The organism is Pseudomonas cedrina subsp. cedrina, assembly GCF_001983175.1.
Lineage (GTDB): Bacteria > Pseudomonadota > Gammaproteobacteria > Pseudomonadales > Pseudomonadaceae > Aquipseudomonas > Aquipseudomonas cedrina.
The window spans coordinates 1-57,671 of record NZ_MNPW01000003.1; the positions used below are offsets into that span (position 1 = coordinate 1).

Genomic DNA, 57,671 nt, shown 5'->3' on the forward strand with positions numbered 1-57,671 from the left:
CTCCAGCGACGGCGGTACAAATCGGCGATTTGTTCGGCACTGATGGAGTCGGGCAAGTTGCTCCAGAACAACAACGTAGTGTCGCCAGAGTCGGTGGGGGTTTGCAGACTCAGTTCGACACGCCGCCACTGGCGTCCACCTTTTAATTCGATGGTCTGCTCACGCACGTGACCTGCCGCGACGGCAATAGGCTCCTGCCAGTCGCTTTCCTTAAGCAGGCGTGGATGTTTGCTCTGTTCGCGAATGATGAACGAGGCTCCAGACTCTTCGCAGGTCTCCATGACCGGGAGCGTGCAATAGAGTCGATCAGCCATCCACAGCTGCCCCGCACAGGCTTTTTCCAGCAACGGCAGAACGCCGACTCGCTCACTGGCGTAGGCATCTTCACAGGGCTGAAGATCGACGACCTGATCCAGGTCGGGGTCGTAAACCACTACCGAAAAACCAGGCCGGGCGGCCCCCCGCTCACGGCGCAAAGCGCCCAAGCGTTTTTCGCTGGAAGGCAGGTGATTGCCGTCGACGACCCGCAGTTGCCAGCCAGGCAAAATGGCTGAGTGCCCCAGTTCTTTTATCGTTGGTGCCAAGCGCTCTGCGCTGCCGGTGACCAGGGCGCGCAGCAGCGCAGGCTCTGTGCGGCTGACCTTGTCATACAGCGCCGCCAAGCTGACGGGGAGATCCTCCATCTGCCGTGCAGCAGCATATAACGATGGTCGCAAGCCCAATGAAACAAGGGACATCAGTTCAACGATGGTTGAGAACAGAAGCTCACGCGGATATTGCCGCTGACGATGTTCTTCGAACACCTGATCGACCCATTCGCCAGGAACGACCTGCTCCAGTATCACTTTGGTCATGACACTGGCCGGTGCTTTTTTCTCAAACCGCGCTAGAACTTCTGCCCACATCGCTTTCGTCACCCTGACTGGAGTTTTGGGGGATTTTATCAAAGACCTTGAAAGGGCTGGCCGTAAGGGCGGAACCCTAAGCCGCCGTTACCACAGCAACGGATATGTACTCGGTCAAACCCCAAAAAACGGTCGGCTCGAAGGCCGCCAAGCAAGCTCCTCGCCACACACCGTTGAAAGTTGTGTAGATACCCATGCCGCGATGACGGAGTGTCAGCCATACATCTGTTGACTGAACCACCGCCATCGCAGGCAAGCCAGCTCCCACAGGTTGGAATGTGTCGGGCCCTGAATCAGTGGGCGAACAACGAATTGCCCTTCTGCCCCGCCAATTTTTCAGGCTTGATCAGGAACCGCGCCAGCGCCGGCAGCAGCCACAGCGCGCCGAACATGTTCCACAGCAGCATGAAGGTCAGCATCAGGCCCATGTCGGCCTGGAACTTGATGGCCGAGAAGATCCAGGTGCACACGCCGATCGCCAGGCACAAACCGGTGAACAGCACCGCCTTGCCGGTGGACTTGAGCGTCTGGTAGTACGCCTCTTGCAGCGGCAGGCCGGCGCGCAGGAAACTTTCCAGGCGGCTGTAGATGTAGATGCCGTAATCCACGCCGATCCCCACGCCCAAGGCCACCACCGGCAAGGTGGCGACCTTGACGCCGATGCCCATGAACGCCATCAGCGCGTTACCCAACACCGAGGTCAGCACCAGCGGCAGCACGATGCACAAGGTCGCCGCCCAGGAACGGAAGGTGATCATGCACATGGTCGCCACGCACAGGTAGACCAGGATCAGGATGGTCAGCTCGGACTCCTTGATCACCTCGTTGGTGGCCGCTTCGATCCCGGCGTTACCGGCTGCCAGGATGAACTCCAGGCCGTCCTTGTTGTTTTCCTTGGCGAAGTCCTGCACCGCATGCACCGCACGGTCGAGGGTTTCGGCCTTGTGGTCGTTGAGGAACACCAGTACCGGCGCCAGGGAACAGGTGTTGTTGTACAAGCCATCGGCACGGGCGATGGAGTTGTTCAGCACATCGGGGTTACGTGACAGGGTTTCCCATTTCAGGTTGCCCTCGTTCATGCCCTTGATCATCTGCTTGGACACGGTCACCAGCGAGATCGCCGACTGCACGCCCTCGGTGTTCTGCATTTTCCACATCAACTGGTCGATGGGCGCCATGGCTTCATAGCGCGAGCAGCCTTCGGCCTTGGTCTTGACCATCACCACCAGCACGTCGGAGCTGGTGGAGTAGTTGCTGATGATGAAGTTGTTGTCTTTGTTGTAGCGCGAGTCCGGGCGCAGTTCCGGCGCGCCCTGGTCAAGGTCACCGATCTTCAGGTTCTGGCTGTACCAGAGGCCGCCACCGAAGGCGACCAGCGCCAGCAGGATCGAGACCGGTGCGACCTTGGCGCTGGCGAATTTGGACAGCAGGCGCCAGAACGGATGCTCGCGGTGCGCGTCTTTCTTGCTGATGGCAATGGCACGCTGGCTGATGCCGACATAGGAAATCGCCACCGGCAGCAGGATCAGGTTGGTGAACACAATCACCGCCACACCGATGGACGCACCGATGGCCAGCTCGCGGATCACGCCGATGTCGATGATCAGCAGCGTGATAAAGCCCACGGCGTCGGCCAGGATCGCGATCATCCCCGGCAGGAACAGCTGCCGGAACGTGCGTCGCGCCGCCGTCAGCGCATTGTCGGCCTCACTGGATTGCAGCGCGATACCGTTGATCTTCTGCACACCGTGGGAAATACCGATGGCGAAAATCAGGAACGGCACCAGCATCGAATAGGGATCGAGGCCAAAACCGAAGAAGTGCATCAGCCCCAGTTGCCAGACCACCGCCACCAGCGTGGTGCTCAACACGGCGATGGTGCTGCGCAGGCAGTGGGTGAACCACAGCAGCAACACCAGGGTGATGACGAATGCGATACCGAAGAACAGCACCACCATCACCAGGCCGTCGATCAGGTCGCCTACCTTTTTGGCAAAACCGACGATGTGGATTTTGACGTTGGGGTTCTGCGCTTCGAACTTGTCGCGAATCTTGTCTTCGAGTTCATGGGAGAACTTGCGATAGTCCAGGGCCAGCAGCTTGCCCTGGTCCTGCGGGTCCGGGTAAGACTCCAGCAGCGGGATATCGACGATGCTCGATTTGAAATCGTTGGCCACCAGGCGCCCGACCTGGCCGGACTTGAGCACGTTGTTGCGCAGTTGATCGAGGCTTTGCGGCGAGCCGTTGTAGCTCTGTGGGATGACTTCGCCACCGGCAAAGCCTTCTTCGGTCACTTCGGTCCAGCGCACGCTGGGACTCCACAGCGATTTGAGGCCCGAGCGGTCAACGCCGGAGATGTAGAACACCTCGTCGTTGATCTGCCTTAGGGTTTCCATGTATGACTGGGTGAAAATGTCGCCGTCTTTGGCTTCCACCGAGATGCGCACAGTGTTGCCCAGGTTCGCCAAATCGTTGCGGTGCTCCATCATCTTTTCGATGAAGGGGTGCTTGAGGGGGATCATCTTTTCAAAGCTGGTGGACGGGCGAATCAAGGTCGCCTGCCAGAACAGGAAAATACTCACCAGCAGGCAGATGACGATCACCGCCGGGCGGTTGTTGAAGATCAGGCGCTCAAGAAAGGTCGCTTTATCGTTGTGATGACTGCTCATTCTTTGCCCGCCTTCTTATTGTTTTGTCGGTTCGGCGCCAGCAGCTGTCGCGACGCGAACGCCGCCCTGCCCGACCAGAATCAAGTTGCCATTGCCCGCCGCTGTGACCGCCGAGAGTGAGATACGGTCCGGGCGATTGAACACGCTGAAGGTCTGGCCGTCGTCATGGCTGACCACCACGCTGCCGCCATTGCCGACGACGACAATGGCGCCATCCTCCAGCAAGGTCGCGCCGGACAGACCAAATTCCAGCGCTCCCCGCGCCGCGTTCAATTCGACCTGTTCCCAGGTGCCGCCGAAATCCGTGGAGCGGTACAGGTTGCCGCGCAAACCGTAGGCCAGCAGGGTCTGCGGTTGAGCGGTGCCGATCACGCCGAACAGCGAGCCCTCGTAGGGGCCTTCGAGTTTTTCCCAGGTCTGGCCGTCATCGCTGGAACGGAACATGCTGCCCTGCTCGCCGACGATAAACAGGCCGGCGTCCTTGATGTGGGCGATGGCGTTGAGGTGATACTGGTCTTCGTTGTCGAGGCGGTCGCTGACGTCTGCCCAGGTTTTGCCGCCGTCGGTGGTTTCGATCAATGCACCGTAGGCGCCGACAGCCAGGCCGTGGCTGGCGTCGTTGAACCACACATCGAGCAACGGGGCTTCGCGCTTGAGGTCCTGGTATTGCTGGGTCCAGGTGGCGCCGCCGTCGACGCTTGCGAGAATTTGCGCATCGTGGCCCACCGCCCAGCCCTGCTTGTCATCGACAAAAAAGACCGCCGTGAGCAGTTGCCGGGTGGGGACTTTGGCTTGGGTCCAGGTGTTGCCCTGGTCATCGGAAAAGAGGATGTGCCCGCGGTCGCCGACGGCCACCAGGCGCTTGCCGGCATGCACCACGTCGATCATCAGGCCTTTGACGGCCTTGGGCGATTCAATCGCAAACGCAGGCGTTGCGGTGGTATCGCTGGCTGCCAGTACCGGTGTCGACAACGCGCCACCGATCAGCAGCGAGAGCGCTGTGGCCAGCAACGCAACCTTGCGTGCGGCGCGCGGGCGGCAAACAACCCAACCCATGACAGGCTCACTCATAGACCTTTCTCCCATTTATTATTGTTATCGCTGCCTTCCGCGGCCTTGAAACCTGCAATCTAGAGCGCCCGGAGGAAGCAGCGGCCATCCTATCGGGCTTTCGAATCGTCTGACAATCGGCGCTACGTTATCTTTTGTTAACTGGCGGCGTTTGGCCATAGGCTGAATGTAGCTGTATTCGCCGGGGTGATCATTGATCGTGATATGAATTTTTATTCCATCTATTGAGTTTTGGGAATTTTTATTCCATTAATACGCCTTCTGAACAACAATAATTCAAAAGGACCCTGGCGATGCGTGAACTCGGAATCGGCTTGATTGGCACGGGCTTCATGGGGCGTGCCCATGCGTTGGCGTTCAATAATGCGCGCACGGTGTTTGAACTGCCTGTGCACCTCAAACTGGCCGCCCTGGCCGATGCCGATACCGCACGCGCCCAGCACTGCGCCACGGCGTGGGGCTTTGCCAGGGCCCATGGCGACTGGCAAGCGCTGATCGATGACCCCGATGTGGACGTGGTAGCGATCACCACGCCCAATCATTTGCATTACCCCATGGCCATGGCGGCGATTGCAGCGGGTAAGGCGGTGTATTGCGAGAAACCATTGGCCGTGACTCTGGAACAAGCCGACGCGATGCGCCGCGCCGCCAGTGCGGCCGGCGTGGTGACGCGGGTGGGCTACAACTATCAGCACAATCCGATGATCGTCTGGGCGCGGCAGATGATCGCCAACGGCGACTTGGGCGAGATCATCAGCTTCCAGGGCGAGAACGGCGAAGATTTCATGGCCGATCCAAAAACACCGTGGGCCTGGCGCTGTGACGCGGAGCATGCCGGCGGCACCCTGGCCGACCTGGGCAGCCACTTGTTGGCGATGGCGCGTTACTTGGTGGGCGATATCCAAAGCGTGTGCGCCGATACCCAGACCGTATTCAAACTCCGTCCCGCCAGCGCCGACAGCCATGATCTGCGCGCAATCACCGTTGACGATCAGGTGCATGCACTGCTGCGTTTCGCCAATGGCGCCCGAGGCACCATCAGCAGCAGTTGGGTCAAGCACGGCTATAAAAACCACTTAAGTTTCGAGATCAGCGGCACCCAAGGCACCCTGGCCTTCGATCAGGAGCGCTTGAATGAACTGCGCCTGTATCGCGCCGGCCAATCCGGTTTCCAACGCCTACTGGCCGGCCCCGCCCTGCCTGGATACGCGGCGTTCAGCCCGGCGCCGGGGCATCAGTTGGGCTACAACGAGTTGAAGACGCTGGAGGTGCAGGAGTTGATCATGGCCTGCGCCGGCCAGGGTGCGGATGGCAGTGATTTCGACGCGGCGTGGGAAGTGGAGCGGCTGGCGGCGGCGATTCGCCTGGCGGCCCGTGAAGAACGCTGGGTAAACGTGAACGCGGTCTAAAAAACACCCGCATACCCTTTGGGAGCTGGCTTGCCTGCGATGGCGGTGTCTCAGTCGATAGATGCAGTGACTGGCACACCGTCATCGCGGGCAAGCCCGGCTCCCACAGGATTAGCCGTGAGGGCTTAACGCAAAGCCCGGCGCAGCACTTTGCCCACGGTGGTCTTGGGCAATTCAGTGGTCCGAAACTCCACATACCGAGGCACCTTGTACCCCGTGAGGTAGACCCGGCAATGGGCGAGGAGCTGCTCCTGGGTCAGGTTCGGGTCCTTGCGCACCACAATGATTTTCACCCGTTCCCCCGTCACACCGTCTTCCACACCAATGGCCGCCACTTCCGCGACCCCTGGGTGCAACGCCACCACGTCCTCGATTTCATTGGGGTACACGTTGAAGCCCGAAACCAGGATCATGTCCTTCTTGCGGTCCACCAGGCGGATGTAGCCGCGCTCATCCATCACGCCGATATCACCGGTCGACAACCACCCGTCGGCGTCCAGCACCTCGGCCGTGGCCTCCGGACGTTTCCAGTAACCCTGCATCACTTGGGGGCCGCGCACTTGCAGTTCGCCCTGTTCACCGATGTCGGCCAGTTCGCCGTCTTCGCGCATGAACCGCACCCAGGTCGACGGTAATGGCACGCCGATACTGCCGGTGAATTCCATCTCACGCATGCGGGCAATATTAATCGGACTGATGCTCACCACCGGCGAGCACTCGGTCAGGCCGTAACCTTCGATGATCGGCAACCCGGTGACCTCCTTCCAGCGCTTGGCGATCGCCGTGTGCGTGGCCATGCCGCCGGCGATCACCATGCGCAGGTCGGAAAAGTCCCGCGCGCAAAACTCCTTGTTTTCCAGCAAGCCATTGAACAGCGTGTTGACCCCGGCAATGCCGTTGAAGCGTTCCTTGCGCAGGATCATCTGCACCCGCTTCACGTCCCGAGGGTTGGCGATCAGGATGTTGCGCCCGCCCAGGCACATGAACATCAGGCAGTTCACCGTCAGGGAAAAGATGTGGTACAGCGGCAGCAGGGTGACGTTGGTTTCCTGCTTGTCCTGGTCCAGTTGGTCGCCGACCCAGGCCTTGGCTTGCAACAGGTTGGCGATGATATTGCGGTGGCTGAGCATCACGCCCTTGGCATCGCCGGTGGTGCCGCCGGTGTATTGCAGGAAGGCCAGGTCGTCGCGGTGCAGGTCCACCGGGAAATGGGTGAGCCCGCGCCCCAGCTTCAATGCCTGGTTGAACCGCACCGATCCCTGCAAATTGAACGCTGGCACCTGCTTTTGCACAGTGCGCAGGATGAAGTTCATCGCCGCCCCCTTGAAGGTGCCCAGCAAGTCGCCGATGGCGGCGACCACCACGCGTTTGACGCTGCTGCCGGCGATGACTTTTTCCAGGGTATGGGCGAAATTTTCGAAGATCACCACGGTTTGCGCGCCGCTGTCCTTGAGCAGATGCTTGAGCTCGTGGGCGGTGTACAACGGGTTGACGTTGACCACCACCGCGCCGGCCAGGATCGTGCCCAGCAGGCAGATCGGGTACTGCAAGCAGTTGGGCATCATCAGCGCCACGCGATCGCCTTTCTGCACGCCCTGGGCCTGCAGCCAGGCGGCGAATGCAATGCCCTGCACCTGCCAGTCGGCATAGGTCATTTCGGTGCCGATGCTGACATACGCCACGCGCTCGTGGAATTTTTCCAGATGTTCGAGGAATACCTCGCGCAACGAGGGGTAGTCTTCGATAGCCGCATCGATATCCGCCGGGACGCCGGGCAAGTAAGCGTTCAGCCAGATCCGTTCGGTGTGTTCCAGGCTTACAGCGTTCATGGCAGTTTCCTTGTTGTTGTTTTTGGCAAAACTACTTTTCGACGATGGCGGTAATGCCCAGCCCGCCCGCCGCGCAGATGGAAATCAGGCCGCGGCCGCCGCCGTTTTCGTGAAGGGTCTTGGCCAGCGTCGCCAATTGCCGGCCACCCGTGGCGGCGAAGGGATGGCCGCAGCCGAGTGAGCCACCGTTGACGTTCATCTTCGCCCGGTCGATGGCGCCCAGCGGCGCATCCAGGCCCAGGCGCGCGCGGCAGTAATCGGCGTCTTCCCAGGCCTTGAGGGTGCATAACACCTGGGCGGCAAAAGCTTCGTGGATTTCGAAGAAGTCGAAGTCCTCCAAGCCCAGGCCTTCGCGCTGGAGCATGCGTGGCACCGCGTAGGCCGGGGCCATCAATAAGCCTTCCGTGCCGTCGACAAAATTCACCGCCGCCGTCTCGCCGGTGCGCAGATAAGCCAGCACCGGCCAGCCATTGGCGGCAGCCCATTCTTCGCTGGCCAGCAACACCACCGAGGCGCCATCGGTCAGCGGCGTGGAGTTGCCCGCGGTGAGCGTGCCGTCCTGTCGGTCGTAGGCCGGCGCCAGGCCGGCGAGTTTCGCCAGGCTGGCGTCGGCACGCAGGTTGTTGTCCTTCGCCAGGCCGCGATGGGGGCTGATCAAGTCGTCGAAGAAGCCACGCTTGTAAGCCGCCTCCAGGCGCTGATGGCTGGTGAGCGTCAGCTCATCCTGGGCCAGGCGCTTGATCTGCCAGCGCTTGGCCATTGCTTCGCAGTGCTCGCCCATGGACAAACCGGTGCGCGGCTCGCCATTGCGCGGCAGCAGCGGCTTGAACAACATCGAGGGTCGGGCTTTAAGCAGCGCCTTGAGCTTGTCGCCCATGCCCTTGGCGCGGTTGGCCGCGAGCAAGGTGTGACGCAAGGACTCGTTAATGCCGATGGGTGCGTCGGAGGTGGTGTCGGCACCGCCGGCAATGCCCACCTCGATCTGCCCGAGGGCGATCTTGTTGGCCACCAGCAACGCCGCTTCCAGGCCGGTGCCGCAGGCTTGCTGCACGTCGTAGGCCGGTGTGTCGGGGGACAGCGTGGTCGAGAGTAACGACTCACGCGCCAGGTTGAAGTCCCGCGAATGCTTGATCACCGCGCCGGCGGCGAACTCACCCAGGCGTTGGCCGTGCAGGTTGTAACGATCGACCAGGCCCTGCAGGGCGGCGACCAGTAGGTCCTGGTTGCTGTCGTGGGCATAAACCGTATTGGAGCGCGCAAACGGGATGCGGTTGCCGCCGATAATCGCCACGCGGCGAACCTGCACCGGGTTGAAGCTGTATTCAGTCATTTAAGGCTCTCATTCCAAATAAACAACCCACGCATATGGGGTTTGTCGCCCGCGAAATTGCGCACTTCGAATTCACGGCGTGGGCCTGTCACCGGCAGGTTCCACAGCGCCACCTGGCCGGGCAGAAAAATCGGCAGCTTGAAGTCGCAATGGGCCTCGGCCTGGTCCAGCCCGCCGGGCGGTTGCTGCGCCGCCAGCGCGCGGCCCAGGGTCCACATGCCGTGGGCGATGGCGCGGCGAAAGCCGAAGAGCTTCGCGCCGATCACCGACGTGTGGATCGGGTTGAAATCGCCCGATACCTTGGCAAAGCGCCGGCCCAGGTCGGCGGGCAGCACCCAGCGTTGGGTGCGCAGCAAGCCTTCCTCCGGCAACGGCAGCGCGTCGTCCCACGGCTCGCCAATCGGGCCCTTGACGTCACGGCGCAGGTACAGAGTGTCGCTCTCCCACACCAGGCAGCCGTTGCCGTAGGCGCGAGTGGCGATGCTCAGCGCCTGGCCTTTGGGATGGGCGACCCAGCGCTCGCAATACACTTCCAGGCGCAACGCCTGGCCTACGTTCAGGCGCTGGTGCTGACGAATGCGATTGGCCAGGTGCACCATGCCGCTGGCCGGGTACGGGAAACTCGGGCGGGTCAACAGCATCAAGTGCAACGGGAATGCCAACACATGGGGGTACGACAACGGCACGCCCTGCTCGCGGCGAAAACCACAAGCACGCGCATACGCGGCGATGCCGGTGGCGGACAGTTCCACCGCCGAGCGCACCAGGCGCGCCCTGGGCAGAACAGGCGCACCGTCGAGCTTGGGCTTGCGCAAGGCCCGCACGCCGTCCAGCAACAAGCGGGTGCGCGAGGGCGGCGAGTCGATAATCTGCGTCACGTAGTCCATGGCTCAGGCTCCCAGCAGGCTTTGGCCGCACACGCGTACGACTTGGCCGTTGACCCCGCCAGATGCCGGGTGCGCCAGCCAGGCAATGGTCTCGGCCACGTCGATCGGCTGCCCGCCCTGGGACAGCGAATTCATGCGCCGCCCCGCTTCGCGAATCATCAGCGGGATTTTTGCAGTCATCTGGGTTTCGATGAACCCCGGCGCCACTGCATTCACGGTGACATGCTGCGCTGCCGCACGCGGTGCCAGGCTCTGCACCAGGCCGATCACGCCGGCCTTGGACGTCGCGTAATTGCTTTGCCCCAGGTTGCCGGCAATGCCGGAGATCGACGACACGCAGACGATGCGTCCGCCGGGGTTGAGCCCCTGGCTCTCAAGCAATGCATCGCTCAACTGCAACGGCGCCTCGAGGTTGACCGCCAGCACACTGCGCCAAGCGGCCTCGGTCATTTTGGCGATGGTCTTGTCGCGGGTAATCCCGGCGTTGTGCACCAGCACATCGAAAGCACCGTGTTCGCTGACATGGGCTTGCAGCCGTGTGACGGCATCCGCCGCGGTGATATCCAAAGGCAGCGCCGAACCACCGAGACTGTCCGCCGCCTGTTGCAGCGCGGCCTCGGTCTGGGGCACATCCACGCAAACCACGTGGGCGCCGTCGCGCGCCAGCACTTGGGCGATCGCCAGGCCAATGCCTCGGGACGCGCCGGTGACCAGGGCGCGGCGGCCGGCAAAAGGCTTGTCCCAATTGACGCTGACATGGCCGTCCACCGGTTTTTCAAGGCGCACCACTTGCCCCGACACATAGGCCGAACGGCGCGACAGGAAGAAGCGCAAGCTGCTGTCCAGTGCGTCTTCGGCGCCAGGTGCCACGTAGATCAACTGCACGGTAATCGCCCGGCGCAGTTCCTTGGCCAGCGAACGCACCAAACCCTCGAGGGCGCGCTGGGCGATGGCCTGGGGCAAACCCTCGCAATGTTCCGGCGCGGTGCCAAGTACCACCACCCGGCCATGTTGGCCGAGGCGCCTGGCATTGGCGTGGAAGAACCCGTAAAGCTCGTCCAGTTGTTGCGGACCGGCCACGGCGCTGGCGTCGAATACCGCACCTTGCACCTTGACCGTGGACGGCGCCGTGAGCGTGGCCGGGGTAGCGGTAACCGTGTCGGTGGCCGCGAAAATCCGCTGCACCTCGGCGGCCAGGCGCCCTGCCCCGGCGACGATGACCGGGTTGGCCAGGCCTTGTTGGCCGCTGCGATGGCGTTGCAGGGGCAAGGGCTGCGGCAAACCGACGGCCTGGGCCAGGCGACGGCCCCAGGGGGAATTGACGAACGAAAGGTAGCTGTCACTCATAAGGCACTCACACAAATTCTGACCGTGTAAACCCGATCCACTGTGGGAGCTGGCTTGCCTGCGATGGCGTCACCTCGGTTGAACTGACAGACCGAGGTGCCTGTATCGCAGGCAAGCCAGCTCCCATACTGACCGCGTTCATTCAATGCGACTCAGCTGACCGGTGCGTTTTCGCCTTGGGTCGTGCGGCGTTTCGCCGTCGGTTCCAACGCCTGCTTACGCTGCTGCAACGCCTCCAGCAGGCCGAAGTCCTGCGGGAAGTCATCCACCTGGATCGCGTGATCGGCATATTCCACATAGCGCGCCAGCAAGGCTTCTTCGTCGTCGCTGATCAGGTCCAGCGCCCGCGCCTTGACGCGCCAGGTGATGAAGGCGGTGGCGGAGATCGGCAGCGGTTCGATCAGGCCTTGCTTGACGGCAGGCTTGAGTCGGGCGTCGATCAGCTCGACCTGCGGCAACAGGCGCAGGCCCAGTTCGCCGTAGGCCAATTTGTCGATTTCCGGGCGAGGAATGTAGGAGTTGGCCAGCAAGCGGTCGCGGGTTTCGCCCGGTACCTGCACCACATCGGCCACCTGGGCCAGCAGGCGGTCCGAAGGTTTGCGCAGCGGGATACCGAACGGGAAGGTCAACGCCTTCAGCACTGCGGCAGCAGGCTTGGACGGGTAGTTATCGAGCACTTCGGCCAAGGCTTCATGGGCGCGCAGCAACGCATCCTGGGCCGACCAATGCACCAGCGGCAGATCGGCCTGGGGCCGGCCGTCGTCCTCAAAACGCTTGAGCACGCAGGACAGGATGTACAGCTGCGAAAGAATATCTCCCAGGCGCCCGGTGATACTTTCCTTGCGCTTGAGAGCCCCGCCCAACACGCCCATGGAAACGTCCGAAATCAGGGCCAACACCACCGACAGGCGATTGGCCTGACGGTAGTAGGACGCCAACGCCGGCTCGGTTTTGGCCGGTACGGAAATCAGCCGCCCACCGGTCAGCGAATGCACCGCTGCGCGTACGGTGTTGGCCAGCACAAAGCTCACATGGCCGAACAGGGCGCTGTCGAAGTCTTCCAGCGCCTTGCGCCGGTCAGGGTTGCGCGCCGCTTCCATCTCGCGCAACACATAGGGATGGCAGCGGATCAGCCCTTGGCCAAAGATGATCAGGCAGCGCGTCATGATGTTCGCGCCTTCCACCGTAATGGCGATGGGGCTTTGCTGGTAGGCCCGGGCCAGGAAGTTGTTGGGGCCCATGCAAATGCCCTTGCCGGCGACGATGTCCATGCCGTCATTGACGATGATCCGCGCGCGCTCGGTGACATGGTATTTGGCGATGGCCGAGATCACCGACGGCTTCTCACCCGCATCCAGGGAGGCCACCGAAACTTTGCGCACCGCATCGCAGGCATACAGGTGCCCGGCCATCCGCGCCAGGGGCGCCTGCACGCCTTCGAATTTGCCGATGGGCAGGCCGAACTGCTTGCGCATCGCGGCATAGGCGGTGGTGCCGCGCACCGCGACCTTGGCCAGACCAACGTTGGACGACGGCAGGGAAATCGCGCGCCCGGCGGCCAGGCATTCCATCAGCATGCGCCAGCCGTTGCCGACTTGCTCACGGCCGCCGATCACCCATTCCAGCGGGATGAACACATCCTTGCCGGTGGTAGGACCGTTCTGGAACACGGCATTGAGGGGCCAATGACGCCGCCCGCTGTTAACGCCGGGGTGGGACGTGGGGATCAACGCGCAGGTGATGCCCAGCGAACCCGGCTGGCCGAGCAGCCCGTCCGGGTCTTCTGCGCGAAATGCCAAGCCGAGCACCGTGGCGATCGGGCCGAGGGTGATGTAGCGCTTGTCCCAGGTCACACGAAAACCCAGCACTTGCTCACCTTCGTGCAGGCCTTTGCAGACAATGCCCAGGTCCGGGATCGCCCCCGCATCGGAGCCGGCATAGGGGCTGGTCAGCGCAAAACAGGGAATGTCTTCACCCCGCGCCAGACGCGGCAGGTAGTAATTGCGCTGGGCATCGGTGCCGTAATGCAACAGCAGCTCGGCCGGCCCCAGGGAGTTGGGCACCATCACCGAAATCGCCGCCGCCGAACAGCGCGTCGACAGCTTCATCACCACCTGCGAGTGCGCATAATGGGAGAAACCTTTGCCGCCGTACTGCTTGGGAATGATCATGCCCAGGAAGCCCGCGTCCTTGGTGTACTGCCAGCCTTCGGGCGACATGTCCTGCCAGACCTGGGTGGTTTCCCAGTCGTTGGCGATGTCGCACAGGGTTTCCACTTCGTTGTCGAGGAAGGCTTGCTCTTCGGCGCTCAGGCTGGCCGGTGCGGCTTGCAACAAGCGCTGCCAATCGGGCTTGCCGCTGAACAGCTCGGCGTCCCACCACACGGTGCCGGACTCGATGGCGGCACGCTCGGTGTCGGACATCGCCGGCATGATTGTGCGAAACAGGTCCAAGGCCTTGCGGGTGAGCAAGGTGCGGCGCAGGGGTTTGAGGGTCATCAGCAACGCCGGCAACACCACCAGCACCGCCGCGACGCCAGTGCCGAACCCGGCCACTGCATTGAACAGGTATCCCGCCGCCAGCCAGAGCACGCCAGCGCCCAACCACATGGCGGCAGCCGCTTGTCGATAGGCCAGGGCGATCGCTGCTGCGAAACCCACTATTAACCAGATAACCATGGAAATACCTCTACTCGATTCAGGGTACGGCTACGTGCGCCAGGTCGGATGACATGCGGCGTAACGCCACACTACAAAATTCGAAAACTATATTCAAATTTTGTTTTGAAATTATTATTTAATCCTTGAGCGAAAAAAAAGGCGGCTGAGCGGGCCGCCTGGTCAATCAGTACCTTGGAGGGGTGGTTATCCTGAAAAGTCAGAAGGCGTAAGTGGCCGAAAGGCTGACGACGTCACCGGACGCATTGACCTTGCCGTCAAGGTTCGCAGCGCCAAGGCGGTCGACGTTGCGGGTCTTCAACTTCACCTGCTGAACGAATTGGTGGGAATACGCAACATCCAGTGTCAGGCCCTCGACTGCCTTCACCTCGTACCCGGCGCCAAGGGACAGGAACGTGCGATCCCCATCCGGTATTCGCGGGTCACGGGTCGAATTGCGCGTGGGCGTCTGGTCAATGGCCAGGCCTGCACGCAAGGTCAGTTCATCGGTCGCACGGAAGTCGCCGCCGAGGGCGTACATCCAGGTGTCTTTGTAGTTGTAGGGAATAGAGACGATCGTGACGTCGCCGGACGTGAGCGTCAGGTCTTTGAACGACGACCACTGCGTCCAGACCACACTTGCGCCCAGGGTTAAACGATCATTGAACCGGTGCACCCAGTCCAGGCCAGCAGTGGCGGGAATATCCAGCCGGGTGCTGGCTCGGGCACCGTCCGGAAACAGTTCGAGCCCCGGATAAGCCGTGCCGACCAGCGTACCGCTACCGCCGAACGGGCTCGGTTGGGTCATGAGGTTGTAGGAAAATTGATCGGCATGGATGTTGTACTTGCCGGTCATCCTGTTCTTGATCCTGGCGTGGTAGTTCAAGCCCACGGTGTCTTTGTCCGTGGGTTTCCAGGCGACGCCGGTAAACCAGCCTGCCGAGATATTGTCGACCTTGACGCGCATCAGCGCGCCCCCGACATCAGACGGAAAAGGAATGCCGCCCAATTCGGAATCGGACACCGCCGCCGCCGACAACAAGTCGATGTTCTGGCTGACGAAGCCTTTGCTGTGCTGGACGATCATGCCGCCCCCGATGGAAAACCGCTCGTTGACCTTGAACGACAAGGACCCTGTCAGCCCTACGGTTTCAATTTTGGTGTCCACTGCAAAGCCGCGCAGTTTCGAGTCTTCATCCCAGGTTGAACGCATGCCCTGGGGCACAACCTGGCTCAGGCCAAAGGCGAATCGATCGCCCAGGGGCATCACCATGAAGCCCGTCGGCAGCCAGGCCGTGAACCCGCCTTGTCCGCCATCATTGGTGTTGACAGTGGTTGCCGAGCCGTCGGGAAAGCCATCGCTGTCCAGCGGCGTAGTGGAGATGGGGTTGCCTGCATAGTCAGAGGCGTCGCCTTTGTACTTGATCCTGATGCGTGCGTAGTCAACCGTGAACTGCGCGATGTTGCGATCAACGAAGGCCATGGCGGCCGGGTTGTTATACGCCGAACTGGGATCGTTCCTGAACAGCGAACCGCCCGCGAACGCCCTCCCCCAACCGGGTGCGCCATAAGTCGGCGTGGAGAAACCGCCGGCCTGCACAGGCAAGGCAATCAGCAACTCGCCGATCAATGCCAGCCCCAGCAGAACCCGTACCTGTCGCTTTTTATCATTCATACGGCACTCCTTACTGCGATAGCCCTCAGCCTGCGCAACCGGCGCCTCGCTTGAGGCGCCGGTCTTTTAACGGGCGATCAGCCCTGTGTGCTCAAGCCAGCGTCAAGGCACAATGGTGAATGCAGGCGTCGGCTTGACGCTCAGGCTCACCACGGTGCAGTTGCCCGCCAGGGATTGATTGGACGCGGTCAGCACGCCACCGCTGTAGCTGGAGGTGATGGTCGAAGCACCACACTTCGAGGCCGGGTACAGGATTGACCCGGCGATGGTGTAACCGACGTTGGACACAGAACCCTGGGTGGTCCCGGTCGCCGTCAATGTCCACGGCAGCCCGGTAATCTTGGGCAAGCTGCAAAGACCACCACCGGTGACGGCAACGCCGGTGATCTTCGCAACACCCGCGGCGTCGACATTGCCGGTGAAGGTCGCCCTACAGTTAACGGCAGCCTGGTAGGAAGACGGCGATTTCACCGAGATCGTGCCAGGAGCGGTGAAGTTGGTGTTTACAGGAGTGATGCTATAGGCATTGGCCATGGAAGCGGCACCCATGCAAACTGCCAGGGCAGACAACGATACGAGGGTCTTGAAGTTCATCTTTATTATTCCTCATCTATAAAGGCGAGTGACTCGCCGGGGGTAATGGCCGTGATCAAAAAGCCCTGCGCAAACAACAGGCCCTTTGGTCCAGCCAAATCATCAACTCACTGATCGGCACATAAAAAGAATCTCAGCTGAATACTTTAATGTGGGCGCGCTCGGCAACGCCATCCAAGTAAGACTTGATGACAAACGACAGGCCCACAGCGATCCATTTAATATGAGCGGCTGACTTGCCAGAGGCGTGTTCAATCATTGCTCTTCCCTGGAAACTTATATCAATTAGGTAGAACAACTTTCTTGCATCTGAACACAAGCCGAAATAGGAATAATCTGAGCGATTAGTAGTACCAAACCACGCAAATAACATGCGCAATTGGTATATTCCCATGAGCGTAGGAAGTTTGCCCAACAGCGATAACTTCGCACCTTGGACAAGTAGGAGATATGAACGGGTTGCGTGAGCATCCCGTTAAGAAGGAGCGCAGAGGATAAAGCGCCAAGATGCGCTTGGCGCTTTATCCTTAATGCTGGGGTACTGACTTAGAACGCATAGGTAGCCGAAACAGAGACAACATCGCCTGAAGATTCGGACCTCGACAAACCAAATTAAAATTATTTTTTGAAATTTTTATTTAATCGCTAGGCAAAAAATACGCACGACGGGTTTCGCCGGGTCTACCTATCTGCAGGAAGATCGGAACGGGTCGCTGTGACGACCCGCCGATGCGAGGCTCGCTGGCTCAAAACTCGTAAGTGGCGGACAGGCTGACCACATCACCCCGGGCCTCTGACTTGCCATCAAGCGTGGCGCCGCCTAGACGATTGACGTTTTCAGTTCTCAGCTTCACGGTTTCCACGAACTGGTGCGAATATGCGCCGTCGACGCTTAGCCCGGGAACCGCGCGGATTTTGTATCCGAAGCCCAAGGAAACAAATGTGCGATCGCCATCGGGGATGCGCGGGTCGCGGGTGGCGTCCGGCGTGGGCGTCTGATCAAAAGAAACCCCCGTGCGCACGGTCAAGTCATCGGTGAGTTTGTAATCGGTGCCGAGCGAGTACTGCCAGGCATCCTTGTAGCGGTAGGGAATCGATACGATGGTGGAACCCTCTGATTTGAGGGTCAGCGCCTTGAACGACGACCAGTCTGTCCAGGTAGCACTGAAGCCGACGCCCCAGCGCTCAGAGAACTGGTGTACCCAATCGAAAGACGCGGTGGCGGGAATATCCAGTCGCGTTGAGGCATTGGCGCCGTCAGGATAAAGATGAAGGCCTGGGTACGCCAACTCCACCAGGGTTTTGCCATCGACCACGGGCGTCGTCATGATCAGCCGAGATTGTGGGTCGGCATACATGTTGTATTTGCCTTCGAGTTTGTTCTTTATCTTGGCGTGATAGTTCAACCCCAGCGTGTCATGATCAGTCGGTTTCCAGGCGATACCGGCAAACCAACCCAGCGAGGTATTGTCCACCTTGACGCGCATCAACGCGCCACCTAGGCCCGCCGGAAATTCAACCCCCCCGAAGTCGGGTGACTGTGACGCCGCCGCATAGAGGTCAACGTTTTGGCTCACAAAACCTGAAGTGTGCTGGAGTATGGCGCCGGCACCGATAGAAAACTGATCATTGACTTTGAACGATAGCGAGCCTGTGAGCCCGACGGTTTCAATTTTGGTGTCGACCGCAAAGTCCCTGCCTTTCCAGTCATCGTCGTAGCTGGTTCGCGCGCCCATAGGCACGACCTGACTCAGGCCAAAACTCAATCGATCGTTGATCGGCATGACCATGAACCCGGTGGGCACCCACGCTTCAAAACCAGCTTGGCCTCCATTGCTTGTGCGGGTGTTGTAGGTCGATTCAAAGGTATCCGGGTCAAGCGTAGTGGCAGCGGTTGGGCGTCCGGAGTAGTCGTAAGCGTTACCTTTATATTTGATGTCGATATTGGCGTAGTTGAGCGTGAACTGCGAAATGCTCTTATCGATAAACGCCATTGCCGCCGGGTTGTTATAAGCCGCTGACGGATCGTTCTTGAACAACGAACCACCCCCGAATGCACGGCCCCAGCCGGCGGCGTTGGTGGTTGGAGTCATGAACGCCCCCGCCTGGACCGCTCCCGACACGATCATCAACCCGCCCAGCAAGGCCAGGCTGAAAGATGCGTGTACCTGCTGTTTCTTATTATTCATGCTCCACTCCTTATTATTTTTATGCAGCACCAACCCGTAAGTGCGTTGGCTTGCCTCAACAGGCGCCTTCTGGAAGGCGCCTGCCTTCACTGCAGGTGATCAGCCCGAGTTCACAACAGCATCAAGGGACAATCTGCAACAGCGGCGACGTGGTCACCGTCACACTCAGGCTTTGAAGTGTGCAGCTCGAACCCAGCGGCTGGTTCGCCGGGGTAGCGGTCAACACGCCAGTGCCATTGTTGTAGGACACCGCGACAGTTGCCGGACCGCAATTGGAAGCGGGAAACACGGAGCCGGGAATGGTGTAGCCAACATTTGTCACGTTACCGGTGCCTGCACTACCCGAAAGCGTTGTGGCAGTCAGCGTCCATGGCACACCGGTGATTTTTGGCAATTTGCACAAATTATTGGAGCCCGAGACCGTCACCGTATTGATGCTTGCAATACCCGTGCCGTTAACCGTGCCATCAAACTTCACATTACAGGTAATGGGCAACTGAAACGAAGACGGCGACTTCACCGTGAGCGAACCGGAAGCAGAAAAGGTACTGCTGACGGGGGCGATACTGACAGCATTCGCCATCGAAGCCGCACCCATGCAAACAGCCAAAGCAGACAACGATACGAGGGTTTTCAAACTTTTCATTGTTGTTCCTCACATGTTATGGCGAGTCTTTCGCCGGGGGTAATGGCCATGAAAGAGAAATCACGGTGATGCTGCAGAACTTCCCTTCTCAGCCAAATTCATCAATTACCGCTACGCATTCGGAGTGTGTTATTCAACCACCTTGAAGTTCGGCGGCATCTTGATCGACACCGTCTTGATCGTGCAGTCTTCGCCAATCGGTACATTGGCGGCTTCCAACTTGCCGGTGGCGTTGTCCCAAGTACCTTCTGCGGTAGAAGGCCCGCATTTGCCGCCCAGGCCAAACGCATGCACATCCACGCTGATCTTCGACATGGAACCGCTCCTGGTGTCCTTGGCAACCAATACCCAGGGCAAGTTAATGGCTTCGACCCGGCTGCACTTGAGGCCGCCGTCGAATTCAACCTTGTTTACATTCACCGATGAACCATCGGCCGCCACGTTGCCGGCCACCTTGATGGTGCAATCGGCGCTGATCAGTGCACCTTTGGAGAAACTGATGGGGCCTTGGGCCGTGAAGGCGCTGCCGGCGGGTTCGATGCTGGCAGCCTGGGCCTGGTGATAAGCGATCAGCCCCAGGGCGGCCAATACAATATGAGCAGTGAACTTGGCGGGTGAGTGCATGGTGCGTCCTTCCCTTTAAATTATTGTTGTTCGGGTCAAACTACTTAATGTGCAACTGGCGTGGGAAACAGTGGGCGACAGCGACCGCGAGATACACAGCCCCGAGCACACCCACAACTTTCAATTCACATCAGAACGGCTTGGCAGCGCCGCTGTATTTCTCCAGATACTTCAACCGCTGTGAAGGTTGAAGATTGGCCAGGCTGATATCGCCGGCATAATGGTTGAGCACGCGATGATCCATTCGACGCCGCCATAAGTAAGGCACATAGGCCCAGACAATCATGCTTGCGTAGCCGTAGGGTAATTGCGGCGATTCATCAAAGTGGCGCAACGACTGATAACTACGGGTCGGGTTGGCATGGTGATCGGAGTGACGCTGCAATTGGAACAGGAAGATATTGGTGACAATACGATTACTGTTCCATGAATGCCGTGGCGAACAACGTTCATAACGACCATTGGGCAACTTCTGGCGTTTAAGCCCGTAATGCTCGACATAGTTCACCACCTCCAGCAGCGAGAACCCGTAGATGCCCTGGATGATCAGGAACGGGATCACCGCCACGCCCAGCCAGGCGATCATCGCGCCCCACAGCACCAGGCTGTACATCCACGCGCTGAGTACGCCGTTGCGCCAGTGCCAGGTCGGCAGGCCGAGTTTGCGCAGGCGTTCGCGCTCCAGGTTCCACGCCGAGCGCGCACTGAACCAGACCGAGCGCGGCAGGAACGCCCAAAAGCTCTCTCCCAGGCGCGAGCTGGCCGGATCTTCCGGTGTGGCGACGCGTACGTGATGACCACGGTTGTGTTCGGTGTAGAAGTGCCCGTAGAAGGTCGGGGCCAGGGTAACCTTGGCCAGGAACACTTCCAGCGCATTGGGTTTATGCCCCAGTTCATGGGCAGTATTGATCGCAATGCCGGTGGCGGCACCGGTCGACATGGCCATGCCCAGATAGGTAAGCGCGCTCACTTCACCATGCAGCTGAGTGCGCTCGGTGATGTAGCTGGCGAGTTGAGACAGCGCACTGGAGGGTTCGAGGTTCGCGGTCGTCTGCAACAAGCCGCCGTGGATGATCCAATCGATCCCGCCGGCGGCCAGCCAACCGGTGATCACCACCGATGAGAGGACGAACAGCACGCCGGTGTAGACGATCCAGCGGTAATAACGCTGGGACTCAAGGTGGCTGACGGCGGATTCGGGCGGGTTGCTTACGTCCTCACCGAGTAGGGCGTCGATCAACGGGATAAGGCCGAAGATCACCAGCACGCCGACCCACCAGAGTGACTGAATACCGGTGGTGATCGCCAAGGCTCCGCAGAGCAGCGGCGTGGCCAAAGGCATGATGCCCAGCCACCAGAGGTGACGCTTGCTGTCGGTCCATACGCTTGGGGCTACCAGAGTCTGGTTCATGGCAGCCTCCGCGGCGGGAAAGCGCAAAACAGGTTCAGGGAGCGCTGAGTGCTCCAGGAAATCAACCATGCGATAAAAGACGTTTTTTTCATTTTTATTCGCTCTTAGGCATTTCAAAAACAATTTCAAAATAAACATTGAAATATTTTTTTAAAGAAATAGCGCGGAATCGATAGGTCGTCAACTACTTTTTCGAGGCCTTTTCAACGTGACCGGGCAGTCTGTTTTTCTGCGCCTGGGTCAGGTCTCTAGGGCAAGCATTTCGCAGCGGCTGACCCGAAATGACAGCCACGATTATTTGTCGACCAGGGCAAACGGCGGATGCAAAACCGGTGTGGTCTCAGGTGGCCGCACGCGCTTGGCCAGCTGCTGAACCGCATCGACTACACGCGCCGTGGCGGTGATGGGCAACATATGCCCGCGCCCTTCCACCAGTTGCAGCTTGAGGCCCGGAACCTTGTCGGCGAGGGCCTGGCCGTGTTTGCGAAAGTCCAGGACCTTGTCGCGCGCGCCATAGACCAGGCTGATGGGCAGCGTCAGCTGCGGGTAGCGCTTGACCATGTCCGGCAGGGCGTCATTGACCAGGGCAATCTCGCTGGACGCGGCGTAGAAGTTATCGGGGCGCATGCCCAGCAGCCCGCCGCCACGGGTGGCGAAATCCTGCGGGGCACTGTCCGGGGCAAACACGCCCTTGACGACCGATCGGCGTGTCAACAGCCCCATAGGCACGGTCAAGGTATGCGACATCCAGCGTCGCAGCCAGGCCGGGCGCACCGCCAGTGACCAGAACACCAGCGGCAGCGTGGGTTGGGGATGGGTCAGCGGCGCCACCAACACCAGCCCCGACACCGCGTGGGGATGGTCCAGGGCCAGCGCCAGGGAAATGGCCCCGCCAAGTGAATGCCCCAGCACCAGCGGTTTATCCAGGCCGAGGGTGTTGATGAACCCAGCCACCTGCCGCGCCTGGGCCGGCAGGTCCGCGGCGGTGCCTTTATGGCGAGTGGAATAGCCCGACCCCGGGCGGTCAAGCGTGATGACGCGAAACTGTTCGCGCAGTTGCCCGGACAAGGCATAGGTCAGGTTGCGACTGCTGCCCATCAGCCCATGAATCATCACCAGTGGCGGGCCCTTGCCCTCCTCGTAGTAATGAAAGCGCTCGCCGTTGACCTCCACGAAACGCCCGTCGTTTGGCACGGCCGCTTCGATACGGCGCGTCATCCAGGCACTGAACCCCCATAAAGCGGCACTCACGCCGATAAAAACAGCTGCAGCGATCACCCATTCAACAGCCATAGCTCGGTCCTCTGCGTCCCTGCTGCTGGCGACCCGACCGGAATTGATCAAGGCCTCAGCCATCGCCTCACCAGGACCTGAACGGCGTGCCTGTCCGTCGGACAATCAGCACATAAGAGACCTGGGACTAGCGTAGGCGATATTTTCAGGTAGATTATTTAAAATCTTTTTTAAAATAAGTAATTCAATTTTTCTTTGCAATGGTGTTCTATCTAAAAAGACACAACAAGAAAAGGAGCACATCCAATGCCTACGAAGGACTGCTTATGAATGTCCGCAGTGAGTCAATCGACATCGCCATCATCGGCTCAGGCTTTGCCGGCCTGTGCATGGCGATCAAGCTCAAGGGAGCCGGGTTCACCGACTTCTTTATCGCCGAGCAGGCCGACAGCCTCGGCGGCACGTGGCGGGACAACCACTACCCAGGTTGCGCCTGCGATGTGCAGTCCCATGTGTACTCCTTTTCCTTCGCACCCAACCCGGACTGGACGCGGCAGTTCGCGCCGCAGGCGGAAATTCGTGCGTACCTGGAGCAATGCGCTACGCGCTTTGAATTGGCGCCCTACCTGCGCTTCGGCATGGGCCTTTTGCGCGCGGTGTTCGATGAGGCCCGGCAACGCTGGCAGTTGAACTTCAGCGACGGCAGCCAGGTCAGCGCACGGGTGCTGGTGTCGGGCATGGGCGGCCTGTCGCGCCCGACGCTGCCGGATATTCCAGGGCTGGACAGCTTCAAGGGCAAGCACTTCCACTCCCAGCAGTGGGACCACGACTATGCCTTGAAGGGCAAGCGCGTAGCGGTGATCGGCACCGGCGCCAGCGCTATTCAGTTCGTGCCGCAGATCGCGCCGCACGTGGCGCATCTGGACCTGTTCCAGCGCACCCCGCCATGGATCATGCCCAAGCCCGACCGGCCGGTTTCACCGTTCGAGCGCTGGTTGTTCAAGCATTTGCCCTTCACTCAACGCCTGGTGCGTAGCGCTTTCTACTGGGCGCTGGAAGGCCGTGTGGTCGGCTTCGCGCTGCACCCACGCCTGATGGGCATGGTGCAGAAAATCGCCCTGCGCCACCTGCATAAACAAGTGGCGCGCCCTTCCCTGCGCAAGACGCTGACGCCGGACTACACCATCGGCTGCAAGCGCGTGCTGATTTCCAACGACTACTACCCGGCGTTATCGCGCAGCAATGTCGCGGTGGTCACCGATCACATAACGCGCATCGAAGCCGATGGGGTGATCACCGCCGACGGCATCAAGCACCCAGCCGATTGCCTGATCTTCGGCACCGGCTTCCAGGCCACCGACCCCTTGCCCCGCAACTGCATCATCGGGCGTGGCGGCGTGGACCTGATGGACACCTGGCAAGACGGCGCCCACGCCTACAAGGGCACCACGGTGCCGGGCTACCCGAACCTGTTCCTGATCGTCGGCCCCAACACCGGGTTGGGGCATAACTCGATGATCCTGATGATCGAAGCCCAGGTGACCTACATCCTCGACGCACTCAAGCAGATGCAGCGTCATCGCATCGCCACCGTGGACGTCAAGCCTGCGGTGGAAAGCGCCTACAACAGACAACTGCAAGACAAACTCAAGCGCACCATCTGGAACACCGGCGGTTGCCAGAGTTGGTACCTCGACCCGCGCACCGGCAAGAACACCACCCTGTGGCCGGGGTCCACCTGGCGTTTCAAGCAGGTCACCCGGCAGTTTGCGCTCAAGGACTATGCGACCGACCTGCAGCCGATCAATGCGCCTGGCCATCCTGTGGCGGCGCCCCACTCCACCGCAGAAGGCAGCCTGTCATGAAGTCATTCAACGGCCGCGTCGCGGCAATCACCGGCGCGGCATCCGGCATGGGACGCGCCCTGGCCCTGGCTCTCGCGCGGGAAGGTTGCCACCTGGCCCTGGCGGACAAAAATACCCAGGGACTGGAACAGACCCTGGCGTTGATCAAGCGCTCAACCTTGGTCCCCGTGCGGGTCACCACCCAGGCGCTGGATGTTGCCGACCGCCAGGCCATGGAGGATTGGGCCGCCCGATGCGTTGCCGACCATGGCCAGGTCAACCTGGTGTTCAACAATGCTGGGGTTGCGTTGTCGAGCACGGTGGAAGGTGTGGACTACGCCGACCTGGAATGGATCGTCGGCATCAACTTCTGGGGCGTTGTCTACGGCACCAAGGCGTTCTTGCCGTATTTGAAGGCCTGCGGCGATGGCCATGTGGTGAACACGTCCAGCGTGTTCGGCCTGTTTGCGCAGCCGGGCATGAGCGGCTACAACGCCACCAAGTTCGCCGTGCGCGGCTTTACCGAGTCCCTGCGCCAGGAGCTGGACCTGCAACGCTGCGGCGTATCGGCCACCTGCGTGCACCCCGGCGGCATTCGCACCGACATCTGCCGCAGCAGCCGTATCGACGCGAATATGACCGGCTTCCTCATCCACAGCGAACAGCAGGCCCGCGCCGACTTCGAGAAGCTGTTCATCACCGACGCCGACCAGGCCGCCAAAGTGATCCTGCAAGGCGTGCGTAAAAACAAACGTCGCGTGCTGATCGGCCGCGACGCGTTTTTCCTCGACCTGCTCGCCCGCTGCCTGCCGGCGGCCTATCAGGCGCTGGTGGTGTTCGCCAGCAAACGCATGGCGCCCAAGGCACGCCGGCCGGTGCTGGAAACCAATGACGAACCCCGCCACTGAACAGGAGCACGCACTATGTTGCCAATCCGCCGAGACATCCGTTTCGCCCTGCCCGCCGAGCGCATCAAGGACTGGCATGAACAGGGCCCGTTCATCACGCATTTCTTCAATGCCCTGTCGCTGCTGTTCCCCCAGGGTGAGCTGTTTTTCATGGACAGCGTGCGCCACTACCGCCAGCGCATCGACGACCCCGAACTGAAGAAGGCGGTCCAGGGTTTTATCGGCCAGGAGGCCATGCACAGCCGTGAGCACGTGGCCTATAACGACCTTTTGCAGGCGGCTGGCCTTCCGGCGCACACCCTGGACCGTCGGCTGAAATTCATCCTCGACCTGCAGAAAAAACACCTGCCGCCGTCCTTCAACCTGGCGGTGACCATTGCCCTGGAACACTACACCGCGATGCTTGCGGAAATACTGCTGAGCGACCCGTCACGCTTCGGAAACTCACTCAAGGGCTACCAGCAAATGTGGTATTGGCACGCCCTTGAGGAGACCGAACACAAGGCCGTGGCCTTCGATGTCTGGAACCGCGTGATCAAGCCTGGCCCCAAGCGCTACTTGTTGCGTACCGGGACCATGCTGACCACCACGCTGTTGTTCTGGCTGGTGGTGTTCGATTTCCACCTGCGCCTGCTGATGGCCGACCGCAAGTCGGGTGGGCATCTGAAGGGTTTCTGGCGCATGTTGAAATTTCTGTATGGGCCCAAGGGGGTTTTCCCACGGATGGTGGTGCCATGGCTGCACTACTTCAAGCCTGGGTTCCACCCCTGGGACCATGACAACCGTGCGCGCCTGGCGGGCATTGATGAGCTGGTCGAAGAGATCGAGCAGACCCAGCGCGGGTATTAGCTCCGCGCCAGGGCGGCGCGCTCACGCACGAAACCCTCCAACTGATCGCCCGGCAGCGCCTTGCTGAAATACCAACCCTGGATAATCAGTTCGGCGCCGGTATTCAAAAAGGCCAGTTGCTCTGCGGTTTCCACGCCTTCCACCACCACGCCCAGGTTCAGCGCTTCACAGAAGCGCAACATGCCGGTCATGACCTGGGCGCCCTTGGGGTCGTGCTGGGCCACGACGAAACTGCGGTCGATCTTGATGAAGTCCACCGGGAACTGGTGCAGGTAACTCAAGGCTGAAAACCCGGTGCCGAAATCATCGATATAGACCTTTGCGCCGATGGCTTGCAGCTTCTGGATGGTCCGGCGCGTGACCTGGATATCACCGACCAGCGCCTCCTCGGTAATCTCCACCGACACCTGGCCGTGGGCTTGGGCGAGGATCTCCACAAGGCGATCGCCATGGGCGGCATCGGTCAGGGTCGCGCTGGAAACATTGATCGTCATCGGCAATGCAAAGCCGAGCTTGCGCCACTTCTGGTACTGGCGCACCGCCTGGGACGCCACCCACACATCCACATCCGGCATCAACCGCGCCTGGGCCAGCCATTGCAGGAACTCCCAGGGTGAATGCACCGTGCCCTTGGCGTCACGGGCACGCATCAATGCTTCACAACCGGTGCACAGGCCGGTGCGGGTCGAGACCTGCGGTTGGAATTCGAGGTAGAACTCGTAGTCGCTGATCTGCTGGATGCGGTTGAACTCGCTGGCCTGGCGCGCCAAGGTCCTGTGGGAGGCGAGCACCGGGTCCAGCTCGCGCAGCCGGCCCTTTTCCTCAAGGCCACGGAAGGTCATGTCCAAGGACTTGAGGTACACCGTGCCGCCTTCGCTGGCCTGGCGATGGATCGCGCGGACATAGGGCACATACACCAGGGTGCCCAGCCCCACTAACGCCACTTGCAGCAACACCGCCGCCAGGTCGCCGTGAGTACTGAGATAGGCGTTGAGCAGCACCGGAGCCGTAAATGGAACGCTGACCACCGCCGGTGCCACCCATCCCATGTGCACGACGGACAACGCCACCATGGCGTTTAACGCCGGTACGATCAAAAACGGTATGAATAAGCGCGGGTTGAGGATGATCGGCAAGCCGAACAGCAACACTTCACTGACATTGAACAGTGAAAGCGGCAAACTCGCCATCGCCAACAGGCGCATCGACTGGCTTTTGGAGACCAACAGGATCGCCAGCAGCAGGCACAGCGCACCGCCCGAGCCACCGATAAACGCAAAACTGCCCAGCAGGCCACCGTTCAATACGTACTTGATCGGCTCGCCCGCCGCCAGCGCGGCACCGTTCAGCACCACGGCCTGGTCGAGCACATCGAACAGCGGCTGCATGGCGTACACACCGTGGATCCCGAAAAACCACAGCAACGAATTCATCAGCGTCACAAACAGCCCGCTGCCATAAGGCGATTGCAAGGCGTCGAGTACCTGCGGCCCCTGAAGCTGCGCTACATAGGGGACCTGCAGCAACAACGACAACGCCACCACCAACGCCAAGGCGGTGATGAAGCCCGGCACCACCATATTGATCGTGCCGCGCAGGTTGTGCCCCACCAGTTCTTCGTTGACCAGGCGGGTCCAACGGTAACGGTGCAGCCAAGCCATCGTCGGCACATTCAACAGCGGTGATGCAATGGCGATGAACAGCACGAAGGTGGCCGAAGCGCGGGGATATTCGCGCAGAATAAACGTTGCCAGCAGCACATTGGCCAGGCAAAGAAACGCGACCGGCAATTGCGGCAGGCGATGCTGGATAGCCAGCATGTAGCCGATGGATGCCGCCACCAGCAGTGGGATGACGGAGCTGATCTGATTGTGCAGGCCAGCCAGGAACGCCACCACCTGCGGGTCGAATCCGAATACCCGGGCGCATTCGGACAGCACCAGGAAGCCAGCCGACACCAGCAGACATGGCAGGATCCACAACAAGCCTTCGCGGATCGCTCGCAGCGACTCCGTGCTGGCCAAGGCGGCCAGCCGTTGGGTAAAGAAAAGCTTGAACAGCGTTTGCGCCATGACCTATCCCTCTGCCCATCGCACACTGTCCCTGGAAGGCAGCGCCGTAAACACGGGCTAACGCTACACGTCCTGGCACGGTGAGCGAAAGCCTTTTGCCATTCGTCCGTGTGAATTTTCCGTATGGGATGACAGGCAATTCCCTGGTTTTTGCGCTTATTTGAATTTCCCGCCCAAGCCAATTTCTGAATCTGCTTCAATGCGTAGTGTCTGTACTACGCGAAGACGCACGATGCCACGGCGTTCAACGCAACCCCTGACCTTGCCATTGTTTGGAGTAAGCCCTTGTCAGCACCCGGCGATAACCACCAGCTCGCGCTGGACAGATTTCTCGACGCACACCCCGATGTGGCCAATGAACTCGACACCCTGAACCCGTTGGCCGCCCAGGCCAAGGGCGAAACCCTGGCGCAATATCGCGCCGAACGGCTGCATGAAGCCTTTGAGGCCGAAGCCGAACGCCAGGGCCTGTTTGCCTGGGAGCTGACCCTCAAACTGACCGCCGAATCCCCCGACGCCTTTGAAACCCAACGCCTTGAGGTACACAAGGAAGTGGCGCAAATGGCGGGCATGAGTTGGGAAGAATACTGCCAACTGCACAACCTGGACGGCTGACGCATTACCCGATGAACCAGCGACGACGCTGCTCCGCCATCCCTTCACGTAGCTCGGCGGCGCAGACGGTTCGCTGTTCGGGGTCCGGCGCCAATGCCGCACGCAACGGGGGCCAGCACTGCCTGGGCAATTGCCTGGGCCGAGGCAGGCGCAGATTGCTTTGGCGCTCATCGGGGCGGCGTCCCTCGGCCAGTTCATACAGCACACAGGCAGCGCCATACAGATCGGCGCTGGCCGACGGCAGCCCTCCCGCCATCAGCTCCGGTGCGGCATACGCTGGGGTCCAGGCATTCAGGCGACTGCGGCTCAAGCCGGGCAATCCTGCCCTTGCCTGAGCCTCAGCGTGGCCCAAGCCAAAATCGAACAAGCGCACTCCCTGCTCCCCCACCATGATATTGGTTGGCTTTACATCGCCATGCGCCACACCCTGGCGTTGGATGTAGACCAGTGCATCCAGCAATTGCAGGGCCATGGGTTGCAGCTCATGCCACGCCAGCCCCTGCGGACGCTGCGCGAGCATGCGGTCCAGGGTCAGGCCAGGCATCACTTCCATGGTGAAGAATGCCACCTGTTGGGCCGTATCGACCTCAAACGAAAACGCACGTACCAGGTGATCATGTTGCAGGCTTCGGGTCAGCGCGAATTCGCTGTACAGCAACACATGAGCATCGGCGCACGCGCAAAGGCTGTCGCCCAACAGCTTCAGCGCCACACGGCAATCCGGCTCGCCGAACGCCTCATGCAACAGGTCACGGGCGCGATAGACCACCCCCATGCCCCCAGTCCCGAGGATGCGTTCAAGCTGATAGCGTCCCGCAAGCAGTTTCGGTGGGCCTGCAGCGCTGTTCATGGCTGGATCACCACGGCCGTAAGGTCGTCCCGCGCAGGCCCCCGCAGTACGTTGCTGAACAGCTGTTCCACCACTTGTCGTGGCGTTCCTGCACTCATGGCACGCCCCAATTCCCGGTTGCTGAGGCCTTGGTACAGACCATCGCTGCATAGCAGGAACACATCCCCGGGCCTGGCGCGCAGTTCCAGGATCTCAAGGCTCAGTGGCTGGCGCGCTCCCACCGCGCGGGTCAAAGCCCTTGCGCCTGGATGAGCCTGGGCCAGCGCTGGACTCAACTGCTGCTTGTCCATCAAATACTGCTGAAGGGAATGGTCCCGCGACAGTTGATACAGACGCTGCCCTCGCCATAGGTAGCATCGGCTGTCGCCTGCCCAAAGGCAGGCCGCGCGGTTTTGCTCCAGTAACAGCACGACCACCGTACTGCCCATGACGCCCGCCACGCCCTCGGCTCGCTGCAACTGGCTGTCGAGGCCTCGCAGGCAGCGTCGGACGGCCTCGATCCGCTGATCCAGAGCGCCCTGGCCTGACAGCGCGGCAAGGCCGCTGACTATGCTTTGACTGGCTACATTCCCGGCATGGTGGCCACCCATGCCGTCGGCCACCGCCCAACAACTGCGCTGCGGGCAATCGAGGAATGCGTCCTCGTTGCGCGAGCGACTCTTGCCTTGCGCCGTGCGTCCGGCACTTCGCCAAGGGTGAGCCGGGCTCATAATTGGTCCGGCAGGCGGAAGGTGCGCCATGTGGCCATCTGGAACGGGCTGGGGCTGCGTTGGCTGGTCAGCACGTAATTGGCACGCAGGCCCGCCAGGTCGGCCTTGAGTATCTGGCCATCCCTGCCGCTGGCAGGCTCGGTTTGCATCAGCTCGAAAAACCGGAACAACGACCAGGCACCCCGGTCTTTTTCGATCCCCAACGGCCGCTCTGAACCGCGCTCCAAGACCAGGCTGCTACGGCCATTCTCTGCCTCGCTCGGCCAATGAAACGCCACCGGCACGATCGGGCCGTGACGGTACTCCAACTGCTGATTGCCCACCCGCAGCGTCGCCCGGCTGACAGCCTGGTCCAGGCTATAGGGCGCCAGCGTGAACCGCACGGCCCAATCCCCCTGGTCCTCGCTGAAAAAACCCTGGCGAATGGTTTGCGCCCTGGCCAATTGCTCCAGCACCAGACGCGACATCGGCAGGCTGCGTCCCTCCAGGGTCCGCAGACGATAGCGGTTGCCCTCGGCACTCACAAACGGTCGCAGGTACGCCTCATAAAAGCGCGCCATGGTCCCCCGTGGTTTGAAAAACTCCTGAAAATCGCCTAGGGCAACGTCGCTGCCTGCGTGGGCATCAAATGGGTATCGGCGCTGGATGGCCTTCGCATAGAAGCCATAAAGCTCGCTTTGATACCGCTGATTCACATAGCCATAGGCATCCTCGAGCAGGTAGCGCCAGCTCTGGTCGGCCATCCCTTCGAGCCATCCCCTGAGCGGTTGCGGCAAACGCGCCGCCGCATCCCGCAGGTTGCCCAGGAGTGGCTGCTGCCCATCCATGCGTTGCCTGGCCATGTTGAACGCAGCCTGCTGCGGCGAACTGTCCCGGCTCAGTGTCGATAACTGCAGGTGCAGCTCATCGAGCAAACGCAAGGCCTGCGTCAATTCGCCCCCAGGGCTCTGCTCTTCATCGAGCAACTGATGCAAGGGTTCGAAGCGGCGCTGCAAGGCTCGGCGAGCGGTATCAGGCAGCGCCGTCCGGGCCAGTACGCTGGACGTCATTGCGCCCAGCTCGCCGGCCTGTTGGCTCACTGTTTCAAGCCGATCGGAGAGCGGTACCAGCCGCGTGTTTTCGCGAACCTGCCGCAGCAACTGCACCAGGGCCGATTGGGCCGAAGTAAGGCTTGCGAGCTGCTGCGCACCTTGTCGCAGATTGCCACTGTCGAGCAGCCTGACCCGACCGAGCGCCTCACTCCATGCATCAGCGTATTCACTGAAATAGCGCTGCTCCAATTCAAGCACCAACTTGCGTAAGTCCATGACGCTGAGGTCGGTGCCTTCGCCAAGCACCCAGTTATCCTGGGCGATGGCATTGACCAGTTGAGGGCCCTGTTTTTCGAAAAACTGCAGATATTTTCGAGTATAGAACCCCGGTATAGGCGGCTCGACCCTCGAAAACGCCGGGCCTTCGGCCAGGCGGTAAGGCTCCAGACTTCGCGCTTGCTCGCGCAGCGTTCGGTAAACCACCTCCGCCAGTGACTCACCGCGTAATACCAGGCGGGCCTGGGCCACCAATTCGTCGTTCAACGGCGCCAGAAACGGCTGCTCAAGGAGCCGTGCCAGGTGTTGATTCAGACGTTTATGCGTCGAGGGGTCCGTTGACCACTGGCCCGCCACATACTCCGCCAACCACGCCGTATCACGTCGTTCGCGCAGGTTGAGCATCAGGTAGGCGCGCAGGCTGTCCAGCAACCGCTCGCGATCCGCCAGGCGGCCTCGCACCTGTCCTTCGAGCAGCCTGGTCAGGTACGGCAGCAGTTGTTGGCGCAAGGCTTGTTCATAGGCGTTGACCACCGGCGGGCGGGTCAACTCCCCTTGGTACAAACCCGCCCGATCAACCCACCGGACGTCCGCCAACGGTGCAAAGACCTTTGTTGCCGCCAGGCGGCTATCCAACAGGGCCAGCAACGTGAGGCTCTCGTCTGAACCCGGTGGAGCAGAGGGCCCGATAGCGCTCAGTTCCAGCAGCCGCTGATGGTTGAACGAGAAACTGTGCATCCACAACGCACCCGCTGTGCCGATCACTAAGGTTGCGGCCAGCGCCAGCAACCCGTGGCGCCGATGTATGCGCTGGCGCTCCGGGGCATGCAGCCCGGCGAGATCGGCCTCGGCAAATATCACGCGATTGAACAGGCCCTGGACAAAATGAGCGCGCATATCGCCAGTTTTCGCACAGGTCAGGTAAAACCCTTGCAGGCCAGTTATACGCTGGTAGCGATGCGCGCAAAACGCGGTTTCGATGAACAGGCACAGGGGATCACCCAGGCGTGCGACGTGCCGGGGAAAATCCAGCATCCGGCCGCGACGCTCGATATTGCGCTCCTGATGCAAGCGCGCGATCAGCTCTGCTCCCAAGCGTTGCAACATGTTCTGGAACATGTCCCTCACCTGGGCGATGTCCGTACCGGACGTGTCGGCGACCAGGTGCCCACCCAAGACTTCTTCTGTGCCGTCACCCTGTTGCGCGTCAAAGAACTCAGCAAACCCGGCCAGCCGATCCGCCTGGGTCAACACCAGGTATACCGGCACATCCACATGCAATGTCTGCTGGATCTCATGCAAGCGGGTACGCACATCACGCGCGTGGCGCTCCAGGTCATGTTCGTCGCTGCTTGAAAGTGTATCGACTGACAACGTCACCACTACGCCGTTGAGCGGCCGCCCCCTGCGCCACGACTTGAGCAGACCCAACAGGGTCGTCCATCCCGCCGCATCGACCGAATGCTCGGGCTGACCCAGATAGCGGCCAGCCGTCTCGACCATCACGGCCTCCTCGGCAAAATACCAGTCACAGTAAGCCGTAGTGCCTGCCGGCGCTTCAGCCCGGTCAAGCGGAGACTGCAAGCCACCGGCGACCAACAGGCAGGTCTTGCCACTGCCTTGTTCGCCGACCACCAGGTACCAGGGCAACTCGTTTCGCCATCGCTCGCTGCGCGAGCCGTAGCGCCGCGAGCTTTTCAACGTCTGCAGCGCCTCCTTGAAACGCCCTTGCACCTGTCTTGTTTCATGACTGATCAGTTCCTGCCGCTGGTGAAGCGCCTGGTGCTCGGGCTCATGCAACCGAGCGGTACGACGCGCGCCCACCACTACCATCGCCAGGCCCCACATCAGCAGCAACCCGCTGATGGTCAGTAAACGGGACGTCGAGCTTCGCCAGAAACGGTGGTCATCCACCGCCAGCGAAGGCCCGCAAAACCACACCAGCAGCGCGCTGGACAACACCAGCAGCAGACTCCATACCCAACTTTTGCGCAGTACCGTACCCACGCCCTTGAAGAATGCGTTCATTCATTGCTCCAGCGTTACGAGGGCGTCCGGGACAGATTGAAACGTCTGCAGCGCCGTCATGCGTTCCTGGCCCAGTACCCAGGCGAATCCCGAATACATCACAAGCAAACAGGCCAGTACGCAGACGGCGGCCCAGGTGACCGAGACAATGCGTAGCCGTGGCCGGGATGCCCTCTTCGCGTGCGGCGCGATGGATGCCGGCAGGCGGTCACCGCGCACATGCCTGATCTGGCGATACACCGCGTCATGCACCGCTTCAAGGTGCACCCTTCCCCGCTCCATGACCCGGTACTTACCTTCGAACCCCAATAACAGGCACAGGTACATCAATTCCAGCATGGCCACATGCTTGACGGGGTCGCGGGACAAACGCTCCAGCAACTGGAAAAACTTTTCACCGCCGAAGGTTTCGTTGTGAAAACGGCTCAAAAGGCTTCTGCTCGACCAGTCGCTGCGGTTGCCCCACGGCGTGGTGGCCACCGCTTCATCAATGACACTGCAAAGTACATAGCGCGCCGACATCACCTGACTGTCCTGCACGCCCAAGTGCAACGCATGGGCCTCAAACGCGTTAATCCCCGACGAAAGCTGGTCATTGAGCGCCTGCAGGCTTTCCCGGCCAGAAATGAACTTGAGCTGGGCAACCTGCGACAACAGATCCCACGCTGCTGCCAACAGCGCGTTCGGGCTTATCTTGAAGCTCTCGCTCCCCTGCAGACGGGCCGCATAGATCATTCGGTCTTCCAATTGCTCGAAGCGCGGCGGCGTTGGAAAGTCGGTGATTGGCCCCTGCGCCGGTCCGAGCCCGTCACGGTCAAGCAGCACGGTTTTTTCGTCCTGCGGGTATTCACTGTCCATAGTCATGGTGTTCAGTTCCTGATAGCCCAGAAGTTGAGTTCCAGCTCGGCGAACTCGCCGCTGGCGTGGAAGGCAAAACCACCCGATCGTTCCAACTGCGCGATATCGCGCGGGCTGAGTTCGAGCATGAAATAGGTCTTGCCGGCATGAAACGGGATCTGTCGCGGCGCTACCGGCAAGGGCGTGACCTTGATACCGGCGAGATGCAGGTTCACCAGTTCGCGGATGCGTTCCACGGGGCCGATCTTCAGATGCGCGGGCAAGCGGTGACGCAGCTCTTCGCTATCGCACTGGGCGGTGGCCGCTAGAATGAACGTCGCAGTGCCCAGTAACTTGGGATCGTTGACCGGGCAGACCAGCACCCCGTACTGGCGTTGCTGCAGCGCGAGCTCGATGGCGTGTTGTTCCAGCACCCGCGACAACGCAGCACGAAGCCCCTCCATCAGCCCACGAAAGCTCGCCCCCTGATCGCCATGCTGGTACTGAAGCGCCAATGGCGCGCGCCTGTTGTCGCTGGCAAAGGTCGACAGTTCGCCGAGAATCGATAGCAACTCCCGATACAACCGCTCCGGACGCACTTGGGCCTGACTCAGGTAGTGACGCAATATCAATTCGGCACGATTGATCAGTTGCAGCATCAGGAAGTCGCCGACCTGCGCACCCGCCGAGGCACCGCTGCCCTGGATGCGCGCGGCAATCGCATCGCCACGGGTCGCCAGCAGGCTGATCACCTCCTTGAGGCATGACCACACATACCCCGAGCCCTGGAGGTAGATGAATGTCGGTACAAAATCCGCATCCAGCCTGGTGCCGCCGTCAAGGGTTGAATCCTGTACCTGGGCAACCTGGAGTTTCACGTAGAACGGGTCACTGGTGCCCTCCCCCAGCACCAGGCGCAAATCGGGGCGTGCACAGTTGATCTGGCAGCGCGAGTCGATGCCGGCATTGGAGTCTCCGATTTCCGTTTCACAGGCGACGTAGCGCGCCAGGACATCGCCTTGCTCCTTCCTGCGCACTTCAACCTGATTCGCCGTCGCCAGGGGCAGCGCCAAATACACCGCTTGTCGGCCCGCATTCGCCGGCACCTGCAAGACCAGCGGCTCCATCGCACCGCTGAGCTCGAACAGGCTGCCATCCGGCAACACGCCGCTGGCCTGGTTGACCACTATCTTGCCCAGGTTGAGGTACTGCAGATCCACATCCAGGCTCAGGAACCCCCAGGCATCGGTGTTCAGCAGGCGTGTGCGATTGAGTTGCCGATGGAAGTAGCGATCGCTGTGCTGCAAGTGCTGGGGCCTGAGCAACATGCCCTCTTGCCAGATAACGTTATGGATCTGCATCTCAATCCTCCGCCCTGTCAGTGTGGGACGCGGCCATACGGATGCCCGTCTGGTCCAGCACAACGTCGGCACGGGTCAATTGCCCTGGGTTTACGGGCAGCACCAGCCGCCATTGCACGTGGGGCAAGTCGCGATAGGCCGCCAGCACGCCGACATAACGGCTGTGCGGCTCGACACTCAGCTTGAGTGCCAGGTGTTCGCCGGGGCGCAATTCCAGCTCTTCGCTGGCGACCCAGTCCTTGGGCAGCGTCTGTTCGGCCCTGCCGTAAAGGCTGAAGAACTCGGCGTTTTCAAAAGCCACGGGGTGCCGCAGCTCGATCAGTTGCACCACCACGGGGGATGGACGGCCGTGAAGGTCCGGGTTGACTTCGTCAGCGGCCACCAAGGTCAGGTCCAGTTTGGTCATGCTCGAAAAAGGTGAGAGGGTGCTGCAGCCGGTCAGCAAGCCAAGCGCCAACAGCATCGATGTGAAAGCGATTCGATACATGAACATCATCCTGGGTGCCCGACGTGGAGAGTGGAGACCAGGCGTACCTGCTCTGCGTAGGCCTTGGAGAAGTCTCTGCGTAACAGCTGCTCGCCCAAGGCCTCCTCGTCCGTCAGCCGCCGATAATGGCGCTGATACGCTCGCCAACGGGCACCATCACTGAAGAACCGGGGCGGCTTGCCCTCGCGCTCGAAACACTGCACTAAATGCCCAGGCGCGAAGGTGGCCAATGCACCGCGGACAGCGGCCCGACTGGCCACGACCAGCGCCAGTTGATGAACTTGCAAATCACGATAAGCCTGGGTCACCGCTTGTTCGGCAGAGAGTTGCCGCGACTCGCTGGCGCCCAGCAGTGCTGTCATGGCAGCGTGGCTGTCGGCGCAGTCTTTCAACAGATTGGAGGTAACGGACACCGGGGCGGTTGATGCTTCGTTCAACTCACTGTGCAGCTCGTCACGGGTCCGCAGGCTTTGCTGCAAGCCCTCGAGGGTCAGTTTGAACAGGCCTGCTACTTGGATTGCCAGCGCTTCACGCGCTGGCGTATCGAGCGTGTCCAGTGGCATGCCCAATGCTCTCGCAAACTGCGTCCAGAACGTTTCACCGGCAGGTGCGGCCGTGGCAAGTTCGCAAGAGGGGGCTTCTTCGGACGGTGCCGCCCATTTCGGTACGACCAGATGATCGCGATCCACAGGGCCCTGGCAAAGCGATGGGGGCAGCCCCTGCGTTGAGGTGTCCAGGGCGCCCAGCTCTGCCGGTGAGTCACCGTCCATGTGCAAGCGCTCCAGCGCACAGACCGGGTCAAGACCGAGGAAGGCATCGTCTGGAATCATGTCTTCCTGGGCAAACGGCTGCCGTTCCTGCGCCACCAGGCTGGCACGAATATCCAGCCTGCCCAGTTGGTACACGTCACCATCACTGATCAGCCGTGCCTGGCCTTTGCACAAGCGCTCCATGCTGCCCGATACGCCGATGCCGTTGCTGCTGATATCGGTAAGAAAGTAGTGGCCTTCCCGATAAACGACCAAGCCGTGATGGCTGGAAACCAAGCGATCAGCGTCCGCGATGATCCAGTCACAGCCCTTTCCTCGACCGATCACGCCGCCAACGCGGTCAAACGTTTTACGAGCAGGCGGCTCACCGCCTGCGGTACTGCAGACTTCAAAGGTTAATTGCATGCAACTCCCCTGCTCATTGCCCACGGCGCACCGCCTGGGGGTCGCCCAATGGACGGTAATCGGCATCGTCAAAAACGTAATTGGCGTTACAGCCGCTCAACACACACAGCGCAAGCACCACGGCTTGCCACGGATGAAAACGCATCAGGTATCTCCCATAAGATTTAAGTGCCCACACGCCACTCATTCAGCATTCCTCGCGCATATCGCCAACCGGAATTTTCAGGCGCGCCAGTCGATAGAGCAGCGTGCGCCGCGCCACGCCCAACTCGCGCGCGGTGCGGGTGCGATTGCCACGGTTCTTGTGCAAGCAGTCGATCAGGAATACCCGCTCTACGCGCTCCAGGCGTTGGCGCAGCGTTGCATCGATAGGCTCATCGGCGGTCGGCGCGGGCAAGGACAGGTGCGCCGGCAGGATCACGCCGTCGTCACAGAGCAGCACGGCGCGTTCTACCAGGCATTTGAGTTCGCGGACATTGCCCGGGAAGGCGTAGCTGGACAGTTGGTCAAGGGCGGCGCTGGACCACGCCACCGGTGAGCGTCCCAGTGCAACTGAGGCCTTTTGCGCAAACTCGCGCGCCAACAGCAACACATCGCCGTCGCGCTGGCGCAACGGCGGCAGCTCAATGGGAAACTGCGCCAGCCGGTAGTAAAGGTCCTCGCGAAAACCGCCCTGCGCTACCATCGCGCAGAGGTCGCGGTGAGTCGCGGCAATGATGCGCACATCGACCTTGTGTGCCGCACTGGCGCCCAACGGGCGGACTTCGCCTTCCTGCAAAACCCGCAGCAACTTGGCCTGCAGCGACAGCGGCATGTCGCCGATTTCGTCCAGGAGCAGCGTGCCGCCATGCGCCGCGTCAAACAGCCCTGTGTGGTTACGTTCGGCGCCCGTGAAAGCACCTTTGCGATAGCCGAACAGTTCACTTTCCAGCAGCCCCTCGGGAAAGGCCGCGCAATTTTGCACCACGAATGGTTTTTGGCTACGCGGCCCCGCCGCATGAATAGCGCGCGCCACCACCTCCTTGCCCGTTCCCGTCTCGCCGCGCAGCAGTACGGTGTAGGGCGCATTCAGAACCTTGCCGATCAGGCGGTACGTCTCATCCATGGCCGTACTGCTGCCGATCAACCCAAACTCCACACGCAGAGCCGGTGGGCACCCCTTGGGTGGGGTGACATGCCCTGTGGAACGCTGGCACCGCAGCAAAGACAGTTGCATCGAGGCGAAACTGCCGAGTTGACTCAAGGAAACGCTGTAGTCCTGCAGTTTTTTTCGGCATTGGCTGGCATACACCAACACGCCGCTGATGGCCTTGCCGCGGTTGAACAACGGCACGCATGACACGGCTCCCCAGGGCCGCGCCATCACTGGCAGGAACCCGCATTCGTATACGCTGCCTGCAAGGTCTTGCAGGCTGAGAGCGGTCTGATGGCTAAGCACATAGTGCAACACTTGCTCGTGCTGAAAGTCCTCGGTACTGACCGGATCGACGGGGCGAAGGGCTCCGGGCAGATGCTGCGCAATCAGCTCAAGTCGGCCCGTGGATTCATCCCGCCAGTACCACTGGCTGAGTTCGCACTGGCTCAGTTGCGCCACCGCTGCAACGCACAAGCCGGGCAAGGTGGTTTCGTCGGCATCGATGCCCAGGCGAATGAACCAGCCGAGCAGCGCATCGGCGTAAGCTGGAGCATGGAGCGTCTGGGTAAACTGCGGATCGCTCATTGGCTGAACTCACAGAGTGGGAAGCCATTGGCCTCCAGGCGCGCATGCACATGCGCCAAGGGTTCGCCTTGAGCCATGGCCGCCAGCAGACGATCCACGATCTGCGGCAACACATGCAGCTCGATCCACTGGTCGATGTAACGAGCGCCGCTGTCACCGTGAACACAACGCTCGGCCATATGGGCAACCAGCTCCGGCGTGTAGCTGAACGCCAGTTTGCGCAGGTGCAGCCGCTGCCCCAGGCGTTCCAGCTTGAGCCTTGCGAGGTCATGCAGAACCTCACCGGTGACTGGGTAATACGGAACCACACGCATCCGTGCCAACAAGGCGGGTTTGAAGTGTTCGCGCAGCAGCGGGCGGATCGTCTCTTGCAGTACGTGCGTGTCAGGTCGCTGGCCACCCGCGCAGCGTTCACTGATGCACTCGCTGCCGAGGTTGGACGTCATCAGAATCAGCGTGTTGCGAAAGTCGATTTCCCGGCCTTCCCCATCATTGACCCGGCCCTTGTCGAAAATCTGATAGAACAGGTTCAACACTTCCGGGTCGGCTTTCTCGACTTCATCGAGCAGCACGACAGAATACGGTCGCTGACGCACGGCTTCCGTCAGCACACCGCCCTCGCCGAAGCCGACGTAACCGGGCGGTGCGCCGATCAACCGGGACAGCGAGTGTTTTTCCTGGAACTCAGACATGTTGAGGGTGGTGACGAAACGCGCTCCCCCGTACAGCAGATCGCCAAGGGCCAGCGCGGTCTCGGTCTTGCCTACGCCACTTGGGCCGACCAGCAGGAATACACCGACCGGCGCGTCGGCATTGTTGAGCCCTGCCGCCACGGCGCGCAGGTTGCGATCCAGGGCCTGCACCGCCTGCTCCTGGCCAAGGATGCGCGAACGCAGCGCATCGGCGAAACCCAAGACCTGTTCACTGTGTTCGAATGACAGCTGTTCAACCGGGATTCCGGTCCAGGCACTGATAATCTGAGCCACCAGGCGCGGGCACACCTGCTGCGCCGATCCTTGCTGTTCCTGCCAGCAGCGCTCCAGATGCTCACGCTCCTTTTCCACGGCCTGCATGCGCAGGCTCAACCCGAGCAGGAGCTGTTCATCCACGGGGAAACCTGCGTCCTTGTCTCGGCTCATTGCTTGCAGCTGCCGGGCGCCCTCCGCTTGTTCCGAGTACAGGCATTGCAGTGCTTGCGGCGCGGTCTCCCGGCTGATTTTCAAACGGGCGCACGCGGTGTCCAGCACATCCACCGCCTTGTCGGGTAACTGGCGCCCGGTCAGGTAACGGGCACTCAACTGCGCGGCCGCCACGACCGCATCGTCGCGCACGTAGACGCCATGGCTGCGCTCATACACAGGCACCAATCCGCGCAGGATCGAAACCGCTTGCTCGACACTGGGCTCGTCCACCAGCACGGGCTGGAAGCGCCGCGCCAACGCAGGATCTTTTTCGAAGTATTTCTTGTATTCCGACCAGGTGGTGGCGCCGATGGTGCGCAGCTCGCCACGGGCCAGGGCCGGCTTGAGCAGGTTGGCCGCATCCGACGCGCCGGCCTGCGCACCCGCCCCTACCAGCGTATGCGCCTCATCGATAAACAGGATCACCGGTCTGGGCGAAGCATTGACCTCGTCGATCACACCCTTGAGGCGCCGTTCGAATTCCCCCTTGATGCTGGCGCCTGCCTGGAGCAGGCCCATGTCCAAGGTCAACACCCGGACTTCGCGCAATAACGCCGGTACCTGCGCGATGGCGATGCGAAGCGCGAGGCCTTCGACAACGGCCGTCTTGCCTACCCCGGCTTCGCCGACAAGGATTGGATTGTTCTTGCGCCTGCGCATGAGTATGTCGATCAACTGGCCGATCTCGGCATCACGGCACAACACCGGGTCGATACGCCCGTCATGGGCCTGGCGTGTCAGGTCATGGGTGAAGCGCTCCAGCAGTGATTCAACCTTGGGCGCTGGATGCGTTTCAGGCGCCTGGCTCAGCACGAAGCCGAGCACACGCTGCGCATCCAACCGGTTCAATAGCCGCTGATAGGCGCTCCCTGCGTGGTGGTCCAGGTGGCGCAACAGGGCCAGCAACAGGGCACCCTGATCGACCTCAGTCTGACGCAGCTCCAAATGGGCGACCATCACGGCCTGTTGCAGCCATTGCACAAGCGCCTGGGCAAACACCGGATTGCGCGACGCACTCGCCTCCACCTTGGGCTGCAGTGTGGCTTGCAACTCGCCGGCGTCGATACCCGCATCGGCCAACGCCCTTGCCAACAGGCCATCGTGATGCTCAAGCAAGGTCAGCAGCAGGTCTTCCACCAGCACTTCCCTGCCGCCGCGCATGACGCAGCGTTCGGCCGAGCGCTCCAGGTCGCGGCGCGCCTGGGAGGTCAAGGTCTGGATAAGGTGTTGCAGGTCAACATTCATCATAACGATTCATCCCTAATGAGCATTGCTCGGCACGATGACCACGCCATCAGCGCACTCATGCGCCAGCCAACTGGTCCAGCCGAGGCGACAGACGTTGCGTTCGCCAATGTGCAACGGCCTGATCTCTTCCTTGGCCAGCGCCAGGCGCAGGTCATAGGCCAGAGGTTCCCGAACCGTCAGCCGCACCAACGAACACAGCGGCGCGTAGTCCGTGCCAGCGGGCAGGAACCCATGGAAATGCTCCCAGCCCAGGTCCTGCAGATGCACCCTGAACTTGCCACTGCGGTCGGCGACCCGGTTTCCCAACACCTGGTCACGGCCGAGCATGCTGTTCGCAGCGCCGAGACGATTGCTCTGCGAGTCAGGGACGTCCACCATGCGCAGGACCGATTGTTCGATGAACAAGCGGTCGTGCTTTAAGTAGTAGCGCAGCACCTTCTCGATCAAGGCGGCCGAATGCACCCGCAGGCTGAGCAATCCCAGGTATGGCAACAGTCGCTTGCAATTCAATTGGGCAGCACTGCGAATCTGCCGCCCGCTCAAGCCGATCAACGCAAACATGTGCTCGGAAAAGGCATCCAGTGCGCCCGCCTGGAAACACGCCCGATAACGGTACTTGCGCCAGATCGGCAGAATCAGCCGTTGCAGACGGTGGTGAAATACGTTCAGGAAGTCGCGGGTGGTGTTGCCACTCACCCCGTCGGCGCACGCCTGCTCGCTATAAAACGCGGGCAATGGCGAACCCGCGCCACACAAGCCCAGTACGTTGAGGCGAAGACGCGCACGCAACTGGTCGTGCTCGATGAAAAACTCCACCCGATCAATATCGTGCCCCGGGAAACCAAGACCTGGGTTGGCCTGAAACTCCAGCAAGTCATACAGCGCGTCGTCACTCAACAGTGGGTGGGCATCACGCAGATGCTTGATTACCTGTAAAACCGCCTGGAACAGCGAATACTCGCGAATGATCCGGGACAGTTGCGTCAAAGCAGGGGCTGCTGCCCCATCCGTGGTGCCCATAGATACACGTCTCCTTGTGTGCTGATGACGCTCAGTTCGTGGTAGGTATTGAGGCCGGCGTAGAGCGCGAAAAATTCGTTGAGTACCGAGGCGAACACGAATACCTCGCCCTGCCCCAAAAAGCCTTGGGGGTCGATGGTCAGTTCAATTCGTACTCCGCGCAGCGGCAAGCCATGGTGCAACCGGTCGACGGCAGCGTGGCTGACGGACCGCAGCGCGCCCAGCCTCCTGTCGCTGACCTTCTGTGCCTGTCGGTCGTGATAGCGAGGAAAGTCATAGGTTCGAAGAATCGTCTTCAAGGCATTGATGTCGCTCAAGGACAGGTAGTTGAGCGACATGTTGCTGATAAGCCGCCAGAGAAAATCCTGGTCCAGGGGTGGCGAGAAACTCGCTGTCGGTGTGCAGATATTGCGGAACGACAACCCCTCCGGCGTCTTTTCGCATGGCTGGTTGATATCCCCTACCTGCAGCAGTCGGGGCAGGTTGTGATTGGTGCATGTCAACTCGATCGACAGGGTTTGCGGCGCCTGCTCCTGAGCGTTATCAAACCCAAGCCATGTATCGAGCCCTGCATGCTGTGCCGATGGCCGTTGGCGAACGCTGTAGCTCACAGGGCGCTCCGACACGTCGTTATCGCCATCATGTTCGAAGGATTCAAAGGGGACGTAAGCCTGGTATCCAAGCCCGCCCGGCTGCCAGCCCGTCACGCGGTCTACGGAAAATACACTGGCGTTCTCCCGTGAATATTCGCCAGGCATCAGCAAGTACTCGTCTTGCTTGCCGTCCAGGCGAATGGGCACCGCGTCATGCTTGAACAGGTTGACGATGGGCGTGCAGTAAAGCTTCACGTTATCCAGGGTGGGCTGTTGAGGCTCGCGCCATGGAGTGCGTAACTCAAAGCGCATCATCACGCCGCACACCTGCTTGAGCAGCTCGCCGGGCAATCCGTGCAGTACGTCCAGTCCTCCCACATCGACAAACAGGTATTTGGCGGGAAAGGCAAAGTACTCCTGCAAATGGCGATACCCCTGAAACGTATTCAGCGGGTACGGGACCAATGCCTGATCCTCACTGAAGCCCACCGGTTGCACACGGTCAGCGCCCAGCCTCAGCGAGACAGCCTGACCATCAAGATCGATGATCGGCAGGCCGTGGCGCCCCAGAGGCAGCAGCTCGATACCATCGAGATGACGCAACAGGCTCAGGTACAGTGCCTGGCTGATGTAGCGGTCTCCCGCCAGGTGCAGGCGTAACTGATCGAAGGTCCATTCACCGAAATTACCCTCGGCGTTCATCTCCAGACGCAGGCTCAACATCCCCCGGTCCGCCTGGGCGCTGTACTCCAGCGCACTCAGTTGCAGCGCCAGGATCTGCGTGTCGTAGCAGGTACGAAAACAGCAACGCTGGTCATTGACGGCGGCGCTTTCAACCGGCGTATCCCGCGCAACCGAAACGGGCGGCCCCGAGCGTTTCAACGGGTCGAACTGCAGGATGCTGAACGCTGGCATGGGCCGCATGTAATTGGGCCAAAGCAAATGCATCAGCGAATGCGTCAGTTCTGGAAGCTCGTCATCCAGCTTCTGACGCAAGCGACCGGTGAGAAATGCAAAGCCTTCCAGCAGGCGTTCCACATCCGGGTCCTGGCCGGACTCTGCCAGAAAGGGCGCAAGCGCGGGATTGCGTTCCGAAAACCGCCGCCCTAGCTGGCGCAAGGCACTGAGCTCGCTCTGGTAATAACGGTTAAAGGACATCCGGCAAGACCTCTACGCGGCCGCTATCACTGAGCCTCGCGGTAAACGCCACAGGTTGTTTGCTGCCCTTCACCACCAGAAAGGCTTCGATCGCGAACGCCAGGGCCAGTGGGTCGTGATCCCGCGGCAATGCCGTGACACGTACCTGCTTCAAGCGTGGCTCATAGGCGCGGATGAATCGCTCGATCAACAGGCGCGACTGGCTCAATGACTCATGCAGGCTCTGGTTCATGTCGTTGAGGTCGGGCAACCCGTAGTCCGGCAGTGTCTGCACACTGCCTGCACGGATGCTGAGCATTTTCCCCAGATGCAGCGCAACGGACGTCACGCCACACGCTGGGGCAGTTGCCGGGCGTCCTAGCCGCTCGAAAAGGCTTTGATGGTGGGTCATTCCTTGGCCTGCGCTCATTCTTTGTCGAGCTTCCCAACCAGGGACAGGGTGAAGTCCGCCCCCATGTACTTGAAGTGCGGGCGCACGCTCAGGTTTACGCGGTACCAGCCGGGCTCGCCCTCGACATCACTGACCACAATGCGCGCTGCCCGCAACGGACGCCGCCCCCGCACTTCGGCGCTCGGGTTTTCCTGATCGGCGACGTACTGGCGAATCCATTTATTGAGTTCCAGCTCCAGGTCGGTGCGCTCCTTCCATGAACCCAATTGTTCGCGCTGAAGGACTTTGAGGTAGTGGGCCAGGCGGTTGACCACCATCATGTAGGGCAGTTGAGTCCCCAGGCGGTAATTGAGCTCGGCTTCCTTGCCCTCGGGACTGAGGCCGAAGTGCTTCGGTTTCTGGACCGAGCTGGCCGAGAAGAACGCGGCATTATCGCTGCCCTTGCGCATCGTCAGGGCAATGAAGCCTTCTTGGGCGAGCTCGTATTCGCGGCGGTCGGAAACCAGCACTTCCGTCGGAATCTTGGTTTCGATTTCCCCCATGCTGTGGAAGTGATGCAACGGCAAGTCTTCCACCGCACCTCCACTTTGCGGACCAATGATATTCGGGCACCAGCGAAAGCGCGCGAAGCTGTCGGTCAAGCGCGTGGCAAAGGCGTAGGCGGTATTGCCCCACAGATAGTGTTCGTGACTGTTGACCACGTTTTCCTGGTAGGCGAAGGTCTTGACCGGGCATTCAAGGGGATCGTAGGGCGTACGAAGCAGGAAGCGCGGCACGGTCAAGCCGATATAACGGGCGTCTTCGCTTTGGCGAAAGCTTTGCCATTTGGCAAATTGCGGGCCCTCGAAATGGTCCTTCAGGTCTTTGAGGTCCGGTAGCCCGGTAAAGCTTTCCAGCCCGAAGAACGCGGGCCCGGCTGCGGCGATAAAAGGCGCATGGGCCATGCAGGCCACACTGGCTGCGTACTGCATCAGCTTCACATCGGGCGCGCTGGGGGACAGGAAGTAGTTGGCGATGATCGCCCCCACCGGTTGACCGCCAAACTGGCCGTATTCGGCGCTGTAGATATGCTTGTACAACCCGGACTGGGTCACTTCCGGCGAGTCTTCGAAGTCTTCGAGCAGGTCTTGCCGGGAGACGTTGAGCAGTTCGATCTTGATGTTTTCGCGGAAGTTGGTGCGGTCGACCAGCAATTGCAAGCCCTTCCAGGACGCTTCCAGGGCCTGGAACTGCGGGTGGTGCAAAATCTCGTCCATCTGCAGGCTGAGCTTTGTGTCGATCTCGGCAATCATCCGGTCGACCAGGCGTTTCTTGACGGGCTCGCCACGATTGTGCGGCTTGATCAACTCTTCGATAAACGCCGACACGCCACGTCGGGCAATGCCATAGGCCTCGTCATCCGCGCTCAGTAGCGTCTGCGCAACGATGTTGTCGAGGATGCTGTGCTGGTCAGTGGTCTGTTCAGGTAGCGAGTACTGTTGGGTAGTCATGGGGTCAGTGTCCTTTTACTGAAGAAATGTCAGGCGCCTGGGTTGCCCAGGCCCAGCTCCGCCAGAACCCGCGCGCGGGACTCGTCATCGGCCAGGGCCTGCTCGATCGCCTTGCGAAAGCTCGGGGTGTTGCCCAAGGGTCCCTTGAGTGCCATGAGCGCCTCGCGCAACGCCATCAGCTTGTGCAACTCGGGCACCTGCTCAACCAGGTTCGCGGGGTTGAAATCCTTCATGGAATTAATGCGTACCTGAATGGCGAGTTCCTCGACATCCGCCTCCTCCTGCAGGCGATTGGGCACGTTCAGTGTCAGGCTCAAGGCTTGCTTGGCCAGCACGTCATCCAGGGTGTTCTTGTCGATCGCGATGGGCTTGCGATCTTCGAGCTTGCGTACATCCTCACGCTGGGTGAAATCGCCCAGCACCAACAGTTTCAACGGCAGCTCGACTTCTTCCTGCGCCCCACCGATGGCGGGCTTGAATGTAATGTTGATACGTTCCTTGGGGGCTACCGAACCTTCTTTGGCCATGGTGCATCTCCGTTTTCAAGTGGCCCGAAAGCCTATTCAAGTGCCGCTTCAAGATCGAAGAGGCACAGCCTGCGATGGGTGTCTTCCTTGCGCTTGCGCACGGCATGGTTTTGCGGCAATAAATCGCAACAGCGATACAGAAGCTGGGTGACCTGAAGGGCCAGCTCCGGCTCCCAGCTTTCCAGGCCGGTGCGTTGCAGTTCGTGGTCAAGATGTTCAAGCTGGATCTTCGCCAGCTCGTGCTTGCCGGCCTGTACACACAAGCGCGCCAGGGCCAGCCGCCAATGAAAACGCGCACGATCACTGCGCGCCGTGTACATGCCCTGCTTGAGTTCATGGACGGCGTCCTTGAGCCCGTCCTTTCGCAACCGCCGGGCGACCGCCTGCAAGGCGACCTCCCAGGGCGCCGCGTCGGCATCGACCACCACCGGGGTTGATTCGGGCATTTGCAGGCGACGGGCAACCTGCAGCGTGATCCAGTCGCGCGTGGCGGCATCGGCAAACGGGACGCCGTCATGGAAGTGAAACGCCGGCAGGTCCGGCAGGCGTTGCAACAACAGGGCGAAGGTCACTTCCAGCTCAACCATGGCCTGGGCGGCCTGCAAGGCCTCCAGGCATTGCCAGAGCATGCGCAGCCCATCGAACCAGAACATCGCGCCGGCCAGGCTGGCTTCGAGCTCAAGCACCAGGTCGGCGTAATGGCCTTGGGCAAAACGCTCTTGATAACGCCTGAGCTTGTCGGGAGCAGGCCCGCGCAAGGCCGTGACCCGTTGGTTGTCGGCGTCCGGATAACTGGCCAGCGCCAGCCAGGTCAATGTTCGATTCAGGCGCAAGGCGCGAGCGTCAGTGGCGTTCTGGCGTAACCACCAGGCACACAACGCTCGGGCCTGCTCCTGCAAAGTGCGCAGCAACTTGTTGGCGTCTTTTTCGTTGTCCACCACCGCTTCGGGCTTGAGCAATTGGCCGGTTGCCTGCTTGACCTGGGCAATGACGCCGCTCAGCCCCACCGCTGGGGGATCGTCCTGCGCAGCCCGCTCCAGCCTCTGGGCCAATTGCCTGCGAACCGGCAGCAGCAACGGCGCGTCATTCCCCAAGTGCCTGGCCCAAAGCTCATCGAGGCACTCAAGATGCTCAAGCACGGCGCGGAACAGCGGTTGCTGGTTCTGCAACGGCACGCCCTGTGTAAACAAGGGTTCAAGGCGCAGCACCAACCAGCCGAATGCCGCGCCACGGGTACGTGGTTTTTGCGGGTAGACCACCGACCAATGATGTTCGCAGAGATAGCGCAGCAACCCGAGCCCGGCCAGCAAGCCCGGATAGGATTCACATTGGTGCAACGCCCAGGCCAGCCAGACGGCGACCTTCAGGTCCTTGGACTGCTGGCGTAGCAGTATCTCACTGGTTTCCCGGACCTTTTGCCAATCGGGCTGGTCGCCACCATGAATCGATTGCGCCTTGGCCAGCTCGAATTCCAGCGCCTCATATTCACTCGAAAAGCGCACATCGCTGCCCGCAAAACACGTTTGCGTGCAAGGTGAGCGTGCAACTTCAAGGTAATAATCACAAAGCTTGCCTGAATAAGCCATTTGATACCGCGCGCAACTCGTCATGACAGGAAAGGCCAACTAAGCGCATTTAAACCGCGCATCAGAATGCCATCTAGGCTTTGCCGGAAAATTCCGCAAAGCTCACGAACCTTAGTCACGACCAAAACATTCAGCAAGCGACGAAATAACACTTAATCCTTTTCCTACAAGTGCCTCTGAATGCAAGAGCGCGCAGGATTTTTCGCACCAAAACGACCGTATCCACGACCCCCTTCGACCAACGCCAATGTTTGCGCAACAATCGATGTGAGCAACTAATTGCGCACTAATGCGCAATCCAATAGTCACTAAATCAACTAAATACTGCGCAACTCTTCATAAATCGCCACTAAATAATGCAATACGGCCACCTTTATTGGCCAACGCACTTTCAGGCACGCTTCTTGTTATAGGTAATTCTCCAGCCGGCCCAATGACCGGTTGGAACTACCTCATCAATCAGACAAGGAAACCCGTCATGCCAACACCCGCGTATCTCTCCATCACCGGTGTCAAACAAGGTTTGATTACGGCAGGTACGTTTACCCAGGACTCGGTAGGTAACATCTATCAGGAAGGCCATGAGGACCAGATCCTGGTGCAGGCCTTTTCTCATCAGGTGATCATTCCGCGCGACCCGCAATCGGGCCAGCCGACAGGCCAGAGGGTTCATAAACCCCTGATGATCAGCAAGGTCTTCGATAAGTCGTCGCCCTTGCTGTTCAGCGCACTGACCAGCGGCGAAGAGGTCAAGTGCCGGCTCGAATGGCTGCGCACCTCTTCGGCCGGCACCCAGGAGCACTACTTCACCATTGAGCTGGAGGGGGCAACCATCGTGGATATCCAGTCACGCATGCCCAATTGCCAGGACCCGGACAACGCCCACTTCACCCACCTGGAAGATGTGTACTTCACGTACCGGAAAATTGTGTGGACCCACGAAGTGTCCGGTACTTCCGGTTCGGATGACTGGCGCAGCCCGGTTGCGGGTTAAGCCGGATTGACGCATAGGCGGCGCCAGGGAAAGCGCCACCTCTATCGGTTGGCTACACCATCGCCAGCGGATGCTTGCGCTTGGGTGCGCCAAACACGCGATCGATGGCGTCCAGGTCGTGTTCATCCAGCAGCACCTTGGCAGCGGCTGCGTTGAGTCGCACATGTTCCGGGGTGACCGCTTTGGGAATGGCGATCACACCGTCCTGGCGCAACACCCAGGCCAGGGCAACCTGGGCGGGTGTGACCTCATGGCGGCGGGCGATCTGCTTGAGGGTCGGGCTGGACAGCAGCTCACCGCCCTGGGCGATCGGGCAGTAAGCCATTAAGGGCAAGTGGTGCTGTTGCCACCAGGGCAGCAGGTCGAACTCAATGCCGCGCTCTTCGATGTTATAGAGCACCTGGTTGGTGGCGCAGGCCGGGGATGCGAGTTCCTGCAGGTCGGCGACATCGAAATTGGAGACGCCCCAGCGGCCGATCTTGCCGGCTTCGCGCAGGCGTTCGAACGCTTCCACGGTTTCTTCAAGAGGGTATTGGCCGCGCCAGTGCAACAGATACAAATCGATGTAGTCCGTACCCAGGCGCTCAAGGCTGGCTTCACAGGCACGGGGCACGCCCTGATGGCTGGCATTGTGCGGGTAGACTTTGCTGACGAGGAACACCTGATCACGCCTGCCGCGAATGGCCTCGCCGACAACCCTTTCGGCGCCGCCCTCACCATACATTTCGGCGGTATCGATCAGGGTCATGCCCTCGTCGATGCCCAGTTGCAGTGCCGCCACTTCGGCGCGGTGCCGGTCGGGACTTTCGCCCATGCGCCAGGTTCCCTGGCCGATGACAGGAACGGGAACACCCGCCAGATCAATGGTACGCATGACAACCTCCTGGTGAATTCGCGGATTAACAGGTGGCACTGACCGGACAAAAGGGTTCAATCGCAGTATGGTTACGCTTTGCCAAGTCGTCAGGAAGAACCTGCAATGCTGTTTGTCGTGATGCTCGGGGGCAAGCACCCACGGGCAAAAATTGAAGTTCACGATGTGGTGTTCGCTGCCGCGGACACGCTTGAGTCGACCTACCCGCAACTGCGCGCCGATTGGTTCGGCAGCCCCAAGGGCGTGCATATCGATTCGTGGATGGCCGTGGACGGTGTCGACGGTTGGAAAGTCGAACTCAGCCACCTCGCACCTGCCGCTGGAGCGTATCATCTGTATTTCATTAACCTCGGTGGTTATGAAGCCAAGAGTTTTGGCGAAGCCCACCACTACCTGCTGGTGGTTGCTCGCAACAAGCAGGAAGCAATGAGCAAGGGCAAGCAGAATACGCTGCGCCATTGGTCCCAGGCCCATACGGACGCTGTGATGGATATCGACGACTGCCTGCCCATCGACCTGGTAGCCGGACGCTACATTCACCTCGTACAGGGCCCGCACCGACCGATCACCCAGCAGAACGACTATATCGTCCTGTCTTGACCCAACCCGAACCGCTCGGCAATCGGCAGGAACTTTGCCGGGAAATAACCGCCTGAATCCGGTAGGCTCACCCTTTTCACTCAAGGAGTTACTCCCCATGGCCAAAGCCACCGCCCGTCACATCCTCGTTTCCACTGAAGACAAGTGCAACGAACTCAAGACCCAGATCGAAGGCGGCGCCGATTTCGCAGAAATCGCCAAAGCCAACTCCAGCTGCCCTTCCAGCCGCGATGGCGGCAACCTGGGTTCGTTCGGTCCAGGCCAGATGGTCAAGGAATTCGACACCGTCGTATTCAGCGCCCCGGTCAACACCGTGCAAGGCCCGGTGAAAACCCAGTTCGGCTACCACCTGCTGGAAGTCACCAGCCGCCAGGACTGATCCGGTCTGCGCTGATGCGATAAACAACGGCCCGCCTTCTGGTGGGCCGTTGTGCATGTGATGACTGGCGACGCTGATGCCGTTAGCGTACAAATCCCTTTTCTTCTTCACACGGCGTTCAAGGCTGACAATGCGATTGGCTTTTTCCTATCTACTAAGTTCGAGCCTGGCCCTGCTGCTGGCCAGCACTGCGGCGTTCGCGACGCCGCAACCGTATCTGACGGTGTACGGCGAACCGGCCAAGTACGCCGCCGGCTTCACCCATTTCGATTACGCCAACCCCAATGCCCCCAAGGGTGGGAGCCTGCGCCGCTCGGCCATCGAGATCGGGCGCTATGACCATGTGTTGCCGTATATCGACAAAGGCATCGGCGTTACCCAGGTTGACGGCTGGGTGTATGCCCCGCTGGCCCAGCGCTCCCTGGATGAGCCCTACACCGTCTACGGCCTGGTTGCCGAAAAGATGGAGCGCGCCGATGACGGCATGTCGCTGCGTTTTTTCCTCAACCCCAAGGCACGCTTTGCCGACGGCAAGCCGATCACCGCCGAGGACGTGCGCTACAGTTTCGACCTGCTGATGACCCAAGGCAGCCTGCGTTTTCGCACCCTGTTCGCAGACGTCAAGCATGTCGAAGTTGAAGGCGAGCGCCAGGTACGCTTCGATTTCTCCAGCAATGAAAACCGCACCCTGCCCTTGGACATCGCAACCCTGCCGGTCTTCCCGGAACACTGGTGGAAGACCCGTGACTTCGCCAACGGCGGCGGCTATGAAGCGCCACTGGGCAGCGGCCCCTACACAGTCAGCAAGATCGACTCCGGCAACACCATCACCTTTACCCGCGACCCGACCTGGTGGGGCAAGGATCTGCCGGTCAGCCGCGGCCTGTACAACTTCGATCACCTGAGCCTGGAATATTTCGGCGATACCGAAGTGGCCCGCCAGGTATTGCGTGGCGGCGCCTATGATTTCAATCGTGAATTTTCCGCCACCGGTTATTCCATCGGCTACAACGGCCCGGCCCTGGACGATGGCCGCCTGCAGCGCGCCCACCTGGCCAAGGAAATGCCGCAACCGGCCCAGGGTTACGTGTTTAACGTGCAAAACCCGATGTTCAAGGACCGCCGCGTGCGCCAGGCACTGGCGATGCTGTGGGACTTCGAATGGGCCAACCGGCAGATGATGCGCACTATGTACATCCGCCAGCAGAGCTTCTTCTCCAATAGCCCGCTGGCTGCCAGTCAACCGCCGACCAAGGAGGAACTGGCGATTCTTGAACCCTTGCGCGGCCAGGTGCCCGACGAGGTGTTCACCCAGGTGTTCAAGGCCCCGGTCACCGATGGCAGCGGCATGATCCGCGATAAACAGTTGCAAGCCCTGGCCCTGCTGCAGGAAGCCGGCTGGAAACCGGACGGCGACAGACTGGTCAATGCCGAAGGCAAGCCGCTGGAATTCACCTTCCTCAATGCCCAGGCCGGCCTGGAGCGCCTGCTGTTGCCGTACAAGCGCAACCTTGCGCAGATCGGCATCACGCTGAATATCCGCCGCATCGACTCCTCCCAATACGTGAACCGGTTAATGGCCAGGGACTACGACATGATTGTCACCGGTTTTCCCGTCACCACGTCGCCCGGCATGGAGCTGTACAACTACTTCGGCTCGGCCGCCGCCTTCGATCCCGGCGCGAATAACTACATGGTGCTCAAGGACCCGGCCGTCGACAGCCTGATCAAGGGCCTGGTCAAGGCCGACACCCAGGCGCAGATGCTCACCTACGCCCATGCGCTGGACCGCGTGCTGCAATGGAATTACCTGTGGATCCCCAATTACTACCCGCCCGGCACGTCCGCCGCGTGGTGGAACCGTTTCGGCCGCCCGGTCATCGAGGCGAAGAACGACGAAGCGCTGGAAACCTGGTGGGAAATCAGCCCCACGCCACTGACTAACGAACAAATGAGCGCTGAGTTGAAAAAACGCGGAGGGGCGCGCTGATGTTTGCCTATATCATGCGGCGCCTGCTGCTGATCATCCCGACGCTGGTGATCATCCTGCTGGTGAATTTCGTGATCGTGCAGGCCGCCCCCGGTGGCCCGGTGGAACAAGCCATCGCCCACCTGCAAGGCATCGGCGGCGGTGGCGTCGGCGGCGCGTCCGGCGAAGGTGTCAGCAGCGGTTCCCGCGCCAGCCGTGGCCTGGACCCGAAATTGATCAAGGACATCGAAAAACAATACGGCTTCGACAAGCCAGCGCCGGAACGCCTGTGGCTGATGCTCAAGAGCTACGCCCAGCTGGATTTTGGTAACAGCTTCTTTCGCGGCAAGACGGTGATCGACCTGATCCTGGAAAAAATGCCGGTGACCATTTCCCTCGGCCTGTGGGCCACGCTGATCACCTACCTGGTGTCGATCCCCCTGGGGATTCGCAAGGCGGTGCGCCACGGCAGCAGCTTTGACGTATGGAGCAGCACCGCCATCGTCATCGGCTATGCGATGCCGGCGTTTCTGTTCGCGATGTTCCTGATCGTGGTATTTGCCGGTGGCACTTCGCTGAACTGGTTCCCGGTGCGCGGGCTGGTCTCGGAAAACTTCGAAGAGTTGAGCACGATTGGCAAGGTGGCCGATTATTTCTGGCACCTGGTGTTGCCGGTGACGTCGCTGGTCATCGGCGGGTTCGCCACGCTGACCATCCTGACCAAAAACTCGTTCCTCAATGAAATCACGCGCCAATACGTGGTGACCGCCCGCGCCAAGGGCTTGAGCGAACGGCGCGTGCTCTACGGCCATGTGTTCCGCAACGCCATGCTGCTGGTGATCTCGGGGATTCCCCAGGCATTCATCAGCGTGTTCTTTGCAGGCTCCTTGCTGATCGAGGTGATTTTCTCCCTCGACGGCCTGGGCCGCATGAGCTACGAAGCGGCGGTGTCGCGCGATTATCCGGTGGTGTTCGGCTCGTTGTTTATCTTCACCTTGTTCGGCCTCTTGATAAAACTGATCGGCGACCTCTGCTACACCCTGGTAGACCCGCGTATCGACTTCGCCGCGAGGAACGCCTGATGCTTGATCTGTCTCCCGTTGCCCGTCGGCGCTTCGAGCGCTTCAAGAAAAACCGTCGCGGCTGGTGGTCGCTGTGGCTGTTTATCGGCCTGTTTCTGCTGACCCTGGGCGGCGAACTGATCGCCAACGACAAGCCGCTGGTGCTGAGCTTCAAGAACGAGCTGTATTTTCCGGTATTCAAGCGCTACACCGAGCAACAGTTCGGCGGCCAGCTGCCGTTCCAGGCCGACTACCGCAGTGACTACGTGCAAAAGCTGATCAAGCAGGACGGCGGCTGGATGCTGTTCCCGCCGATCCCGTTCAGTGACGACACCCCCAACTACGAACTGACCCGCCCTGCCCCCAGCCCGCCCTCATCGGTAAATTGGCTGGGGACGGATGATCAATCGCGGGATGTGCTGGCGCGGGTGATCTTTGGCGCGCGGGTGTCGATCCTGTTTGCCTTGGCGCTCACTGCGATCAGCGCGGCCATCGGCATCGCGGCCGGTGCGTTGCAGGGTTATTACGGCGGTTGGGTGGACTTGATCGGCCAGCGCGTGCTGGAGGTGTGGTCCGGGCTGCCGGTGCTGTACCTGCTGATCATCCTGTCGGGCTTTGTCGAGCCCAATTTCTGGTGGCTGCTGGGGATCATGGCGCTGTTTTCCTGGCTGGCCCTGGTGGACGTGGTGCGCGCCGAGTTCCTGCGCGGGCGCAACCTGGAATACGTCAAGGCCGCACGGGCGTTGGGTTTGGGTGACGGCAAGATCATTCGCCGGCATATCCTGCCCAATGCCATGACGGCGACGCTGAGCTACCTGCCGTTTATCCTGACGGGGGCGATCTCCACCCTGAGCGCCCTGGATTTCCTCGGCTTTGGCATGCCGGCGGGCAGCGCGTCGCTGGGCGAACTGATCGCCCAGGGCAAGCAGAACCTGCAAGCGCCCTGGCTGGGCCTGACGGCGTTTTTCACCCTGGCGCTGATCCTGTCGCTGCTGGTCTTTATCGGCGAGGCGTTGCGTGATGCCTTCGACCCCCGTTCGTGAGTACGTGCGTATGAACCTCATCGAAATACGCGACCTCAACGTCGCTTTCAGCGGCCAGACCGTAGTGCGCAACCTCAGCCTGGACGTGCGCCCCGGCGAATGCCTGGCGCTGGTGGGCGAGTCGGGTTCGGGCAAGTCGGTGACGGCCCATTCGATCCTGCAACTGCTGCCTGACGCCGGTACGCACACCACCGGTTCGGTAAAGTATCGCGGCCAGGAATTGATCGGTGCGTCGGCGGCCACCCTGCAGAAGCTGCGCGGCAACCGCATCGCGATGATCTTCCAGGAGCCGATGACGTCCCTGAACCCCCTGCACAGCATCGAAAAGCAGATCGGCGAAACCCTGCTCTTGCACAAGGGCCTGGGCGGCAAGGCGGCGCAGGCCCGCATCCTGGAGCTGCTCGAGCTGGTGGGCATTCAAAAACCCCAGGAAAGGCTCAAGGCCTATCCCCATCAACTCTCCGGCGGCCAACGCCAACGGGTGATGATCGCCATGGCCCTGGCCTGCGAGCCCGAGCTGCTGATCGCCGACGAACCCACCACCGCGCTGGATGTGACCGTGCAGCGCAAGATCCTGCTGCTGCTCAAGTCCTTGCAACAGCGCCTGGGCATGTCGCTGCTGCTGATCAGCCATGACCTCAACCTGGTGCGCAGCATCGCCCAGCGTGTGTGTGTGATGCGCGCCGGCGAAATTGTCGAACAGGCCGATTGCGAGGCCTTGTTCACCGCGCCCCGGCATCCTTACAGCCAGCTCTTGCTGGATGCGGAACCCGTGGGCGACGCCGTGTGCGTTGACGAACGCGAGACGGTGCTGGAGGTGAATGACCTGAGCGTGCAATTCCCCCTCGGCGGCGGGCTGTTTCGACGCAAGCGCTACTTACGCGCGGTGGACGGCATCAGCCTCAGCGTGCAGCGCGGCAAGACCCTGGGGATTGTCGGCGAGTCCGGCTCGGGCAAATCCACCCTGGGCCAGGCCATCCTGCGGTTGCTCGATTCCACCGGCAGCATTCGTTTCCAGGGTGAAGCCCTCGACCCGCTGAATAACCAACAGATGCGGCCCTGGCGCAAGCAGATGCAGGTGGTGTTCCAGGACCCCTACGGCAGCCTCAGCCCGCGCATGACCGTGGCGCAGATCATCAGCGAAGGCCTGGAGGTGCACGCGCCTTGCAGCCTGGCCGAGCGCGATGCGCAGGTGATCCAGGTGCTCAAGGACGTCGGCCTCGACCCCGCCACCCGGCACCGCTACCCCCACGAGTTTTCCGGCGGCCAGCGTCAGCGCATCGCCATCGCCCGCGCCCTCGTGCTCAAGCCGGCGTTGATGCTGCTGGACGAACCCACCTCGGCCCTCGACCGCACCGTGCAGAAACAGGTCGTGGCGTTGCTGCGCGAGCTGCAGGATAAATACGGCCTGACCTACCTGTTTATCAGCCATGACCTGGCCGTGGTGCGCGCCATGGCCCATGACATGATCGTGATCAAGGATGGCAAGGTGGTGGAGCACGGCGCGAGCCACGAGGTGTTTGATGCGCCGCAGCATCCGTATACCAGGGAACTGCTGGCGGCGGCGCACATTCCCTTGTAGGCGCTGGCTTGCCTACGATAGCGTTCTTGAGATCGCTATCGCAGGCAAGCCAGCTCCCACAGGACCGTAATCCTATTCCTGTTTTGTGTGGGTGGATGAACATGACCGATAGCCTCAAGGACTACCAACAGGTTCGTGGCCTGGCCATCCAGTCGCTGTTCGAGATCATCGAGCAGTCCAGCGAAGGCACGGTGATTGTCGACCGCGACGCCACTATCGTGTGGATGAACGAGCGCTACGCCAGGCGCTTCGGCCTCAAGAGTGCCGACCAGGCCATCGGCCAACCGTGCGAACAAGTGATCTCCAACAGCCTGTTGCGCCAGGTGGTGCGCAATGACCAGCCGATATTGCTGGACATCCAGGACACACCCAAGGGCCCCCTGGTGGTGATGCGCCTGCCGATTCACAACGATGCCGGCGCGGTGATCGGGGCGATTGGCTTTGCGCTGTTCGATGAGCTGCGCAACCTCTCGCCATTGATCGAACGCTACCTGAGCCTGCAGCAGGAGCTTGCGTCCACGCGCTCGCTGTTGCGCTCACGGCAGAGTAAATACAACTTCGCGCACTTTATCGGCACCAGCGCGGCCAGCCTCGAAGTCAAGCGCCGGGCGCGGCGCAGTGCGAGTGCAGAATCGCCCGTTTTACTGTTGGGCGAAACCGGTACCGGCAAGGAGTTGCTGGCCCAGGCGATTCACGGCGCATCGACGCGTGCGCACAAGGCCTTTGTCAGTATCAA

47 protein-coding genes (1 of these 47 running past the window's edge) are annotated in these 57,671 nt (G+C 60.8%); 13 read left to right on the forward strand and 34 right to left on the reverse strand.

The genetic code is table 11. The features are described from left to right. The 3 genes from BLL36_RS05810 to BLL36_RS05820 form a co-directional block, all read right to left on the reverse strand. A partial coding sequence (locus BLL36_RS05810; RefSeq protein WP_139341025.1) for an IS4 family transposase occupies positions 1-854 on the reverse strand: 854 nt, incomplete at its 3' end. Between the two features lie 344 nt (positions 855-1,198). Next, positions 1,199-3,574 carry an efflux RND transporter permease subunit gene (locus BLL36_RS05815; protein ID WP_076950523.1) on the reverse strand — a complete coding sequence of 792 codons (2,376 nt, stop codon included), beginning with the start codon at positions 3,572-3,574 and terminating at the stop codon, positions 1,199-1,201. A gap of 15 nt (positions 3,575-3,589) precedes the next feature. Next, positions 3,590-4,630, reverse strand: a complete 1,041-nt coding sequence (locus BLL36_RS05820; RefSeq protein ID WP_083735262.1) for a WD40/YVTN/BNR-like repeat-containing protein — start codon at positions 4,628-4,630, stop codon at positions 3,590-3,592. A 308-nt stretch (positions 4,631-4,938) separates the two neighbouring features. Between BLL36_RS05820 and BLL36_RS05825 the strand changes: the two genes are divergently transcribed. Beyond that, positions 4,939-6,054, forward strand: a complete 1,116-nt coding sequence (locus BLL36_RS05825) for a Gfo/Idh/MocA family protein (protein WP_076950525.1) — start codon at positions 4,939-4,941, stop codon at positions 6,052-6,054. A 125-nt stretch (positions 6,055-6,179) separates the two neighbouring features. Here the strand turns inward: BLL36_RS05825 and BLL36_RS05830 are convergent, their stop codons facing one another. The 13 genes from BLL36_RS05830 to BLL36_RS05885 all read right to left on the reverse strand — a co-directional run bounded on the left by BLL36_RS05830 (position 6,180) and on the right by BLL36_RS05885 (position 22,599). Then, positions 6,180-7,883, reverse strand: a complete 1,704-nt coding sequence (locus BLL36_RS05830) for an AMP-binding protein (RefSeq protein ID WP_076950526.1) — start codon at positions 7,881-7,883, stop codon at positions 6,180-6,182. Between the two features lie 31 nt (positions 7,884-7,914). After that, entirely contained in the window at positions 7,915-9,213 is a 1,299-nt protein-coding gene (locus tag BLL36_RS05835) for an acetyl-CoA C-acetyltransferase (protein ID WP_076950527.1), read from the reverse strand. Continuing rightward, on the reverse strand, positions 9,210-10,100 hold the full coding sequence (locus tag BLL36_RS05840; RefSeq protein WP_076950528.1) for a MaoC/PaaZ C-terminal domain-containing protein: 891 nt from the start codon (positions 10,098-10,100) through the stop codon (positions 9,210-9,212). Before BLL36_RS05840 ends, BLL36_RS05835 begins: the two co-directional genes overlap by 4 nt. A 3-nt stretch (positions 10,101-10,103) precedes the next feature. Further along, positions 10,104-11,447: a 3-oxoacyl-ACP reductase gene (locus BLL36_RS05845; RefSeq protein ID WP_076950529.1), complete on the reverse strand. Its 1,344-nt coding sequence runs from the start codon at positions 11,445-11,447 to the stop codon at positions 10,104-10,106. A gap of 152 nt (positions 11,448-11,599) precedes the next feature. Further along, entirely contained in the window at positions 11,600-14,125 is a 2,526-nt protein-coding gene (locus BLL36_RS05850; protein WP_076950530.1) for an acyl-CoA dehydrogenase, read from the reverse strand. A gap of 199 nt (positions 14,126-14,324) precedes the next feature. Then, positions 14,325-15,779 carry an outer membrane protein transport protein gene (locus BLL36_RS05855; protein WP_076950531.1) on the reverse strand — a complete coding sequence of 485 codons (1,455 nt, stop codon included), beginning with the start codon at positions 15,777-15,779 and terminating at the stop codon, positions 14,325-14,327. A gap of 102 nt (positions 15,780-15,881) precedes the next feature. After that, positions 15,882-16,373, reverse strand: a complete 492-nt coding sequence (praB, locus tag BLL36_RS05860) for an alkane oxidation protein activator PraB (RefSeq protein ID WP_076950532.1) — start codon at positions 16,371-16,373, stop codon at positions 15,882-15,884. Between the two features lie 133 nt (positions 16,374-16,506). Further along, positions 16,507-16,632 (reverse strand): oligogalacturonate lyase family protein, encoded by a 126-nt coding sequence (locus tag BLL36_RS31250; protein ID WP_231998981.1) that lies wholly within the window; start codon positions 16,630-16,632, stop codon positions 16,507-16,509. A 487-nt stretch (positions 16,633-17,119) separates the two neighbouring features. Next, positions 17,120-18,562 (reverse strand): outer membrane protein transport protein, encoded by a 1,443-nt coding sequence (locus BLL36_RS05865; protein WP_076950533.1) that lies wholly within the window; start codon positions 18,560-18,562, stop codon positions 17,120-17,122. A gap of 121 nt (positions 18,563-18,683) precedes the next feature. Further along, positions 18,684-19,208 (reverse strand): alkane oxidation protein activator PraB, encoded by a 525-nt coding sequence (gene praB / locus BLL36_RS05870; RefSeq protein WP_076950534.1) that lies wholly within the window; start codon positions 19,206-19,208, stop codon positions 18,684-18,686. Between the two features lie 129 nt (positions 19,209-19,337). Continuing rightward, complete coding sequence (gene praA / locus BLL36_RS05875; protein ID WP_076950535.1) at positions 19,338-19,832, reverse strand: alkane oxidation protein activator PraA; 495 nt, start codon at positions 19,830-19,832, stop codon at positions 19,338-19,340. Positions 19,833-19,962: 130 nt separating this feature from the next. Further along, a complete protein-coding gene (locus BLL36_RS05880) occupies positions 19,963-21,243 on the reverse strand; it encodes an alkane 1-monooxygenase (RefSeq protein WP_076950536.1) in 1,281 nt (426 codons plus the stop codon). Between the two features lie 294 nt (positions 21,244-21,537). Beyond that, positions 21,538-22,599, reverse strand: coding sequence for an alpha/beta fold hydrolase (locus BLL36_RS05885; RefSeq protein ID WP_076950537.1), 1,062 nt, complete (start codon positions 22,597-22,599; stop codon positions 21,538-21,540). A gap of 203 nt (positions 22,600-22,802) precedes the next feature. Between BLL36_RS05885 and BLL36_RS05890 the strand changes: the two genes are divergently transcribed. From BLL36_RS05890 to BLL36_RS05900, 3 genes are read left to right on the forward strand one after another with little or no spacing between them, the layout of a single operon-like run. Further along, entirely contained in the window at positions 22,803-24,341 is a 1,539-nt protein-coding gene (locus BLL36_RS05890; RefSeq protein WP_076950538.1) for a flavin-containing monooxygenase, read from the forward strand. After that, positions 24,338-25,228, forward strand: coding sequence for an SDR family NAD(P)-dependent oxidoreductase (locus BLL36_RS05895; protein WP_076950539.1), 891 nt, complete (start codon positions 24,338-24,340; stop codon positions 25,226-25,228). The genes BLL36_RS05890 and BLL36_RS05895 overlap by 4 nt, the downstream gene beginning before the upstream one ends. Positions 25,229-25,243: 15 nt before the next feature. Beyond that, entirely contained in the window at positions 25,244-26,077 is an 834-nt protein-coding gene (locus BLL36_RS05900; RefSeq protein ID WP_076950540.1) for a metal-dependent hydrolase, read from the forward strand. On the opposite strand, the gene BLL36_RS05905 is transcribed toward BLL36_RS05900, so the two are convergent. Next, complete coding sequence (locus BLL36_RS05905; RefSeq protein WP_076950541.1) at positions 26,074-28,149, reverse strand: PTS sugar transporter subunit IIC/EAL domain-containing protein; 2,076 nt, start codon at positions 28,147-28,149, stop codon at positions 26,074-26,076. The two genes, BLL36_RS05900 and BLL36_RS05905, sit on opposite strands and share 4 nt — an antisense overlap. A gap of 285 nt (positions 28,150-28,434) precedes the next feature. Here BLL36_RS05905 and BLL36_RS05910 point away from each other — a divergent pair, with 285 nt between their 5' ends. After that, positions 28,435-28,764 (forward strand): DUF6388 family protein, encoded by a 330-nt coding sequence (locus tag BLL36_RS05910; RefSeq protein WP_076950542.1) that lies wholly within the window; start codon positions 28,435-28,437, stop codon positions 28,762-28,764. A gap of 4 nt (positions 28,765-28,768) precedes the next feature. Here BLL36_RS05910 and BLL36_RS05915 read toward each other — a convergent pair whose 3' ends face one another. From BLL36_RS05915 to tssA, 16 genes are read right to left on the reverse strand one after another with little or no spacing between them, the layout of a single operon-like run. Then, on the reverse strand, positions 28,769-29,614 hold the full coding sequence (locus BLL36_RS05915) for a serine/threonine-protein kinase (protein ID WP_076950543.1): 846 nt from the start codon (positions 29,612-29,614) through the stop codon (positions 28,769-28,771). Then, positions 29,611-30,324: a PP2C family protein-serine/threonine phosphatase gene (locus tag BLL36_RS05920; protein ID WP_076950544.1), complete on the reverse strand. Its 714-nt coding sequence runs from the start codon at positions 30,322-30,324 to the stop codon at positions 29,611-29,613. The genes BLL36_RS05915 and BLL36_RS05920 overlap by 4 nt, the downstream gene beginning before the upstream one ends. Further along, positions 30,321-33,659, reverse strand: a complete 3,339-nt coding sequence (tssM, locus tag BLL36_RS05925; protein WP_076950545.1) for a type VI secretion system membrane subunit TssM — start codon at positions 33,657-33,659, stop codon at positions 30,321-30,323. The genes BLL36_RS05920 and tssM overlap by 4 nt, the downstream gene beginning before the upstream one ends. Further along, on the reverse strand, positions 33,660-34,523 hold the full coding sequence (gene icmH / locus BLL36_RS05930) for a type IVB secretion system protein IcmH/DotU (protein WP_076950546.1): 864 nt from the start codon (positions 34,521-34,523) through the stop codon (positions 33,660-33,662). A 5-nt stretch (positions 34,524-34,528) separates the two neighbouring features. Then, entirely contained in the window at positions 34,529-35,857 is a 1,329-nt protein-coding gene (tssK, locus tag BLL36_RS05935) for a type VI secretion system baseplate subunit TssK (protein WP_076950547.1), read from the reverse strand. 1 nt (position 35,858) lies between these two features. Next, on the reverse strand, positions 35,859-36,344 hold the full coding sequence (gene tssJ / locus BLL36_RS05940) for a type VI secretion system lipoprotein TssJ (RefSeq protein WP_076951000.1): 486 nt from the start codon (positions 36,342-36,344) through the stop codon (positions 35,859-35,861). Positions 36,345-36,349: 5 nt separating this feature from the next. Beyond that, entirely contained in the window at positions 36,350-37,519 is a 1,170-nt protein-coding gene (gene tagH, locus BLL36_RS05945) for a type VI secretion system-associated FHA domain protein TagH (protein ID WP_076950548.1), read from the reverse strand. Positions 37,520-37,532: 13 nt separating this feature from the next. Beyond that, positions 37,533-37,664, reverse strand: a complete 132-nt coding sequence (locus BLL36_RS05950; RefSeq protein WP_076950549.1) for a type VI secretion protein — start codon at positions 37,662-37,664, stop codon at positions 37,533-37,535. 42 nt (positions 37,665-37,706) lie between these two features. Next, complete coding sequence (locus BLL36_RS05955) at positions 37,707-39,239, reverse strand: sigma-54 interaction domain-containing protein (protein WP_076950550.1); 1,533 nt, start codon at positions 39,237-39,239, stop codon at positions 37,707-37,709. Further along, positions 39,236-41,668, reverse strand: a complete 2,433-nt coding sequence (locus tag BLL36_RS05960) for an AAA family ATPase (protein ID WP_076950551.1) — start codon at positions 41,666-41,668, stop codon at positions 39,236-39,238. The genes BLL36_RS05955 and BLL36_RS05960 overlap by 4 nt, the downstream gene beginning before the upstream one ends. 12 nt (positions 41,669-41,680) lie before the next feature. Then, positions 41,681-42,688 (reverse strand): type VI secretion system baseplate subunit TssG, encoded by a 1,008-nt coding sequence (gene tssG / locus BLL36_RS05965; RefSeq protein WP_076950552.1) that lies wholly within the window; start codon positions 42,686-42,688, stop codon positions 41,681-41,683. Beyond that, complete coding sequence (gene tssF, locus BLL36_RS05970) at positions 42,652-44,439, reverse strand: type VI secretion system baseplate subunit TssF (RefSeq protein WP_076950553.1); 1,788 nt, start codon at positions 44,437-44,439, stop codon at positions 42,652-42,654. Before tssF ends, tssG begins: the two co-directional genes overlap by 37 nt. Continuing rightward, complete coding sequence (gene tssE, locus BLL36_RS05975) at positions 44,429-44,830, reverse strand: type VI secretion system baseplate subunit TssE (RefSeq protein ID WP_076950554.1); 402 nt, start codon at positions 44,828-44,830, stop codon at positions 44,429-44,431. Before tssE ends, tssF begins: the two co-directional genes overlap by 11 nt. A gap of 14 nt (positions 44,831-44,844) precedes the next feature. Continuing rightward, entirely contained in the window at positions 44,845-46,320 is a 1,476-nt protein-coding gene (tssC, locus tag BLL36_RS05980; RefSeq protein WP_076950555.1) for a type VI secretion system contractile sheath large subunit, read from the reverse strand. 29 nt (positions 46,321-46,349) lie between these two features. Continuing rightward, entirely contained in the window at positions 46,350-46,847 is a 498-nt protein-coding gene (gene tssB, locus BLL36_RS05985) for a type VI secretion system contractile sheath small subunit (protein ID WP_076950556.1), read from the reverse strand. Positions 46,848-46,879: 32 nt separating this feature from the next. Then, the gene (gene tssA / locus BLL36_RS05990) at positions 46,880-48,433 is read right to left on the reverse strand and encodes a type VI secretion system protein TssA (RefSeq protein ID WP_076950557.1); all 1,554 of its coding nucleotides are present in this window, start codon (positions 48,431-48,433) and stop codon (positions 46,880-46,882) included. A gap of 478 nt (positions 48,434-48,911) precedes the next feature. On the opposite strand from tssA, the gene BLL36_RS05995 reads away from it, so the two are divergent. Next, the gene (locus BLL36_RS05995; protein WP_025858362.1) at positions 48,912-49,427 is read left to right on the forward strand and encodes an Hcp family type VI secretion system effector; all 516 of its coding nucleotides are present in this window, start codon (positions 48,912-48,914) and stop codon (positions 49,425-49,427) included. 52 nt (positions 49,428-49,479) lie between these two features. Here the strand turns inward: BLL36_RS05995 and BLL36_RS06000 are convergent, their stop codons facing one another. Next, on the reverse strand, positions 49,480-50,301 hold the full coding sequence (locus BLL36_RS06000; RefSeq protein ID WP_076950558.1) for an aldo/keto reductase: 822 nt from the start codon (positions 50,299-50,301) through the stop codon (positions 49,480-49,482). Positions 50,302-50,406: 105 nt separating this feature from the next. On the opposite strand from BLL36_RS06000, the gene BLL36_RS06005 reads away from it, so the two are divergent. The 7 genes from BLL36_RS06005 to BLL36_RS06035 form a co-directional block, all read left to right on the forward strand. Next, positions 50,407-50,901, forward strand: coding sequence for a DUF1543 domain-containing protein (locus BLL36_RS06005; RefSeq protein WP_076950559.1), 495 nt, complete (start codon positions 50,407-50,409; stop codon positions 50,899-50,901). A 97-nt stretch (positions 50,902-50,998) separates the two neighbouring features. Continuing rightward, on the forward strand, positions 50,999-51,280 hold the full coding sequence (locus BLL36_RS06010) for a peptidylprolyl isomerase (RefSeq protein ID WP_076950560.1): 282 nt from the start codon (positions 50,999-51,001) through the stop codon (positions 51,278-51,280). 130 nt (positions 51,281-51,410) lie between these two features. Continuing rightward, positions 51,411-53,270, forward strand: coding sequence for an extracellular solute-binding protein (locus BLL36_RS06015; RefSeq protein WP_076950561.1), 1,860 nt, complete (start codon positions 51,411-51,413; stop codon positions 53,268-53,270). Beyond that, complete coding sequence (locus BLL36_RS06020; RefSeq protein ID WP_076950562.1) at positions 53,270-54,331, forward strand: microcin C ABC transporter permease YejB; 1,062 nt, start codon at positions 53,270-53,272, stop codon at positions 54,329-54,331. Before BLL36_RS06015 ends, BLL36_RS06020 begins: the two co-directional genes overlap by 1 nt. Beyond that, positions 54,331-55,353 (forward strand): ABC transporter permease, encoded by a 1,023-nt coding sequence (locus BLL36_RS06025; RefSeq protein ID WP_076950563.1) that lies wholly within the window; start codon positions 54,331-54,333, stop codon positions 55,351-55,353. The genes BLL36_RS06020 and BLL36_RS06025 overlap by 1 nt, the downstream gene beginning before the upstream one ends. 10 nt (positions 55,354-55,363) lie before the next feature. Continuing rightward, positions 55,364-56,935: an ABC transporter ATP-binding protein gene (locus tag BLL36_RS06030; RefSeq protein ID WP_076950564.1), complete on the forward strand. Its 1,572-nt coding sequence runs from the start codon at positions 55,364-55,366 to the stop codon at positions 56,933-56,935. A 95-nt stretch (positions 56,936-57,030) separates the two neighbouring features. Then, positions 57,031-57,671, forward strand: partial view of a sigma-54 interaction domain-containing protein gene (locus tag BLL36_RS06035; RefSeq protein ID WP_076950565.1) — the 5' end (the start) only. The gene runs 766 nt beyond the window's last position; the window shows 641 of its 1,407 coding nt (coding positions 1-641); its start codon is at positions 57,031-57,033; its stop codon lies off the right edge, out of view.

What these genes read in the sequence shown, in the direction of transcription:
- BLL36_RS05815 (WP_076950523.1), bottom strand. Translation starts at nt 3,574, where the DNA reads ATGAGCAGTCATCACAACGATAAAGCGACCTTTCTTGAGCGCCTGATC.
- BLL36_RS05820 (WP_083735262.1), bottom strand. Translation starts at nt 4,630, where the DNA reads ATGGGTTGGGTTGTTTGCCGCCCGCGCGCCGCACGCAAGGTTGCGTTG.
- BLL36_RS05825 (WP_076950525.1), top strand. Translation starts at nt 4,939, where the DNA reads ATGCGTGAACTCGGAATCGGCTTGATTGGCACGGGCTTCATGGGGCGT.
- BLL36_RS05830 (WP_076950526.1), bottom strand. Translation starts at nt 7,883, where the DNA reads ATGAACGCTGTAAGCCTGGAACACACCGAACGGATCTGGCTGAACGCT.
- BLL36_RS05835 (WP_076950527.1), bottom strand. Translation starts at nt 9,213, where the DNA reads ATGACTGAATACAGCTTCAACCCGGTGCAGGTTCGCCGCGTGGCGATT.
- BLL36_RS05840 (WP_076950528.1), bottom strand. Translation starts at nt 10,100, where the DNA reads ATGGACTACGTGACGCAGATTATCGACTCGCCGCCCTCGCGCACCCGC.
- BLL36_RS05845 (WP_076950529.1), bottom strand. Translation starts at nt 11,447, where the DNA reads ATGAGTGACAGCTACCTTTCGTTCGTCAATTCCCCCTGGGGCCGTCGC.
- BLL36_RS05850 (WP_076950530.1), bottom strand. Translation starts at nt 14,125, where the DNA reads ATGGTTATCTGGTTAATAGTGGGTTTCGCAGCAGCGATCGCCCTGGCC.
- BLL36_RS05855 (WP_076950531.1), bottom strand. Translation starts at nt 15,779, where the DNA reads ATGAATGATAAAAAGCGACAGGTACGGGTTCTGCTGGGGCTGGCATTG.
- praB (WP_076950532.1), bottom strand. Translation starts at nt 16,373, where the DNA reads ATGAACTTCAAGACCCTCGTATCGTTGTCTGCCCTGGCAGTTTGCATG.
- BLL36_RS31250 (WP_231998981.1), bottom strand. Translation starts at nt 16,632, where the DNA reads ATGATTGAACACGCCTCTGGCAAGTCAGCCGCTCATATTAAATGGATC.
- BLL36_RS05865 (WP_076950533.1), bottom strand. Translation starts at nt 18,562, where the DNA reads ATGAATAATAAGAAACAGCAGGTACACGCATCTTTCAGCCTGGCCTTG.
- praB (WP_076950534.1), bottom strand. Translation starts at nt 19,208, where the DNA reads ATGAAAAGTTTGAAAACCCTCGTATCGTTGTCTGCTTTGGCTGTTTGC.
- praA (WP_076950535.1), bottom strand. Translation starts at nt 19,832, where the DNA reads ATGCACTCACCCGCCAAGTTCACTGCTCATATTGTATTGGCCGCCCTG.
- BLL36_RS05880 (WP_076950536.1), bottom strand. Translation starts at nt 21,243, where the DNA reads ATGAACCAGACTCTGGTAGCCCCAAGCGTATGGACCGACAGCAAGCGT.
- BLL36_RS05885 (WP_076950537.1), bottom strand. Translation starts at nt 22,599, where the DNA reads ATGGCTGAGGCCTTGATCAATTCCGGTCGGGTCGCCAGCAGCAGGGAC.
- BLL36_RS05890 (WP_076950538.1), top strand. Translation starts at nt 22,803, where the DNA reads ATGAATGTCCGCAGTGAGTCAATCGACATCGCCATCATCGGCTCAGGC.
- BLL36_RS05895 (WP_076950539.1), top strand. Translation starts at nt 24,338, where the DNA reads ATGAAGTCATTCAACGGCCGCGTCGCGGCAATCACCGGCGCGGCATCC.
- BLL36_RS05900 (WP_076950540.1), top strand. Translation starts at nt 25,244, where the DNA reads ATGTTGCCAATCCGCCGAGACATCCGTTTCGCCCTGCCCGCCGAGCGC.
- BLL36_RS05905 (WP_076950541.1), bottom strand. Translation starts at nt 28,149, where the DNA reads ATGGCGCAAACGCTGTTCAAGCTTTTCTTTACCCAACGGCTGGCCGCC.
- BLL36_RS05915 (WP_076950543.1), bottom strand. Translation starts at nt 29,614, where the DNA reads ATGAACAGCGCTGCAGGCCCACCGAAACTGCTTGCGGGACGCTATCAG.
- BLL36_RS05920 (WP_076950544.1), bottom strand. Translation starts at nt 30,324, where the DNA reads ATGAGCCCGGCTCACCCTTGGCGAAGTGCCGGACGCACGGCGCAAGGC.
- tssM (WP_076950545.1), bottom strand. Translation starts at nt 33,659, where the DNA reads ATGAACGCATTCTTCAAGGGCGTGGGTACGGTACTGCGCAAAAGTTGG.
- icmH (WP_076950546.1), bottom strand. Translation starts at nt 34,523, where the DNA reads ATGACTATGGACAGTGAATACCCGCAGGACGAAAAAACCGTGCTGCTT.
- tssK (WP_076950547.1), bottom strand. Translation starts at nt 35,857, where the DNA reads ATGCAGATCCATAACGTTATCTGGCAAGAGGGCATGTTGCTCAGGCCC.
- tssJ (WP_076951000.1), bottom strand. Translation starts at nt 36,344, where the DNA reads ATGTATCGAATCGCTTTCACATCGATGCTGTTGGCGCTTGGCTTGCTG.
- tagH (WP_076950548.1), bottom strand. Translation starts at nt 37,519, where the DNA reads ATGCAATTAACCTTTGAAGTCTGCAGTACCGCAGGCGGTGAGCCGCCT.
- BLL36_RS05950 (WP_076950549.1), bottom strand. Translation starts at nt 37,664, where the DNA reads ATGCGTTTTCATCCGTGGCAAGCCGTGGTGCTTGCGCTGTGTGTGTTG.
- BLL36_RS05955 (WP_076950550.1), bottom strand. Translation starts at nt 39,239, where the DNA reads ATGAGCGATCCGCAGTTTACCCAGACGCTCCATGCTCCAGCTTACGCC.
- BLL36_RS05960 (WP_076950551.1), bottom strand. Translation starts at nt 41,668, where the DNA reads ATGATGAATGTTGACCTGCAACACCTTATCCAGACCTTGACCTCCCAG.
- tssG (WP_076950552.1), bottom strand. Translation starts at nt 42,688, where the DNA reads ATGGGCACCACGGATGGGGCAGCAGCCCCTGCTTTGACGCAACTGTCC.
- tssF (WP_076950553.1), bottom strand. Translation starts at nt 44,439, where the DNA reads ATGTCCTTTAACCGTTATTACCAGAGCGAGCTCAGTGCCTTGCGCCAG.
- tssE (WP_076950554.1), bottom strand. Translation starts at nt 44,830, where the DNA reads ATGACCCACCATCAAAGCCTTTTCGAGCGGCTAGGACGCCCGGCAACT.
- tssC (WP_076950555.1), bottom strand. Translation starts at nt 46,320, where the DNA reads ATGACTACCCAACAGTACTCGCTACCTGAACAGACCACTGACCAGCAC.
- tssB (WP_076950556.1), bottom strand. Translation starts at nt 46,847, where the DNA reads ATGGCCAAAGAAGGTTCGGTAGCCCCCAAGGAACGTATCAACATTACA.
- tssA (WP_076950557.1), bottom strand. Translation starts at nt 48,433, where the DNA reads ATGGCTTATTCAGGCAAGCTTTGTGATTATTACCTTGAAGTTGCACGC.
- BLL36_RS05995 (WP_025858362.1), top strand. Translation starts at nt 48,912, where the DNA reads ATGCCAACACCCGCGTATCTCTCCATCACCGGTGTCAAACAAGGTTTG.
- BLL36_RS06000 (WP_076950558.1), bottom strand. Translation starts at nt 50,301, where the DNA reads ATGCGTACCATTGATCTGGCGGGTGTTCCCGTTCCTGTCATCGGCCAG.
- BLL36_RS06005 (WP_076950559.1), top strand. Translation starts at nt 50,407, where the DNA reads ATGCTGTTTGTCGTGATGCTCGGGGGCAAGCACCCACGGGCAAAAATT.
- BLL36_RS06010 (WP_076950560.1), top strand. Translation starts at nt 50,999, where the DNA reads ATGGCCAAAGCCACCGCCCGTCACATCCTCGTTTCCACTGAAGACAAG.
- BLL36_RS06015 (WP_076950561.1), top strand. Translation starts at nt 51,411, where the DNA reads ATGCGATTGGCTTTTTCCTATCTACTAAGTTCGAGCCTGGCCCTGCTG.
- BLL36_RS06020 (WP_076950562.1), top strand. Translation starts at nt 53,270, where the DNA reads ATGTTTGCCTATATCATGCGGCGCCTGCTGCTGATCATCCCGACGCTG.
- BLL36_RS06025 (WP_076950563.1), top strand. Translation starts at nt 54,331, where the DNA reads ATGCTTGATCTGTCTCCCGTTGCCCGTCGGCGCTTCGAGCGCTTCAAG.
- BLL36_RS06030 (WP_076950564.1), top strand. Translation starts at nt 55,364, where the DNA reads ATGAACCTCATCGAAATACGCGACCTCAACGTCGCTTTCAGCGGCCAG.